The sequence below is a fragment of the Pseudoalteromonas nanhaiensis genome, from assembly GCF_051235485.1.
Taxonomy (GTDB): domain Bacteria; phylum Pseudomonadota; class Gammaproteobacteria; order Enterobacterales; family Alteromonadaceae; genus Pseudoalteromonas; species Pseudoalteromonas lipolytica_C.
Genome location: NZ_JBPNYQ010000013.1, coordinates 216 through 57,886, shown reverse-complemented (window position 1 = coordinate 57,886; position 57,671 = coordinate 216). Strand labels below are relative to the sequence as shown.

Annotated in this window: 46 protein-coding genes, 1 tRNA gene and 2 pseudogenes (1 of these 49 only partly in view); 12 read left to right on the top strand and 37 right to left on the bottom strand. The window is 40.1% G+C overall.

Features of this window, described 5'->3' with window-relative positions; genetic code table 11:
* The 3 genes from ACSFVZ_RS12505 to ACSFVZ_RS12495 form a co-directional block, all read right to left on the bottom strand.
* Positions 1 to 249, bottom strand: the 5' end (the start) of a protein-coding gene (locus ACSFVZ_RS12505) for a class II aldolase/adducin family protein (protein WP_054552449.1). 519 nt of this gene lie to the left of the window's left edge; only the first 249 of its 768 coding nucleotides appear in the window; its start codon is at positions 247 to 249; its stop codon lies off the left edge, out of view.
* Positions 250 to 377: 128 nt separating this feature from the next.
* Positions 378 to 701 (bottom strand): c-type cytochrome, encoded by a 324-nt coding sequence (locus tag ACSFVZ_RS12500; RefSeq protein WP_135923281.1) that lies wholly within the window; start codon positions 699 to 701, stop codon positions 378 to 380.
* 105 nt (positions 702 to 806) lie between these two features.
* Positions 807 to 1,346: a DUF2058 domain-containing protein gene (locus ACSFVZ_RS12495; RefSeq protein WP_135923280.1), complete on the bottom strand. Its 540-nt coding sequence runs from the start codon at positions 1,344 to 1,346 to the stop codon at positions 807 to 809.
* 232 nt (positions 1,347 to 1,578) lie between these two features.
* Between ACSFVZ_RS12495 and ACSFVZ_RS12490 the strand changes: the two genes are divergently transcribed.
* Positions 1,579 to 2,715 (top strand): MFS transporter, encoded by a 1,137-nt coding sequence (locus ACSFVZ_RS12490; RefSeq protein ID WP_435558978.1) that lies wholly within the window; start codon positions 1,579 to 1,581, stop codon positions 2,713 to 2,715.
* Here the strand turns inward: ACSFVZ_RS12490 and ACSFVZ_RS12485 are convergent.
* Positions 2,682 to 3,182, bottom strand: a complete 501-nt coding sequence (locus ACSFVZ_RS12485; protein ID WP_295509337.1) for a prolyl-tRNA synthetase associated domain-containing protein — start codon at positions 3,180 to 3,182, stop codon at positions 2,682 to 2,684. The two genes, ACSFVZ_RS12490 and ACSFVZ_RS12485, sit on opposite strands and share 34 nt — an antisense overlap.
* Positions 3,183 to 3,569 (bottom strand): hypothetical protein, encoded by a 387-nt coding sequence (locus tag ACSFVZ_RS12480; RefSeq protein WP_253038513.1) that lies wholly within the window; start codon positions 3,567 to 3,569, stop codon positions 3,183 to 3,185.
* A gap of 166 nt (positions 3,570 to 3,735) precedes the next feature.
* On the opposite strand from ACSFVZ_RS12480, the gene ACSFVZ_RS12475 reads away from it, so the two are divergent.
* Positions 3,736 to 3,811, top strand: a tRNA-Ala gene (locus ACSFVZ_RS12475).
* Between the two features lie 131 nt (positions 3,812 to 3,942).
* Here ACSFVZ_RS12475 and ACSFVZ_RS12470 read toward each other — a convergent pair.
* Positions 3,943 to 5,190, bottom strand: a complete 1,248-nt coding sequence (locus ACSFVZ_RS12470; RefSeq protein WP_135923276.1) for a glutamate-5-semialdehyde dehydrogenase — start codon at positions 5,188 to 5,190, stop codon at positions 3,943 to 3,945.
* Entirely contained in the window at positions 5,187 to 6,287 is a 1,101-nt protein-coding gene (gene proB / locus ACSFVZ_RS12465) for a glutamate 5-kinase (protein ID WP_135923275.1), read from the bottom strand. The genes ACSFVZ_RS12470 and proB overlap by 4 nt, the downstream gene beginning before the upstream one ends.
* A gap of 919 nt (positions 6,288 to 7,206) precedes the next feature.
* On the opposite strand from proB, the gene ACSFVZ_RS12460 reads away from it, so the two are divergent.
* Positions 7,207 to 9,063 (top strand): cation:proton antiporter, encoded by a 1,857-nt coding sequence (locus ACSFVZ_RS12460; RefSeq protein ID WP_135923274.1) that lies wholly within the window; start codon positions 7,207 to 7,209, stop codon positions 9,061 to 9,063.
* Positions 9,064 to 9,113: 50 nt separating this feature from the next.
* Here the strand turns inward: ACSFVZ_RS12460 and ACSFVZ_RS12455 are convergent, their stop codons facing one another.
* From ACSFVZ_RS12455 to cutA, 15 genes are all read right to left on the bottom strand, one after another.
* Positions 9,114 to 9,722 carry a tetratricopeptide repeat protein gene (locus ACSFVZ_RS12455; RefSeq protein WP_135923273.1) on the bottom strand — a complete coding sequence of 203 codons (609 nt, stop codon included), beginning with the start codon at positions 9,720 to 9,722 and terminating at the stop codon, positions 9,114 to 9,116.
* 112 nt (positions 9,723 to 9,834) lie between these two features.
* Complete coding sequence (locus ACSFVZ_RS12450) at positions 9,835 to 11,148, bottom strand: adenylosuccinate synthase (protein ID WP_135923272.1); 1,314 nt, start codon at positions 11,146 to 11,148, stop codon at positions 9,835 to 9,837.
* Positions 11,149 to 11,375: 227 nt separating this feature from the next.
* Entirely contained in the window at positions 11,376 to 12,254 is an 879-nt protein-coding gene (hflC, locus tag ACSFVZ_RS12445) for a protease modulator HflC (RefSeq protein WP_135923271.1), read from the bottom strand.
* Between the two features lie 5 nt (positions 12,255 to 12,259).
* Positions 12,260 to 13,426, bottom strand: coding sequence for an FtsH protease activity modulator HflK (gene hflK, locus ACSFVZ_RS12440; protein WP_135923270.1), 1,167 nt, complete (start codon positions 13,424 to 13,426; stop codon positions 12,260 to 12,262).
* A gap of 91 nt (positions 13,427 to 13,517) precedes the next feature.
* The gene (gene hflX, locus ACSFVZ_RS12435; protein ID WP_135923269.1) at positions 13,518 to 14,807 is read right to left on the bottom strand and encodes a ribosome rescue GTPase HflX; all 1,290 of its coding nucleotides are present in this window, start codon (positions 14,805 to 14,807) and stop codon (positions 13,518 to 13,520) included.
* Positions 14,808 to 14,824: 17 nt separating this feature from the next.
* Positions 14,825 to 15,088, bottom strand: coding sequence for an RNA chaperone Hfq (hfq, locus tag ACSFVZ_RS12430; RefSeq protein WP_130050381.1), 264 nt, complete (start codon positions 15,086 to 15,088; stop codon positions 14,825 to 14,827).
* Positions 15,089 to 15,168: 80 nt separating this feature from the next.
* Positions 15,169 to 16,086: a tRNA (adenosine(37)-N6)-dimethylallyltransferase MiaA gene (gene miaA, locus ACSFVZ_RS12425; protein WP_135923268.1), complete on the bottom strand. Its 918-nt coding sequence runs from the start codon at positions 16,084 to 16,086 to the stop codon at positions 15,169 to 15,171.
* A gap of 15 nt (positions 16,087 to 16,101) precedes the next feature.
* A complete protein-coding gene (mutL, locus tag ACSFVZ_RS12420) occupies positions 16,102 to 17,931 on the bottom strand; it encodes a DNA mismatch repair endonuclease MutL (protein ID WP_435558976.1) in 1,830 nt (609 codons plus the stop codon).
* A gap of 23 nt (positions 17,932 to 17,954) precedes the next feature.
* Positions 17,955 to 19,262 carry an N-acetylmuramoyl-L-alanine amidase gene (locus tag ACSFVZ_RS12415; RefSeq protein WP_235383991.1) on the bottom strand — a complete coding sequence of 436 codons (1,308 nt, stop codon included), beginning with the start codon at positions 19,260 to 19,262 and terminating at the stop codon, positions 17,955 to 17,957.
* 72 nt (positions 19,263 to 19,334) lie between these two features.
* Complete coding sequence (tsaE, locus tag ACSFVZ_RS12410) at positions 19,335 to 19,802, bottom strand: tRNA (adenosine(37)-N6)-threonylcarbamoyltransferase complex ATPase subunit type 1 TsaE (protein WP_135923265.1); 468 nt, start codon at positions 19,800 to 19,802, stop codon at positions 19,335 to 19,337.
* Positions 19,803 to 19,943: 141 nt separating this feature from the next.
* Positions 19,944 to 21,284, bottom strand: coding sequence for an acetyl-CoA carboxylase biotin carboxylase subunit (gene accC / locus ACSFVZ_RS12405; RefSeq protein WP_062568261.1), 1,341 nt, complete (start codon positions 21,282 to 21,284; stop codon positions 19,944 to 19,946).
* Positions 21,285 to 21,307: 23 nt separating this feature from the next.
* The gene (accB, locus tag ACSFVZ_RS12400; protein ID WP_135923263.1) at positions 21,308 to 21,772 is read right to left on the bottom strand and encodes an acetyl-CoA carboxylase biotin carboxyl carrier protein; all 465 of its coding nucleotides are present in this window, start codon (positions 21,770 to 21,772) and stop codon (positions 21,308 to 21,310) included.
* Between the two features lie 30 nt (positions 21,773 to 21,802).
* Entirely contained in the window at positions 21,803 to 22,255 is a 453-nt protein-coding gene (aroQ, locus tag ACSFVZ_RS12395) for a type II 3-dehydroquinate dehydratase (RefSeq protein ID WP_135923262.1), read from the bottom strand.
* Positions 22,256 to 22,603: 348 nt separating this feature from the next.
* Positions 22,604 to 24,433 carry a protein-disulfide reductase DsbD gene (locus tag ACSFVZ_RS12390; protein WP_435558975.1) on the bottom strand — a complete coding sequence of 610 codons (1,830 nt, stop codon included), beginning with the start codon at positions 24,431 to 24,433 and terminating at the stop codon, positions 22,604 to 22,606.
* Positions 24,433 to 24,753 carry a divalent-cation tolerance protein CutA gene (gene cutA, locus ACSFVZ_RS12385; protein ID WP_135923260.1) on the bottom strand — a complete coding sequence of 107 codons (321 nt, stop codon included), beginning with the start codon at positions 24,751 to 24,753 and terminating at the stop codon, positions 24,433 to 24,435. Before cutA ends, ACSFVZ_RS12390 begins: the two co-directional genes overlap by 1 nt.
* A 161-nt stretch (positions 24,754 to 24,914) precedes the next feature.
* Here cutA and ACSFVZ_RS12380 point away from each other — a divergent pair, with 161 nt between their 5' ends.
* From ACSFVZ_RS12380 to ACSFVZ_RS12355, 6 genes are all read left to right on the top strand, one after another.
* Complete coding sequence (locus tag ACSFVZ_RS12380) at positions 24,915 to 25,391, top strand: FxsA family protein (protein WP_135923259.1); 477 nt, start codon at positions 24,915 to 24,917, stop codon at positions 25,389 to 25,391.
* A 143-nt stretch (positions 25,392 to 25,534) separates the two neighbouring features.
* Positions 25,535 to 25,822, top strand: coding sequence for a co-chaperone GroES (locus ACSFVZ_RS12375; protein ID WP_036973362.1), 288 nt, complete (start codon positions 25,535 to 25,537; stop codon positions 25,820 to 25,822).
* 51 nt (positions 25,823 to 25,873) lie between these two features.
* The gene (gene groL / locus ACSFVZ_RS12370) at positions 25,874 to 27,520 is read left to right on the top strand and encodes a chaperonin GroEL (RefSeq protein ID WP_135923258.1); all 1,647 of its coding nucleotides are present in this window, start codon (positions 25,874 to 25,876) and stop codon (positions 27,518 to 27,520) included.
* 1,077 nt (positions 27,521 to 28,597) lie between these two features.
* Positions 28,598 to 30,259, top strand: a complete 1,662-nt coding sequence (gene ltrA / locus ACSFVZ_RS12365; RefSeq protein WP_435558973.1) for a group II intron reverse transcriptase/maturase — start codon at positions 28,598 to 28,600, stop codon at positions 30,257 to 30,259.
* 159 nt (positions 30,260 to 30,418) lie between these two features.
* Complete coding sequence (locus ACSFVZ_RS12360) at positions 30,419 to 30,640, top strand: hypothetical protein (RefSeq protein WP_253038529.1); 222 nt, start codon at positions 30,419 to 30,421, stop codon at positions 30,638 to 30,640.
* A gap of 699 nt (positions 30,641 to 31,339) precedes the next feature.
* The gene (locus ACSFVZ_RS12355) at positions 31,340 to 32,557 is read left to right on the top strand and encodes a tyrosine-type recombinase/integrase (RefSeq protein WP_435558972.1); all 1,218 of its coding nucleotides are present in this window, start codon (positions 31,340 to 31,342) and stop codon (positions 32,555 to 32,557) included.
* 370 nt (positions 32,558 to 32,927) lie between these two features.
* Here the strand turns inward: ACSFVZ_RS12355 and dpdD are convergent, their stop codons facing one another.
* The 8 genes from dpdD to dpdE are packed head-to-tail and all read right to left on the bottom strand — an operon-like array spanning position 32,928 to position 50,415.
* Positions 32,928 to 35,081, bottom strand: a complete 2,154-nt coding sequence (dpdD, locus tag ACSFVZ_RS12350; protein WP_435558971.1) for a protein DpdD — start codon at positions 35,079 to 35,081, stop codon at positions 32,928 to 32,930.
* A complete protein-coding gene (gene dpdK, locus ACSFVZ_RS12345) occupies positions 35,074 to 35,610 on the bottom strand; it encodes a phospholipase D-like domain-containing protein DpdK (RefSeq protein WP_297331622.1) in 537 nt (178 codons plus the stop codon). Before dpdK ends, dpdD begins: the two co-directional genes overlap by 8 nt.
* The gene (gene dpdJ / locus ACSFVZ_RS12340; RefSeq protein ID WP_435558970.1) at positions 35,607 to 40,091 is read right to left on the bottom strand and encodes a protein DpdJ; all 4,485 of its coding nucleotides are present in this window, start codon (positions 40,089 to 40,091) and stop codon (positions 35,607 to 35,609) included. The genes dpdK and dpdJ overlap by 4 nt, the downstream gene beginning before the upstream one ends.
* Before the next feature lie 13 nt (positions 40,092 to 40,104).
* Positions 40,105 to 40,851 (bottom strand): hypothetical protein, encoded by a 747-nt coding sequence (locus ACSFVZ_RS12335; RefSeq protein ID WP_435558969.1) that lies wholly within the window; start codon positions 40,849 to 40,851, stop codon positions 40,105 to 40,107.
* A complete protein-coding gene (gene dpdH, locus ACSFVZ_RS12330) occupies positions 40,844 to 43,948 on the bottom strand; it encodes a protein DpdH (protein ID WP_435558968.1) in 3,105 nt (1,034 codons plus the stop codon). Before dpdH ends, ACSFVZ_RS12335 begins: the two co-directional genes overlap by 8 nt.
* Positions 43,948 to 44,856: a protein DpdG gene (gene dpdG / locus ACSFVZ_RS12325; RefSeq protein ID WP_297331626.1), complete on the bottom strand. Its 909-nt coding sequence runs from the start codon at positions 44,854 to 44,856 to the stop codon at positions 43,948 to 43,950. The genes dpdH and dpdG overlap by 1 nt, the downstream gene beginning before the upstream one ends.
* Complete coding sequence (gene dpdF / locus ACSFVZ_RS12320; protein WP_435558967.1) at positions 44,843 to 47,380, bottom strand: protein DpdF; 2,538 nt, start codon at positions 47,378 to 47,380, stop codon at positions 44,843 to 44,845. Before dpdF ends, dpdG begins: the two co-directional genes overlap by 14 nt.
* The gene (dpdE, locus tag ACSFVZ_RS12315; RefSeq protein ID WP_435558966.1) at positions 47,380 to 50,415 is read right to left on the bottom strand and encodes a protein DpdE; all 3,036 of its coding nucleotides are present in this window, start codon (positions 50,413 to 50,415) and stop codon (positions 47,380 to 47,382) included. Before dpdE ends, dpdF begins: the two co-directional genes overlap by 1 nt.
* 264 nt (positions 50,416 to 50,679) lie before the next feature.
* Here dpdE and ACSFVZ_RS12310 point away from each other — a divergent pair.
* A pseudogene (locus ACSFVZ_RS12310) lies at positions 50,680 to 50,917 on the top strand (transposase); the annotation flags it as partial.
* Between the two features lie 411 nt (positions 50,918 to 51,328).
* Here the strand turns inward: ACSFVZ_RS12310 and tnpB are convergent.
* The 7 genes and pseudogenes from tnpB to queD form a co-directional block, all read right to left on the bottom strand.
* Positions 51,329 to 51,424: pseudogene (gene tnpB, locus ACSFVZ_RS12305) on the bottom strand (IS66 family insertion sequence element accessory protein TnpB); the annotation flags it as partial.
* 36 nt (positions 51,425 to 51,460) lie between these two features.
* Complete coding sequence (locus tag ACSFVZ_RS12300) at positions 51,461 to 51,667, bottom strand: hypothetical protein (protein ID WP_297331629.1); 207 nt, start codon at positions 51,665 to 51,667, stop codon at positions 51,461 to 51,463.
* Between the two features lie 371 nt (positions 51,668 to 52,038).
* A complete protein-coding gene (queC, locus tag ACSFVZ_RS12295) occupies positions 52,039 to 52,695 on the bottom strand; it encodes a 7-cyano-7-deazaguanine synthase QueC (protein ID WP_297331630.1) in 657 nt (218 codons plus the stop codon).
* A 1-nt stretch (position 52,696) separates the two neighbouring features.
* Positions 52,697 to 53,788, bottom strand: coding sequence for a DGQHR domain-containing protein DpdB (gene dbpB / locus ACSFVZ_RS12290; protein WP_297331631.1), 1,092 nt, complete (start codon positions 53,786 to 53,788; stop codon positions 52,697 to 52,699).
* Positions 53,789 to 53,797: 9 nt separating this feature from the next.
* Complete coding sequence (dpdA, locus tag ACSFVZ_RS12285; protein ID WP_297331632.1) at positions 53,798 to 55,018, bottom strand: tRNA-guanine transglycosylase DpdA; 1,221 nt, start codon at positions 55,016 to 55,018, stop codon at positions 53,798 to 53,800.
* Between the two features lie 2 nt (positions 55,019 to 55,020).
* Entirely contained in the window at positions 55,021 to 55,956 is a 936-nt protein-coding gene (locus ACSFVZ_RS12280) for a hypothetical protein (RefSeq protein ID WP_297331633.1), read from the bottom strand.
* Entirely contained in the window at positions 55,956 to 56,318 is a 363-nt protein-coding gene (gene queD / locus ACSFVZ_RS12275; RefSeq protein WP_297331634.1) for a 6-carboxytetrahydropterin synthase QueD, read from the bottom strand. The genes ACSFVZ_RS12280 and queD overlap by 1 nt, the downstream gene beginning before the upstream one ends.
* Before the next feature lie 133 nt (positions 56,319 to 56,451).
* On the opposite strand from queD, the gene ACSFVZ_RS12270 reads away from it, so the two are divergent.
* Positions 56,452 to 56,652, top strand: a complete 201-nt coding sequence (locus ACSFVZ_RS12270) for a hypothetical protein (RefSeq protein ID WP_297331635.1) — start codon at positions 56,452 to 56,454, stop codon at positions 56,650 to 56,652.
* Between the two features lie 371 nt (positions 56,653 to 57,023).
* On the top strand, positions 57,024 to 57,206 hold the full coding sequence (locus tag ACSFVZ_RS12265) for a hypothetical protein (RefSeq protein WP_435558965.1): 183 nt from the start codon (positions 57,024 to 57,026) through the stop codon (positions 57,204 to 57,206).
* Positions 57,207 to 57,671 lie beyond the last annotated feature (465 nt).

Below are 57,671 nucleotides of genomic sequence, written 5' to 3'. Positions count from 1 at the left end.
GTCATCAAGAATATTGCCTGCTAAATCCACCTTCACAAGGTTTGATGCAGTCACTTCATCAAAACTTAAACCAAATGCATTTACCAAATAGTGATCCGTGCCTGGTAAGCGCGCCGATAGGTGGGTGTAAATTAAATCCCCCCAACGGAAATGCTCAACCAAACGGTAACATGCCGCTAAATCTACGCGTAGCTGCCATTCTTGTTCAGATACTTTATTTTTTAAATCGAGTTTTGGTAAGTCAAACATGGGAAACCTTGTATATGTGACAAGCACAAATAGATGTATAGAAGTCTAAAACACTATTAATCGATGATCAATAGCTGATACAAAAAGGCCACATCTACAGATGTGGCCTTTTCTTGCTAAAGTGGCGTTTATTTTACTTGCGATAAATAATCAGCAATTGCAGCCATTTCTTCTTCAGATACGTTTGCAACCATTGCTTTCATTGCCGCAGCCATACCGTTACTACGTGCACCTGACTTGATGTCTTTCATTTGTGCTAGTAAGTACTCTTTATTTTGGCCGTTTAATTTAGGGTACTGAGGCATGATAGGTGCTTTACCTTCTGCACCATGACATGTTTGACATAGCTTAGCTGTGTAAAGTGCTGCACCATCTGCTGCCATTGTGTTAAAAGATAGGCTTGCTGCCATTGCAATGCCAGCCCCACATAAAACTTTTGTAATCTTGCTCATATTAGTCTTCTCTTTTTTGACGGGTTATTAAACATTTTCTTTAGTGTAGACCATGATTTAACAATATTGCACCCGAAAATTGTAATGGTGGCCGGTATAAGATAACTACCAGATCAAATCATCAGGTACTTCAAAATCAGCATACGGATCATCTTCATCTTTCTGCTTATCTTCAGGCTCAACATGGAACACTATGTAGTCTTCGCTAACTTCAGCGACTTTTCGTGCTGGTTCGTCTTCCAGTACAAAAAATTGGCCTTCTAAAACACAAATTGCCAAACGGCCTCCTGCAAGGGCTTTTTGTGTTTTTTCATTTACCTCTAGCTCCTTCACTTTATTTTGATAAGTGAAGTTAAAGGTGCGATCACCACGAATTTCATCTTGATTGTGGTGCTCTAAAATCTGCTTTACGCGAGCCACTTGCTCACGCTGTTTTTGCTCTTCTAAACGTGCTTTATTAAGCTCGTCGGCTTTTTTCTGCTGCTCAAGCTTTGTTTGTTCAATATGCTTTTGTAAATCACTTGGGTTGCTCGTAGCACCTTTTTTCTTCTTCTTTTGCTGCTTACGCTTTTCAGTTTTAGCCACCTTAGCTTGATGTGACGTTGTTAACCCTGCTTTAAGTAATTGATCTTGTAATGAACCCATGACTAAATTCCATATAAAAATGCCTAATTAGGGTTATTTTAATCAGCAATACGAACAAATAACAGTGTTCAGCTTAGATGATTCACTGCAATCGAGTATATTGCTGTGAGATTAACATGCGATGAAATCATGACATATTGATTTAACGCAAGATTTATCATTTTAGTCGTCTTTGAACTTGTAAAAAAAGCTGTACCCTATAAGCTAAAGCTTTTCCTCTTGGGAGCTAAAAATGCAGCTGCGACATTTGTTACTTTGCTCTGTATTTATTTTCTTTGTTTTATACGCCCCACAACCGTTACTTGGATTATTTGCTAGTCATTTTTCTGTCTCGCCAGCCACTGCTGGTAGCTTAATGACCGCGACTATGCTGCCACTAGCCATTGCTCCTTTGGTGTATGGCTTATTTTTAGCTAAGCGAAACCCGCTAACAATTTTAAAGATTGCCATGTTTGTGTTGGCTATAAGCTGCGTTGCTTTTACTTTAGCACCAAGCTTTGAGCTGCTGTTGCTGGTACGCTTTATTCAAGGGATCACCCTGCCTGCTGCGCTCACAGCCATGACCAGTTATATTGGTGTAACTTATCAGGCTGACCAATTACAACGTAATATGACTCTTTATATTGGTAGCACCATTGTCGGTGGATACTTTGGTCGTATGCTTGCAGCCTTATTCACTGACTTTTTAAGCTGGCAAAGTTTTTATTATGTGATAGCACTAGGGTTAATACTGTTTGCTGTCGTTATCCCTAAATCAAGCAAAACTGCCACAATTCATGCAGCACAGTCACCACTGCTATATCTGAAACAATTAAAAGATCCGCTTGTGCTAAAGCTCTACGGAGCCGTTTTTTGTATGTTCTTTTGCTTTGCGGCGCTGTTAAATTATTTGCCCTTCATCTTACAAGATAGCTTTGCTATCACTAATACTCGAGATATTGGTCTGGTTTACAGTGGCTATTTATTGGGAGCACTTGCCTCTATAGCTACCCCTTGGCTGTTACGAAAGTCATCAACTCCTTGGCGCTTACTAACATGGGTATTTGTCTTTTATAGCCTGACGATGGTGCTTTTAATGAGCCAACAATTAGTACTTTTTGTCATTGCTTTTACTGGTTTTTGCGGTGCAATGTTTGTGATCCACTCTAGTGCAGCCCCACTGGTTAATAAAATCAGCAACGCTCCTGCAAGTGTAACCAATGGGGGATATGTTTCGTTTTATTACAGTGGTGGCGCACTGGGCTCATTATTGCCAGGGCTGGTGTATCAGCAACACGGCCAAATTGCTTTTATGACCGTGCTACTTTTAGTTTGCTTAGTAGGTTTAAGCTTAGTTTATTTGGCAGGGAGAAATACAATACGCGGTTGATGGCCGGTACTTTCAAAAAATAGCTCTAAGTCGTCTTTTTTCATCAGCCATGTAGCCGTATTTTCAAAAGGATGACAATGAAAAAGCTCGTTAAACCAAATTTCTTGGTCTAGCCAAAGGGTAACATTATTTTGCTTATCGTTTAAAAGTGCCAGCATAGAAACACAGCCCGGTGGCACTTTAAGATAACGCGCTAATCGCTCATCAGATGCAAATCCTAAGCGCGATAGCCCTTGCTGCTGAGCAATAGCTTTTAAGTCAAGCTGCTTATCGTGAGCGGTGATCACTAAAAAGTGGCGCTTGCCTTCGTTATCTCGTAAAAACAGGTTTTTTAATCGTGTGCCCGGTCTATCGAGCATAAATTTGTCGGCATCTAAGCTGCCGTGCAATGGTGGATGCTCAATCACCTCATAATTGATATCTAACTGAGCTAGCGTAGCTGCCAACTTGCTCTTATCTGCATACATTTACAAACAACGTCCTCGTAATTGCACACTTAAATCACGCCATAATACTTCGTCAATAATGTGTTTATCGTCGCAGTATTTTCGTGCTTTAAGTTCTTCATTTAATAATTCGACCGCTTGATCTTCGAGCATGAGTTTTAAGTTGCTCGACTCTTCAAATACTTCTTGCTCAGCAAAGTCTTTAAACTGACTACGTGTCATTGGCTTATCAAGGTTGATTGGACGTCTTCCTTGCGCCTTAACTGACACTACATAGGCAAAAATTTTATTGCCTTGGTCGTCATTTTTTTCGTAAAACTGTTTATTATTAATTTCAAAAGGCGGGGCCTCCTCTTGGCTTGCGCAACCAGCAAGTAATGCGAGTAAAAGCCATGCTATTTTTTTCATTATTGGATAAGCCTTGTACAGTGAATGGGCTCTAGTCTAGCAAAAATAAAACTTCAGAGTAAAAATTCGATCAATTTAAAAAAAATACTTGACCAAAAAGATAAAAATAATTAAAGTTCACCCCGCTTGAGACGCAAGACTTAAGCATCCTGTATTTTAGGAATGTGGGGCTATAGCTCAGCTGGGAGAGCGCCTGCCTTGCACGCAGGAGGTCAGCAGTTCGATCCTGCTTAGCTCCACCACTTTCCTACCTCTCTTTAGGCAATCTGCCAAATTTAAATATCTAAAAAACTCATCTTTATATTTCGATTCGTTTTATTTTAGACACAAAAAAACCGAGCAGAGCCCGGCTTTTTAAACAATATTTTAGTGATTACTCACGAATTTGACCTTCGCCATTCACTAAATATTTTTCAGTTGTAAGTGACTCAAGACCCATTGGACCATAAGCATGTAGCTTAGTTGTCGCAATGCCAATCTCAGCACCTAAACCTAACTGTGAACCATCAGAAAAACGCGATGACGCATTAACCATTACCACAGATGCATCTACACTACGTTGGAATAGCTCTGCAGCGGCTTTGTCTTTAGTACAAATCACTTCGGTATGGTTTGAACCAAACTTAGCAATATGATCAATAGCACCGGCAAAGTCAGGTACCACCTTGATTGCGATTTCTAGATCTAAGTACTCTTCACCAAACTCGTCGTCAGCAAGTACTGTTGCATTATCAAAGTACTCGGCAGCTTTCGCATCTGCATTTACTTTAACGCCTTCTTGACGAAGAACAACAGCACACAGATTTAAAAACTCATCGGCGATATCTTGGTGTACCACTAAGCCTTCTAGAGCATTACACACACCAGTACGCTGAGTTTTACCATTCAATAGTAAATTGATTGCTACATTCAGGTCAGCATCTTTATCTACATAAAGGTGGCATACACCTTTAAAGTGCTGAATTACTGGAATGGTGCTGTTTTCCGTTACAAAATTAATTAAACCTTCACCACCACGCGGAATGATTAAGTCAATAGTGTCGCGCTGTTGCATCAGTTCCATCAATAAGCCACGGTCTGGATCTGGGATCACCGAAATTAACGCTGCTGGTAAACCATGCTTTTCAAGTACTTTGTGCATCACACTTGCAATAGCTTGCGAGCTACGAAGTGCTTCTTTACCACCACGTAAAATAACACCATTACCTGATTTAAAGCATAATGCACCCGCATCAGCCGTCACATTTGGGCGTGCTTCATAGATCATACACACAACACCAAGTGGTACACGCATCTTACTGATCTTAATACCATTAGGACGCTCTGAAATTTCACGCAACTGACCAACTGGATCATCAAGGCTTACAATTACTTCAATACCTTCAGCCATTGCCTCAATGCGCTCATCATTAAGCGTTAAACGGTCAATCATAGCTGCAGCAAGGTTATTATCACGCGCTGCCGCTAAATCACTTTCGTTTTCTTTGATGATAAAGGCTTTGCTTTCACGTAGCGCCTCTGCCATCTCAGTTAAAACTTGATTCTTAGTAGCAGTATCAAGCAGGGCTAACTGCGTAGCCGCTTTAGCTGCTTGACTCGAAATATCCGTAATTAAACTCATGACTTCTCCAATAATGCGATATCTTTTTCTGAAACAACTGGGCCGATTGAATCTTGCATCTTTTCGCTAAATTCACTTTGCTCGTTGTCAGCAATAAAATTCAATAAACAGCTACTGTAATTCGCTGTCGCTTTTGCTAGACGCGTACCATCATCACTGCGGACTAAAATAGTATCGCCTACGCCAAATTCTCCATGTACTGCAACGATCTCATCGCTGCGAATACAACCATCTTCGGTTGACTCGTCAATTGAGCCTTCAACAACAACCTCACCCTGCTCATTTGCAGTGTGTGTCATCCAGTGCACAGCTTCTTGCATTGGCTTTTCATAAGGTGTGAAGATTGTACCTGGGTTGTCACCCTCTAATAATCGATTAAATGTTTCTTCTTTGAAACCATTCAAGATAAAGGTAGTAATACCGTGTGAAGTCGCTTTTTCTGCCGCTTCAATTTTCGTTTTCATACCACCTGTACCTACTGCGCTTGTAGCACAGCCTGCCATTGCATAAATCGATTCATCAATGCTTTCGATTTCCGGAAGTAGTACCGCATCTTCATGTAAATTAGGATTTTTATTATAAAGACCGTCTACATCTGAAAAAATCATTAACGCATCAGCATCTGCCGCAGCAGCAACCATGGCTGATAAGTTGTCGTTATCACCCACTTTAAGATCATCGGTTGTTACCGTGTCATTTTCATTGATAATAGGTAATACACCGTGCTCCAGTAAAGTAAATACTGTTTCACGTATACTGGTATAACGCTCACGGTCACGTAAGTCACCGTGTGTTAATAAAATTTGCGCAGATGGGAAATCAAAGAAGCGATCCCACATTGCCATCATTTCGGTTTGACCGGCTGCTGCCATCGCTTTTTTCATTGTCACTGAGCGCTTTTCTTGCTTTGGAAACAAGTGTGAACCTGCAGCAACCGAACCCGATGACACTAAAATTACTTCGATACCTTGCGCACGACAGCGAACGATGAACTGTGCAATGGTTAGTAAGTAGCGAGAACGACACCCGTCCTGCTCCGGTGCGATCAATGCGCTACCAACTTTTAATACTATACGTCGCCATTTAAACTTTTGCATAACTGTTCAACTTTCCATTTTACTATCTGTTCAGTGCCACTATGCCACTGATAAAAAGACTCGCGATTAGTATCACTAAACGCACTGACTATTATCACTTTGTCAAACCACTTATCTATACACACGACTATGCCACGCAACGACTGCGATTAGATATAGCACAACTTTTATTCAGTCAGTAGACCAAACGGTTATAAACCATAAGTTGATAAAAAAGATAAGTGTTGTTTATGTATCGCTGTAAAAAGCTGTGTGCGGCTTTTATTAATAACAACATACATAGAGCCTATACAATCTGGTACACCAGCAGATAGGGTGTAGATTGTATGACCGAGATTCAGCTGCCACGATGGGAGCTAAACATTGACCAGATAATGAACCATAATTATATTCAACACGTAATAAATGTACGCTGAATCTACACAAGTTCATTTCTATTTAATTTGAAAACAAAGTGTATAAAACACTAAAAATGTCGCAAACAACTGATTTTTTGAAATCAAAGCTAAAAACAATGTGCTTATCGCTAATAACTATTTAGATATCAAATTGTTTGAACACGAACTATAATACGGGAAATTAGGGGCAGAGATCAAGTGCGAAAAGTAGTCATAAGCCTTATACTTACCATAACCACAGAAAATACACATTTAATAACAGTATGTTAGAGGTCTTTTGTTGATATGTAATAATTTTTAATGAGCCAAACTAAGTTTTATTTTCAAAACACCCCCAAAAAGTAGTAATAACGACTAAAATCGTATTTGAAGCAACAAGATTGCTTGTATCCATGACGGTGAGTAGGCTTTAATAAGCAAGCATTATATTTGGAAAGTCAGCGACTAATTATCGTCTTGAAACGCGATTATCTAAGGTGTTGGTATTTTTAAGTTGTAGTAACTAAAGGATAATTCATTCTATGTCAGCAATTTTTATAGCAGGGATCGCCTTGTGTTCAGTATTGGCACAATGGGTAGCGTGGGCGTTTCGTGTACCGGCTATTTTGTTTTTACTACTAACAGGTTTATTACTCGGACCCTTTAGTGGTGTGCTAGAGCCTGATGCACTTCTTGGCGACTTGTTATTTCCTGTCGTCTCTTTAAGTGTGGCGGTGATCCTGTTTGAAGGATCATTAACATTGCACTTTCGAGAACTTAAAGGCATTGGTAAAGTGGTTCGAAACCTCTGTTCAATCGGGATGATCACGACCTGCCTGGTCATAAGTCTCAGTGCCTACTGGATTTTAGAGCTTAATTGGCGTGTTGCTGCTGTTTTAGGAGCAGTGTTAGTTGTTACAGGCCCTACTGTCATAGCGCCACTTTTAAACTCTATGAGGCCCACCCAAGATATCGACCGTATCCTCCGCTGGGAAGGCATCGTGATTGACCCAATTGGGGCTTTATTTGCGGTATTGGTGTTTGAAGCCGTTATGTTGGTTGGTCAGGGTGAAGTATTTAGCCATACCATTATCGCGCTATTTAAAACCTTAGGCGTTGGTTTGACAATTGGTGTAGTTGCCGGATGGCTTACTACGCTTCTTATTCGCCGTGAGTGGCTGCCATTTGAATTACACAAGTTTGGTATTCTAGCCTTAGTACTTATTAGCTTTACCGTCTCTAATCACTTAAGCCATGAATCGGGCTTACTAGCAGTAACAGTATTTGGTATTTGGCTTGCCAACCAAGATGAACTCGAAATTGATTCAGTGCTTGAGTTTAAAGAAGATTTATCGATGATTTTAATTTCATCGCTATTCATTTTACTTGCAGCCCGCCTTCAATTATCTGATTTGATGATGTTACACAGCGATGTGTTTATTTTCTTAGCTATTGTGCTATTTGTGGCTCGCCCAGCGTGTATCGCGATATCTACGTTTAGAACGGACTTACCTATTAAGTCTCGTTTAGTGCTGTCATGGATTGCACCGCGCGGTATCGTAGCCGCAGCGGTAGGTTCTGTCTTCGCATTAAGTATGGTTGAAGCCGGTATTGCTGATGCAGAAAAAATGGTACCACTCATATTCACAGTGATTATCGTAACAGTAGTACTACAAAGCCTAACAGCAACGCCACTGGCAAAGCTGTTAAAAGTGCGCCAACCTGCGCCAAATACCATTTTGATTATTGGTGCAAACCATGTCGCTCGTGCCATTGCCTGTGGCTTAAAAGATCAAAATATTCCGGTGCACTTGTCTGACCCTGCATGGGAGAACTGTAAAATGGCACGTATGGATGGTTTGCCTTGCTACTATGGTAATCCACAATCTGAGCATGCTGAGCGTTATTTACCGTTAACGACGATTCGCAGCGTATTAGCGCTTTCGCCTAACCGCCATCACAACGCATTAGGCGTGCAATACTTCTCGCACCTGCTCGACGAAAAGGATGTGTTTTCATTACGTTCTTCAACTAACCACGCCAAAGCAAACAAAGACAGTGCAACCTTTTTGTCTCGACAAATTTTGTTTGGCGATAATGGTGCGTATGCTCGCTTGAGTAGCCTAATTGCAAAAGGTGGCAAAGTCAGTGCCACACGGATTTCAGAAGAATTTAGTTGGGAACAATACAAAGAAGTAAACAGCGAAGCAATTCCACTGTTTATTTTGCATGGTGAAAAATCAGATGACGATGACTCTCCTGTGAAAATTCGCCCGTTCACAACCAACATGGAAAAAGCTCCTCAAGTAGGTGAACGTATTGTTGCGCTTCAGCCTCCAAAGATGTCGGTTTTAAAAGACCCTAATAACGGCAAAAATAAAGAGATAAAAGAAGATTAATAACAAAAGGCCAGTTTAAAACTGGCCTTTTTTACACACAATTATACCGACTACATCGGCAAGCGAGCACGGGCGACGACGCTGTCAGGCATTTTTTCGGCAAGCTTAGCAAGTAAGCCTTCAATTTTTTTATGGGTGGCTTTATCAGCAACCATTGAATGAAACAACCAACGGTAAGCATCTTCATAATCTCGCGGACTACCATAACCTTGGTTAAACAAATTAACCAACCGCATCTGGGCTTTTAAATTCCCCTGTGCAGATGCCTCTCGCAGATAAGTTACAGCCATTGCTTTATCTTGCTGTACTAATTGACCGACATCATAGTAGCGCCCTAATTGCTCAAGTGCGGCCGCTAGACCCTGCTCAGCAGCCTTACGCATATAGTAGACACCAAGTTCTACATTTCGGTCGACACATACGGCATACGCTAGCATGTCACCATACAAGAACTGATACGATGGCAACGCCATTTTATTGGCTCGCGCTTCGATATCTTGAACTAACTGGCAATCATCTGCCTTTACACGTGCCAAATGGGTGTTTTTATTTATTAGAGCGATTAACTCGCTCTCTGTGTAAAGAGGCACAGCTGTAATGGGCTCTTCAGCCATGCTTAGGCTTGAGAAGAGTAATGTTAAAGGCAATAAAACACGCATCAAAATCACTTAAATAAAGTCGGTCTTAGCAAATAATATACAATTATCATTCCAGAGTGAATTTGGGGCACAAAAAAAGCTGCCGAAGCAGCTTTTTCAGTCACTATGACGATTATGCAAACGGGCTGCGTAATACCATAGTTTCTACACGATCTGGGCCAGTAGAGATAATATCAACTGGAACACCAGTGATTTCTTCAATACGCTTGATGTAATCAAGTGCCGCTTGCGGTAATTGATCAACTGACGTAGCACCTACTGTGTTTTCTGACCAGCCAGGCATCTCTTCGTATACTGGTGTTACTTTCTCGTAACCTTCAGCAGCTAATGGCGTAACGTTCGTTACAGTGCCATCTTCTAACTGGTAACCAGTACAGATTTTTAATGTTTCTAAACCATCTAATACGTCTAGTTTAGTTAAACAGAAACCTGAGATGCTGTTGATTTGAACTGCACGGCGCATTGCCACTGCATCTAACCAACCAGTACGGCGTAAACGACCAGTCGTTGCACCGAACTCATGACCTTTTTCACCTAAGTGCTTACCTACTGGATCTTGTTTATCAAGACCGTCGTAAAGCTCTGTAGGGAACGGACCAGAACCTACACGTGTTGTGTAAGCTTTGATAATACCTAGCACATAATCAAGGTGTAATGGACCAAAACCAGCACCTGTCGCTACACCACCCGCTGTTGTGTTTGACGATGTTACGTACGGGTAAGTACCGTGGTCGATATCAAGTAATGTACCTTGTGCACCTTCAAATAAGATGTTGTCACCCGCTAAACGCGTTTGATCAAGTAGCTCAGTAACATCAACAACCATTGCTTTTAAGATATCTGCGATAGCCATTGCATCGTCAAATGTCTTTTGGAAGTCAACTGGTTCAACTTTGTAGTAATGCTCTAACGTGAAGTTATGGTATTCCAATACTTCTTTAAGCTTGCTAGCAAACTGTTCTGGGTTGAATAAATCACCAACACGTAAACCACGACGTGCTACTTTGTCTTCATAAGCTGGACCGATACCACGACCTGTCGTACCGATTGGCTTATCGCCACGTGCTTTTTCACGGGCTAAATCTAATGCAATGTGGAAAGGTAAAATTAACGGACATGCTTCGCTAATTAATAAGCGCTCACGTACTGGTACGCCACGCTCTTCTAGCATACCGATTTCTTTCATTAATGCTTCTGGTGATAAAACAACACCATTACCAATCACACACTTAACATTGTCACGTAATACACCCGATGGAATAAGGTGTAAAACCGTCTTTTCACCGTTGATTACCAAAGTATGGCCTGCGTTATGACCACCTTGATAACGAACTACTAAAGATGCTTTGTCTGTAAGGAGGTCAACTACCTTACCCTTACCTTCGTCACCCCATTGGGTGCCTAGTACAACAACGTTTTTACCCATTGCAAATTCACTTAGAAAAAATTAGGACGAGATTTTATCAGAAAACGAGGTGAAAGATCACCCCGTTTAGCTTATTTTTTCTGCGCCTGAATTTTTATCATCTAAATAAACGCGACAAGCTGTGTCAGAACAGGGAGTTATAAACTGGCAAGAGTGAATAAATTAATAAAACACAGAAACAAAAAAGCCCTACAAACTGCAGGGCTTTTGTTCAACACAGTATTTAATTACTGTGCTTTCGATCCTTTCATATAGTTAAAGAAGTCGCTGTCTGGTGAAATCACCATTACGTCTTGTTTATCTTTGAAGGTCTTTTTATACGCTTCTAAGCTGCGCACAAAACCAAAAAACTCAGCATCTTTGCTGTAAGCATTCGCGTAAATAGCAGCAGCTTCAGCATCACCTTGACCACGAACCGTACGTGCATTACGTTCAGCATCTGCCAGCATAACTGTAACTCGACGGTCTACTTCAGCACGAATCGTTTCAGCTTTTTCTTGACCTTCAGAACGGTGCTCTTTTGCCACTGCAGTACGCTCAGCACGCATACGTTGGAAGATTGAGCTACTCACTTCTTGTGGTAAGTTAATTTGCTTAACACGCACGTCTAGCACTTCGATACCTAGCTCCTGCGCACTTTCTGAAGCTTGTACTAATGCTTCTTCCATTAGCTCACTACGTTCACCAGAAACTATCTCTCTGATTGTACGCGAACCAAAGTTAGTACGAAGACCATTGTTCACTTTTTGCTTAAGTAATGTTTCAGCGTATTGCTTATCACCACGTGCACGAAGATAAAAAGCACTAAAATCATTAATACGCCATTTCACATACGAATCAACGATTAAGTCTTTTTTCTCGCTTGTTACAAAGCGGTCAGGTGCACCATCAAGCGTTTGAATACGTGCATCTAAACGACGTACTTGGCTAAAGAATGGTACTTTTAAATGTAAACCAGGGCCATATACCACCGCGTTATCGTTGCTGTCTTTTTCAACTTTGCTGAATAACAGTACGATCGCCTTTTCGCCTTCTTGAACAACAAATACAGCAGAGAAAGACAATACAACAGCAAGGGCAAGTATTACTAAACTAAAATTTTTCATCTTGCTTATCTCCCCTCATTAAAACGGTCAGTTGCGAAACGATCATTACTCGAATTAACCGTACTGTTACGCGACGTGTTTATTTTATTGCGAAGATCTTTGATATCACTTGAGCTTGGTAATGCAACACGTGTTGCTGTACCTTGCTTTTCCATGATTTTATCAAGTGGTAAATACAACATGTTATTACCGCCTTTCACATCAACTAACACTTTAGAGCTGTTACCAAGTACTTCTTCCATCGCATCGATGTATAAGCGCTGACGTGTTACTTCTTTTGCTGCTTGATATTCAGGTAGTAGCTTTTCAAATCGTGCCACTTCACCTTGTGCTTCAAGCGTAATACGTTCACGGTATGCTTCTGCTTCTTGCGTCATACGTGTAACCTGACCACGCGCTCGCGGTTCAATTTCACGGGCATAGGCTTCAGCTTCACGAATGAAACGTTCTTCATCTTCTTGCGCTGCAATTGCATCATCAAAGGCGTCTTTTACTTCACCCGGCGGACGTGAATCTTTAAAGTTCACATCACTAACGATAATACCTAAATTATACGGCTCGATGATTTTGTTTAGCTCATCCCATGTTTGTTGACGAACAAGCTCACGGCCTGTTGTTAACACTTGGTCCATCTTCACATGACCAATTACATAACGCAGTGCGCTATCTAATGCTTGCTGTAAGCTATGATCAGCATCGGTGACGCTAAACTTGTATAAATGCGGGTCGATAACACGGTATTGTACTTCAAACTCAACATTAACCACGTTTTCGTCTTCGGTTAGCATGAAACCTTTTGCAGATAAAGAACGAACTGCTTCGATATCAACCGGGATCACGCGTTCAATGAAGGTCATTTTCCAACGTAAGCCTGGTTCTGCAATACGGTCATATTGACCAAACTGTAAAACAATACCACGTTCAGCTTCTTTTACTGTGTAAATACCACTTAATGCCCATACAATGACGGCAATAATCAGGATGAAAGAAATGCCTGCGCCACCAAGTCCGCCGTTATTTTTACCTGGCTTATTACCACCAAATAAACCGCCAAACTTGTTGCCGAACTTACGCAGTACCTCGTCTAAATCAGGTGGGCCTTGATCTTTTCCGCCTTTATTATTCCACGGATCTTTATCATTGCCATTGTTACCCGGTTCATTCCAGGCCATAGCTATACTCCATTGTTATCTAAATGAATTAGGTTAAATCTATCAAATCTACAGCATTTCTCATACTAAAAAAGACAAATGCTGGTAACTTTTAGTCAGCTGCAATAAAAGAATCGAGCTCTTGTCCCATTTCTTTTTTCAAGCGGTTCCACTCTGCCATAGGTAATCGTACTGACAACAGCCAGTTACCTTGTTCATCAAAACTCTCTTGATGAACCGCGTTTAAATTAAATAGTGCAGCTCGAATACGACCATGCTGAGGGGGTAATTTTAGCTCATCAGCAAACATCTTCTTGGCAAGTAACTCATTAATTGCCTCTGATAGTAGTTCGCAACCTACACCTGTACGCGCAGACAACCAAACTCGAATCGGCTGACCTTCGTCGTTTCTATCTATACGCGGCGCAACGTCATCTAGCGCATCTATTTTGTTATAAACTAGTAACTGCGGCACCTCATCTGCTTCAATCTCTTTTAAAACAGACTGTACTTGCTCAATATTTTCTTTACGTCGTGGGTCTGCCACGTCGATAACATGTAACTGTAAATCAGCTTCGCGGGTTTCAGTTAAGGTTGCTTTAAACGCCGCTACTAAATCATGAGGTAGATGACGAATAAAACCAACTGTATCGGCTAAAATTACGGGGCCGATATCGCCAATATCCAACTTACGTAGAGTTGGATCTAGCGTTGCAAATAACTGATCAGCTGCATACACATCAGAATCAGTAATACGGTTAAATAATGTTGATTTACCCGCATTGGTATAACCCACTAGCGATACTGTAGGGATTTCGTTACGCGTTCGCGCACGACGCCCTTGCTCACGTTGAACAGCCACTTTATCTAAACGGGCACGAATATTTTTAATTCTTGCGCGCAGTAATCGTCTATCGGTTTCAAGCTGGGTTTCACCCGGACCACGTAAACCTATCCCGCCTTTTTGTCTTTCAAGGTGGGTCCAACCTCTGATCAAGCGGGTAGAAATATGCCTTAGCTGAGCTAACTCAACTTGAAGTTTACCTTCGTGAGTACGCGCTCGCTGCGCAAAAATATCAAGGATCAAACTCGTACGATCAAGTACACGGCACTGACAAACGCGCTCTAAATTGCGTTCCTGTGACGGGCTAAGTTGATGGTTGAAAATAATGACATCTGCATTGTGGATTTTGACAGTTTCAGCGATTTCTTCTGCTTTTCCGGTACCGACGAAAAGCTTCGGATGAGGTGCTTGACGACTGCCTTGCACAATCGCCAAACTACTAACACCAGCAGAAGATACCAACAACTCTAATTCGTGAAGATCTTCACGATCTCCCTCTTTAGGTAAGTCGATATGAACTAAAACTGCCTGTTCGCCGGCTTCATAACGGTCAAACAAGCATTACGCTCCTAAGTTTAAAAATTTCCAGGTTCTTGCTCTTCTGAATCATCACTTCCTTGAACACCTTGGAAGTTAACAGAACGCGCTGGAACAACAGTTGAAATAGCGTGTTTATACACCATTTGATTTACGGTGTTTTCAAGTAAAATAACAAATTGGTCAAATGACTGGATTTTACCCTGCAACTTAATGCCATTAACCAAAAAGATTGATACTGGAATGCGCTCACGACGTAACGCATTTAAAAATGGGTCTTGTAACGACTGGCCTTTTGCCATGTTATTTTCCTTCGTTCTAGGTGTTATTATAATTAAGTAGCTGAACTAATTTAACAAAGCTAAAAAAATTCTAACTACTACTAGCTTAGCGAACTTACTACACGTTGCAAGTTTTCTTCATCACCCGTGGTTAACCAAGTTACTTCTGGCCAACCTCTTAACCAAGTTAACTGCCGCTTGGCTAACTGTCGTGTGGCTGCAATACCGCGAAAAACCATTTCATCATAGTCAATTTCGCCTGCAATGTAATCCCACATTTGTCTATAACCTACACAACGTATTGAAGGTAGATCTGGGTGTAAATCCTTACGTCTATATAGGGACGAAACTTCATTTTCAAACCCCTGTTCGAGCATTATTTTAAACCTTTTCTCAATCCGCTTATGTAATTCACTGCGATCATCAGGCGCAATGGCAAATTGATGAAAAGTATAAGGTAGCTCAGGCTGCTTTTGTTTTTGCAGCTCAGTCATTGTTTTACCTGTAATACGATACACTTCTAATGCGCGATTAATTCGTTGTGAATCATTTTCACTCATTTTATTCGCAGCATCTGGGTCGATATTCATCAGCTCTTTATGCAAATGAGGCCAACCAAATTGTTTTGCTTCTTTTTCCAGCTCACCGCGAACTTCCGGTGATGCTTCTGGTAGCGGCGATAGGCCATCAATAAGCGACTTAAAGTACATCATTGTACCGCCTACTAGGACAGGTACTTTACCTTGCTTATGAAATAGATCAATCTTTTCAATCGCATCACGGCGAAAATCCGCCACTGAATAACTTTCTGCAGGGTCAATAATATCAATCAAATGATGTGGCGCACGAGCAAGCTCTTCAGCGTTTGGTTTTGCTGTGCCTATATCCATATCTTTATAGACCAATGCTGAATCAACACTGATTATTTCAGTGTTTAAATGCTCACACAATGAAATTGCTAAATCGGTTTTCCCCGCAGCGGTTGGTCCCATTAAAAAAATGACCGGTAAGTTATTCAAGCCTAAATACCTTGCTTAATTTAAAAACTGAGATAGTTCTATTTTAACCGCTTTTTCGCGTAAACGTTGCATAGTTTGTGGATTATTTTCTAACCGCGATACTTGCTCCGCGAAGGCTTGGCTTGCGTAATAACGTGTTGGTATTTGCTGAACCAGCCAATTTAGCCATTCATCAAGTGAATTAGCTGATGCTTTACAGCCGTTGATCAGCCGTTCAATAGCATTACTCACATCGAGTAAATACAGACAGGGTGGTAATTTTTTTACCATCACAAACTGTTTTTCAAGTATTAAATCAAAGCCTAGTAAGGTAAACCACGACTGCTGAGCATTTAAAGCGTTCATATCGTCAGCACTTGCATTGACTCTTACAGGTAATAATAAGGCTTTGCCGTCAAGGCTACCCGCTTGCTCTACTTGGGCTTGCCAGTCGAGTGCTAAGGCATGTTTAAAGTGAGCAGCAAACAATTGATTATCTTCACTAAATACACACTCACCTTCACGTACGTGAATGAGTTTAGCAAGCTTTGTCTGCTCAGTAACGGGGGCAGCAATGCTTGGCTCTGGGCGTACTTGATCAAAATGCGCGGCATGTTGCTCACTGATCCCTTGATAAAAAGCATTCACATCTTGATGCGATGTTTTACTGCGTCCTTGGCTGTTGCTAAAACCTCCGCCTGAGCGCCCTGTGGCTCCTGAATAACTCGGTGAGCGTGTTGGCTGTAATTCAGATTTAGGGTAATCATATTGCTCAGTTGCCATAGCCTGATTAAAGTGTGGCTGCGAGCTTTGTGAATTAGCCTCGGCAAACGGAGTGCGGTCAAAGGTCGGCTCCTGAACAAAACCAGCCTCTTGCTGAAGCGGCACAACAACTTGTTTAATTGCCTGCAAAATAAAGTCATGCACCAAGCGGCCTTGATGAAAACGCACTTCATGCTTAGCCGGGTGCACGTTTACATCGACCTGACGAGGGTCAATATCAATATAAATTACAAAGCCTGGTAGCTCTTCTGAACCTGCGACTTCTTCAAACGCTTGGCGGATCGCATGCAAAATGAGTTTATCGCGCATCATGCGATTATTAACATAGGTATATTGCGTGCTATTCGCTGAGCCCACCGGTAATACCCAACCACGCAGCATCAAACCAGCTTCACCAGATTGAATATGCAGCCCTTGTTCACTAAAGGCTTTGCCAGCAACTTGTGCTACACGCGTTATTGCTTGCTCAGGGTTTGGTTTAGCACGGTATTGACGCACCACTTTACCGTTATGAGTAAGCGTAATAGACACATCAAAACGACTCAGCGCAATGCGCTTTATAAGTTCATCAATATGTGAAAACTCGGTTTTCTCGGTGCGAAGAAATTTACGGCGTGCTGGCGTGTTAAAGAACAAGTCTTTAACCTCGATAGTAGTACCATCAGGATGTGCGGTTGGTTTTACTTGCACAGCCATGTCACGACCTTCAGCAAAGGCTTGCCATGCGGCCTCTTGGTGTTTTGGCTTTGAACTTAATGTTAACCGTGATACAGAGCTTATAGACGCCAGTGCTTCACCACGAAAACCCAGCGAGCAAATGTTCTCAAGATCATCGAGTGATTTTAGTTTACTCGTGGCATGGCGTGAAAGCGCGAGGGTTAGTTCATCTTTATTAATACCAGAGCCATTATCGCGAATGCGAATGAGCTTATGACCACCCCGTTCAATATCTATTTGAATGCGCGTTGCGCCAGCATCTAAACTGTTTTCGACCAGCTCTTTTACAACCGATGCAGGGCGTTCAACCACTTCACCCGCAGCAATTTGGTTAGCCAATCGCGCGGGTAGTATTTCTATACTCATAGTGTTCCTAACACGAAAATTGACTAGCTTTGCGGAATATCAAGCTCTTGACCTATAAACAAGGTATTCGATTTTAAGTTATTGACCGTTTTTAGCTTACTAACAGAGGTGTTGTATCTGCTTGCCAAAATACTTAACGACTCACCCGGACGTACTCTGTGCTTTGTTGGAAATTGCGCTTTTAATTTCGCAAATAACGAGTCATCTGGGGGATTTTGCATGTAGTAATTTTTAATTGAGGTGAAAATTGCTTTCGCTAAGCGCTCCTGATGCTGCGCCGTTTTTAGCATTCGCTCTTCACGCGGATTCGAAATAAACCCTGTCTCGACCAAAATAGACGGAATATCCGGTGATTTTAATACCGCAAGGCTCGCCGCTTGTGGTTGCTTCTTATGCATTTTAGCTACTTTTCTTAATTCACTAACTACTTCTTGTGCAACACTAAAGCCTGTTTTCATCGAATGATCCATCGACATATCAAGCAGTGCTTGTGCTAAATATTTTTCGCTCGCGGTATCTTTTAATACCCCAGCGGCACCACCCAAAAGCTCGGAGTGCTTTTCTTTATCTTCAATCCACTTACCTATTTCTGAGTTAGCTCGGCGCAGTGAGAGCACCCACACAGAGGCGCCGTTTGGCTGCGGGCTAGTAAACGCATCGGCATGAATCGAGACAAAGAAATCGGCCTTTTTCTCACGGGCAATGCTGGTTCGCGTATTTAAGTTAACAAAATAATCACTACGGCGCACCATGCGCGAAATCATGCCTTTTTCGGCATCAATCATTCGCTCTAAGCGCTTGGCTATTTGTAGCGTAATATCTTTTTCATAAGTACCCGATGGACCAATTGAGCCTGGGTCTTCACCACCGTGACCTGCATCAATGGCAATAACAATATCGCGCTCTTGCTGTAGCTCACGCTTTTTAACGCTGGTATTCGTTGCAGCAATAGGCTCAGCTTTCGTTGTTTTGTCGATGAGATCAACGACTAAACGGTGCTTGTATGGTTCGGTAGGTAATAAGGCAAACACCACAGGTTTACTGGCGCGTGCTAGTTCAAAAACAAAACGCACACTTTTGCTATCTTTAGGCTTTGAGTAACGAAGTTTTGAAACTATTTGATGCTTTTGCGGAATAGCAGGCAAGTTATCGAGCTTATCAGTATCTTTTAGATCAATGACTAAACGCGCTGGGTTTTTCAGCATGAAATAGCTGTAATCAGGCTTTTCATCTAGATCAAATACCACACGGGTGCTATCTGGTGAGGGCCAAACGCGTACGCTATTAATAGTATTTTGTGCAAGCGCAACCTGGCTCACAACCAAAAACATTAAAATAGTTAATAGTTTAAACGTACAACGACCCATTTTTACTAGTACACCTTTATTTTTATATGTTTATTCTTACACGCTCTTCAATTGTTCGACAATAGATTGACCGCGCTTAGTTAAGCTATTAATAACAATAGCACGTGCCTCACCGTCATAACGCAAAGTAATATCAAGGTCGGGAGTTGGGATAAATTCACCTCCCTTCTCAGGCCATTCAACAACACAAATAGCCTGTGGCGAAAAATAATCACGAATGCCCATATATTCAAGCTCTTCAGGATCACCTAAACGATATAAATCAAAGTGATAAACATCAGCTTTAGTTAGTTGATAAGGCTCAACCAGTGTATATGTCGGACTCTTAACCTTTCCTTGATGACCAAAACCCTGCACGATACCACGGGTTAATGTGGTTTTACCGGCACCTAAATCACCGTGCAAATAAATGACAGCCCCTTGTTCCATCAACGCTGCAAGTTGATTGCCCATATTTACCGTTGCAGCTTCATCAGCCAGTGGAAAACCAACACTGTCGGTCATTGTTACCTCATGAAAAACTAAAAACACATTACTTTGTTAATCATACCAGATAATTTTTATAAGGCGAGAGCCGCTCTTATGCCTAATTTGACATAAAAAAGCCGGCAAAGTTGCCGGCTTTTTAGCTTAAACAGAATTTTTTTACAGACCGAGTTTCTTCTCAAGGTAGTGGATGTTTGTACCACCGTTTTGGAAGTTCTCATCTGCCAAGATTTTCTTGTGCAGTGGCGTATTGGTCTTGATGCCATCAATCACTAATTCGTTTAACGCATTGCGTGAACGAGCAATTGCTACATCACGGTTTTCACCGTAACAGATCAGCTTACCAATCATTGAATCGTAATGAGGTGGTACTGTGTAATCTGCATAGATGTGGCTGTCCCAACGAATACCTAAACCGCCAGCAGGGTGGAATCGCGTGATTTTACCTGGTGATGGAATAAATGTTTCTGGGTCTTCCGCATTAATACGACACTCAATTGCGTGACCACGAATAACCACATCTTCTTGAGTGAATGATAATGGTTGGCCAGCTGCAATTTTTAACTGCTCTTTGATTAAGTCAACGCCAGTGACCATTTCTGTTACTGGGTGCTCAACCTGAATACGGGTATTCATTTCGATGAAATAGAACTCGCCGTTTTCATATAAGAATTCGAACGTACCTGCACCGCGATAACCAATTTCGATACATGCACGAGTACAACGGTCACCGATGAACTTACGCATCTCAGCTGTGATACCTGGCGCTGGAGCCTCTTCAACCACTTTTTGGTGACGACGTTGCATTGAACAATCACGCTCACCTAAGTGAACTGCATTGCCTTGACCATCAGCAAGTACTTGAACTTCGATGTGACGAGGGTTTTCAAGGAATTTTTCCATGTAAACCATACCATTACCGAAGAATTGCTTTGCTTCTTGCTGAGTAAGAGCGATTGAATCGATTAGTTCTTTTTCGCTGCGAACAACACGCATACCACGACCACCGCCGCCGCCTGCTGCTTTAATGATTACAGGGTAACCAATACGCTTAGCGATTTGAATATTACGCTCGCTGTCTGCCGTTAATGGGCCATCAGAGCCTGGTACACAAGGTACACCCGCTTTACGCATTGCTTCGATTGCAGAAACTTTATCACCCATTAAACGAATGGTGTCGCCTTTAGGACCGATAAATACAAAGCCGCTTTGCTCAACTTGATCAGCAAAGTCTGCATTTTCAGAAAGGAAACCATAACCTGGGTGAATAGCAACTGCGTCTGTTACTTCTGCCGCTGCAATAATGCGCGGAATATCTAGGTAACTTTCACTTGCTGCCGGTTTACCAATACAAATTGTTTCGTCTGCCAGTAACACGTGCTTAAGATCACGGTCTGCCGTTGAATGCACAGCAACAGTTTTGATCCCAAGCTCTTTGCAGGCGCGCAGTACGCGAAGTGCAATTTCACCTCGGTTTGCAATGACTACTTTATCTAACATAGAGTTGGCCTTTTGTTGCGCTGTTATTCAATGATGAATAAAGGTTGATCGAATTCTACTGGCTCGCCATTTTCAACTAAGATAGCTTTTACTGTGCCGGCTTTATCAGATTCGATTTGGTTCATCATTTTCATTGCTTCAACGATACATAACGTGTCGCCAACATTTACTTTTGAACCTACTTCTACATAAGGTGCTGCTTCAGGAGAAGCTGCTGAGTAGAAAGAACCAACCATAGGCGATTTAACTTGATGACCTGTTGGTGCTGCTGGTGCTGCGTCTGCCGCTGGCGCTTCTGCTGCAGGAGCAGGAGCTGCTGGCGCTGGTGCAGGCGCTGCGTACTGTTGAGGAGCATACTGCATTGCAGGCGCTGCACTCATGTTGTTACGATTAATGCGTACTGATTCTTCACCTTCAGTGATTTCTAATTCAGCAATACCAGATTCTTCTACTAGTTCGATAAGTTTTTTGATCTTGCGAATATCCATGAACGACCCGCCTGTAAGTTTTATTTAAAATTAATGTGTGTTTTGCAACCGGCTAACCGCAGCTTCAAGTGCTACTTTATAACCCATTGCTCCTAATCCTACGATAATGCCTTGTGCCACATCCGAAAAATACGAATGATGACGAAATGCCTCCCGTGCGTGCACATTACTTAAATGCACCTCGTAAAAGGGAATGTTCACACTGAGTAATGCATCCCGTAAGGCAACGCTTGTATGCGTAAATGCGGCAGGGTTAATAATAATTGCATCAACCACTTGCCATGCATCGTGAATTCGCTCTATTAATGCAGCTTCACTGTTACTTTGAAAATGCGTTAAATCAACATTGTGACCCGCAGCAACCTGACTAAGTTCAGCGATAATCTCATCAAGAGATTGGGTGCCGTACTTTTCTGGTTCACGCTTGCCAAGCATGTTTAAATTTGGCCCATTAAGAACTAAAAGTTTGAATTTTGCAGCCATAATACGCGATATATCCTTTAAGTAAGCAGTTTAACCATATTCATCATAAACCCACGCTTAACCTAAGCGTATCGATGTAAAATAGCAACTATTTCTCACGTTAACCACCTATTATAGATATTTCGACGTAAATAGCAGCAAAATACTGGTCTAATCACTCATAGCACAAAGAAAGTGTAGGCATAGCAAGGCACACAACAGGGTTAATCACTGTATTCTCTTGCTATTTAATTGAACTTTTACAACAAAAATCACTCATTTACTTTTAGTTAGAGTACTTTTTCTTAGTGAGAAACAAAAACGCCACTCAGATGAGTGGCGTTTTGCTATTTTCTAGCACGTTTGCGTTTATTTAGCAGTATTTCGCACTTTTGCCAGATGTTCTGCAAAGTCTTTAGCATTTAAAAAGCCTGTTACACGTTGCTCTAAAAGCTCATTACCTTGGCTGTCAAAGAACAAAATGCTGGGTAACCCGAATACCGTGTATTCTTCCATTAGCTCAATGGTTTTTGCATCACTTTCGGTTAAATCGATTTGGATTAACTCAAAGTGCGCAAATTGTTCTTGTACCTTAGCATCAGGAAACGTGTAGTGTTCAAACTCTTTACACGCGACGCACCAGTCAGCGTATAAGTCGACCATTACTAAGCGCCCTTCGCTACTTGCCTTTGCAATCTCTTCTTTCAATTCACTTAAATTAGCAACTTGTCTAAAGCCATGTGTTTGCACTTCAGCTTGTGCAACCGCCGCTTTAGTCGGCCAAAAATAATTTTTCGTTAAACTTGCCCCAGTCACAACCAGTAAGGTTGCAGCAAACCATAATGCTGTTTTTAACTTACCTTGCGATTGACCACTTTGCCAATGATGTAAGTACAAGGCTGTAGCAAGTGCTAATAAACCAGCCATTAACCAAATGATCTCGATATCAACAATACGCTCTAGCAGAATTAGCGGCACAGCTAGCATAATGAAACCGAATAACGTTTTCACTTGTTCCATCCAACCACCGGCTTTAGGAAGTAGTTTACCACCTGATGTACCTAGCAATAATAAAGGCAGTCCCATGCCTAAGCTCAGTACATACAAAGTTAAACCTCCCACTAAATAATCACCACTTTGTGCAACATAAAGCAATGCAGCTGACAGTGGTGCAGTAGTACAAGGTGAAGCAATTAAGCCAGACAGTACACCCATCATAAATACGCCAACATAGTTGCCGCCTTTTTGCTGGTTGCTAACCTGAGTGAGTTTATTCATCATGCCGCTTGGCAGTTTAATTTCGTACCAGCCAAACATCGACATTGCTAGCAATACAAATAAGATACTAAAGCTGATTAGTACTGTAGGATGCTGCAAATACCCTTGTACTTGCCCACCTAAAGATGCAACCACTAAGCCCAGTGCTGCATAGGTAACTGCCATCCCTTGCACATAAACAAACGACAGCGAAAACGCTTTTTTAGTCGATAAATTCTGCTGACCTGCAATAAGGCTCGACAAAATCGGAAACATTGGGAATACGCATGGTGTAAAAGCCAGACCAACACCGACTAAAAAGAAGATAACTAGGTTCGTTAGTAAACCTTGTGACGCTAGTTTATCGGTATATGACTGCTCACCAACTGGTTTTGATACTTCTTGAGAAGGCGCTGATGATGCGTCATTTACCTCTTCGGCTTGTGTTAATGCAGCCAATGCATTGCCAGCATCTGCAGTTTGCGATACTTGCTCACCAGCAATCACAGATAAAGGAATGGTTCTCACTTCTGGCGGATAACATAACCCCGCTTCGGCACAGCCTTGAAAACGAACTTTAACAACTGCCCCATCTGTGATGTTGCTTACTTTTGTTATCACACTTAATGAATCAAAAAATACTTCGGTCTTACCAAAAAACTCATCTTCAATAATGACGCCTTTACCAAGCTCAGGCACCACTATATCAGCTCCCTTGGCAATAATTTCGACTTTCTTTTTATAAAGATAATAATCGGGCGCTATATCCCAACCAATGAATAAGGTTTTACCTTGCTGATCAAAATCAAAAACAAAGGCTTTATCAACAGGGAGAAAGGTGTGTTCTGCAGGTTGCTGCAGTAAATTACCAAGTAAATTGCTATTACTTGCGCTTGCAGGCAATAACCACAGTGCGCAAAGTAATAAAAGGAACGATCGCATTAATTAAGTACCTCATCCATCCAATTAAAATAGGCTAAATTGCCTGTTGCTACATCAACGACCTGAATCTCAGGGACCTCATAACTATGCAATTTCTTGATAGTTTGGATCACCTCATTCATTTTTTCTGATTTAGTTTTGATCAGTAATTTACTCTCTGTCGCTTGCGTTAACTCGCCTTCCCACATATAGATAGATTCGATAGTAGGCAGAATATTGACACAGGCAGCTAGCTTTTCTTTCACTAGGTGTTGAGCCAGCTGACGAGCCTCAGCTTCATTCGCACAAGTAGTAAAAATCAGTCGATAATGCGTATTCATAAGGAACCTTTTTTTGATCACGTGAGTCGCACCATAGTAGCTGATAGCAGCAATAATGTGTAGCGAGCTAGGTGATTCATGGCTCCAGCTTGAAAAAAGACCCGATCACCCCAACTTATATTTCATTGACTCCAAAGAGAGTGACATTTTTAGAGAGCGTTATGTTTAGATTTTTGTTTTTGTTATTTATTTTAGTGCCGATTGTGGAGATTGCCTTACTTATTCAAGTGAGTGAAGTCATTGGCGGGTTTGCCACCATAGCGCTAGTTATCGTCACGGCCATTGTTGGTGCCAAATTAGTGAAGCAGCAAGGCATGGGAGCAATCCAAAATGTGCAACTACAAATGGCGCAAGGGCAAATGCCTGCGAAAGAATTATTTACTGGCTTGTGTGTGATTATTGCCGGAGTGTTATTAATGACTCCTGGCATAATGACAGACTTTTTTGGCTTTTTATTACTTACCCCAGCAATACGTAATAAATTAGCTGCAAGCCTTGCCAGCCATGCAACTGTGCGTATGAGTTCACAAGCGAATCAAGGCTCTGCACACTTTCAATACCACAGTAAAGCACCCCAACACGAAGAGCCAACTCATCAACCGACAACTATTGATGGTGAATTTGAGCGAAAAGATTAAAATTTTTTAATTTTTGTACTTGGATTTTTTTAAGCCACCCCCATTAATGAAGGCAATGAAACGCAACGGGTGGCTTAGCACTCCCCTGCAATAACACAAGATTTTTTCTGTACTGTTCAGAAACTGTTAGGAGAACTAAATAAATGAACATTCGTCCTTTACATGATCGCGTCATCGTTAAGCGTCTAGAAGAAGAAACTAAGTCTGCTGGCGGTATTGTATTAACTGGCTCTGCAGCTGAAAAATCAACTCGCGGAGAAGTTATCGCTGTTGGTAATGGCCGTGTTTTAGACAACGGTGAAGTAAGAGCATTAGAAGTTAAAGCCGGTGACACTGTGCTGTTCGGCTCTTATGTTGAAAAAGCTGAAAAGATCGAAGGTCAAGAGTACCTGATCATGCGTGAAGATAACATTCTAGGCATTGTAGGCTAATCCTACTTTTCGTTTAGCAACCCGTTTACAGAATTTAAGAGGAATTAAATCATGGCAGCAAAAGAAGTACTTTTTGCAGGTGACGCACGTAGCAAAATGCTAACTGGCGTAAATATTTTAGCAAACGCAGTAAGAGTAACTTTAGGTCCTAAAGGCCGTAACGTTGTATTAGACAAATCTTTCGGTGCTCCTGTAATCACTAAAGATGGTGTGTCTGTAGCTAAAGAAATCGAGCTTGAAGACAAGTTCGAAAACATGGGCGCACAAATGGTTAAAGAAGTAGCGTCTAAAGCGAATGACGCTGCAGGTGACGGTACAACAACAGCAACTGTATTAGCGCAAGCTATCGTAAACGAAGGCTTAAAAGCAGTTGCAGCGGGTATGAACCCAATGGACCTTAAGCGTGGTATCGATAAAGCAGTTACTGCTGCGGTTGAAGAGCTTAAAGCGCTTTCTGTACCATGTGCAGACACTAAAGCGATTGCTCAAGTAGGTACTATTTCTGCTAACTCTGACAAAGAAATCGGTGACATCATTGCAGAAGCAATGGAAAAAGTTGGCCGTGATTCAGGCGTTATCACTGTTGAAGAAGGTCAGTCGTTAGAAAACGAACTAGACGTAGTTGAAGGTATGCAGTTTGACCGCGGTTACCTGTCTCCTTACTTCATCAACAACGCTGAAAAAGGCGCTGTAGAGCTAGACAACCCTTACATTCTACTTGTAGACAAAAAAGTATCTAACATTCGTGAGCTACTACCTACATTAGAAGCAGTTGCTAAAGCTAGCAAGCCACTACTAATTATTGCTGAAGATCTTGAAGGTGAAGCGCTTGCAACACTTGTTGTAAATAACATGCGCGGCATCGTAAAAGTTTCTGCAGTTAAAGCGCCAGGTTTTGGCGACCGTCGTAAAGCAATGCTACAAGACATCGCAGTATTAACTGGTGGTACAGTAATTTCTGAAGAAATCGGTTTAGAGCTAGAAAAAGCAACAATCGAAGACCTAGGTACAGCGAAACGCGTTGTGATCACTAAAGATGATACAACAATCATCGATGGTGCAGGTGAAGAAGACGGTATCAACGGCCGTGTTGCACAAATCAAAGCACAAATCGAAGAAGCAACGTCTGACTACGATAAAGAGAAACTACAAGAGCGCATGGCTAAACTAGCTGGCGGTGTTGCAGTAATCAAAGTTGGCGCAGCAACTGAAATCGAAATGAAAGAGAAGAAAGACCGCGTAGAAGATGCTCTACACGCAACTCGCGCAGCGGTTGAAGAAGGTGTTGTACCGGGTGGTGGTGTTGCACTAGTTCGCGTAGCAAGCAAACTTGCTGAGCTAGTTGGCGACAACGAAGACCAAAGCCACGGTATTAAAGTTGCACTACGTGCGATGGAAGCACCACTTCGTCAAATCGTAACGAACGCAGGTGACGAAGCATCTGTTGTTGTTAACTCTGTAAAAGGTGGTGAAGGTAACTACGGTTACAACGCAGCATCTGGCGAGTACAACGACATGATCGAAATGGGTATCTTAGACCCAACTAAAGTAACGCGTTCTGCACTACAGTACGCAGCTTCAATCGCGGGTCTTATGATCACAACTGAAGCAATGGTTGCTGAAATCCCTAAAGATGACGCTGGTGCTCCTGATATGGGCGGCATGGGCGGCATGGGTGGTATGGGCGGCATGATGTAGTGCGACGAGAGTCGCGTAGGTCACTAGCCTAGCAGGACTAGCTCAGAGTGAGTGCTAACTATAGCACTCACTTTCCCAACCTGCAAAACTAGTAGTCGACTCCGGTATTCGGGGGTAAAACCGAATGCCGGACTTATCTGAGTGATAAGGTCGCGCAATCGTGTCTTTACGATTGGAAAACAAGTCACCGAGACATCAGTCATCGGCATTACGGAAACAAACAATTTCAGAGTTTTAGGTTTACCCCTGAAGAGTAGCGAGAAGGTAATTCATCGCATGCCTGTTGGGCGCTCTGTTGTTAAGTAGTTTCGCTTCAAAAGCTGAGGATGCAACCTTTATAAGGTTACTTCTGAACGCGTTTTCTAAATCTCGACGAGTTTACGACCTACGGGCGTAAGCTGTTGTAGTTATTGTCTCACCGCTTTGCTTCGGCACTTCGGTAGCGAGACCTGTTATACGGCTAACAGTAGCCTAGGGATAGTGCGATGCTGGTAACGGCATGGTGCAAAGCTTCCTGACAATGTACCCCTGTGTAAACGGTGTCTTAACTCGTGAGAGAGGGCATAGTTGGCTAACAATAAGCTAGCTGGGGGCTAGGCTGGGCAATATGGTTAACGTAAGTGAACTGTTGATAAATACCGTCAACCGCAAAGAGCGAAATATTGTTGATGCGCTCTGACCAAAAGGTACGTGGTCGGTTAATCCTTTTACATCTGGGATTACGCCGTCTTATGACCACCGGTAGATAGACAGAACCTACGTTGCTCGTGTAACTGCAATGGAACTCGGTAAGCCCGATTATTCGCCTGATTGCTGGTAACAGTAATACAGGCAGGCAATCCGTAAGGAGCGCTGTTGGATAAGCGGGTAAAGGATGTCTGACCAAGCGAAGGCTGAACTGTAATGGTTCGGATAGGGGTTCTAACTTTGCCCTAACTCGAAAGAGTGCCAAATTCAGACTGGTCTTTAATCGTGTGAAGGCGTGTAAAGCCATCTAACAAATTAACCCAAGCGGGGATTAGCTATCCCCGTAAGGGTTTGGCTTTTCTCCGTTTTGTGGTTATGGAGGAAAGCAAGATGAGTACGGAATGTATGTTCCATGTACCTGCGTTCTCCCACCAAGCAAACAGCTGGCATACCATTGATTGGTATTCGGTTGAGCACAAGGTGAGAGGGTTACAAGTACGGATCGCGAAGGCGACGAAGCAACAACAGTGGCGCAAGGTGAAAGCCCTGCAACGCATGTTGGTGCGCTCGTTTGCTGCCAAGGCATTGGCGGTTAAACGGGTGACTGAAAATCGAGGCAAAAGGACTGCCGGTGTCGATGGGGAGTTATGGAGTACACCTGACAGTAAATGGCTTGCGCTGTTTCGGTTAACGCGTAAGGGCTATAAGCCCAAACCGTTAAGGCGAGTGTATATTCCTAAAGCGAATGGCAAACACCGACCGCTCGGAATACCGACCATGCTCGATAGAGCCATGCAGGCGTTATACCTGCTGGCGCTAGAGCCTGTGTCGGAAACAATCGCCGATAGAAACAGCTATGGCTTTCGCCCGATGCGCTCAACGGCAGATGCGATTGAACAATGCTTTGTGAATCTCAGTCGCAAGCATTCTGCCAAATGGGTGTTAGAAGGTGATATCAAAGGGTGCTTTGATAACATCAGTCATGACTGGTTACTCGCCAATATTCCATTGGATAAACGAGTACTCGGAAAATGGCTGAAAGCCGGTTATATGGAATCAGGTAAATTGAATCCGACTGAAGCAGGGACACCGCAAGGGGGAATTATTTCTCCTGTGTTGGCCAATATGGCGCTTGATGGTTTGGAAGCGGTACTCGAATCCCATTTTGGGAAGAAGAACACTAAAGCCAGCTACAAGACCAAGGTCAACTATGTGCGATATGCAGATGACTTCATTATTACCGGTATCTCACAAGAGTTGCTGGAAGATGAAGTAAAACCTCTCGTGGAAGCCTTTATGGCGGAACGAGGGCTGACGCTATCGCCGGAAAAAACGGTGATAACTCATATTGACGAAGGGTTTGACTTTTTGGGGCAAAACTTACGTAAGTACAAAGGCAAGCTTTTAATTAAGCCTAGCCGGAAGAACCTGCGGAAGTTCCTCCATAAAGTTAGAGACTTAATTAACGGAAACAAAACGGTGACGGCCGGTTTATTGATATACATGCTCAATCCTGTACTTCGGGGCTGGGCTAACTATCACAGGCACATTGTCGCCAAAGAAACCTTTAATTATGTCGATTATCGGGTTTGGAAAATGCTTTGGAAGTGGTGCCGACGGCGGCATAAAAACCGCCGTTTTCGCTGGGTTAAAGCGAAATACTTTAAAACAGTGGGTAAACGCAACTGGGTGTTTTCCGGTGAATGGGAGGAGTCGAAAATACTTCGCCTGTTCTCATGTAACGATGTGGTGATAAAGCGACATACCAAGATAAAGGCAGAGGCCAACCCTTATGACTTGGCATTTGAGGAATACTTCGAGCAGCGCCTAGAGCGAGCTTGGCGTGAATCAATGCAGGGCAAAAGGAAAGTGCTGATGCTCTGGCTCAGGCAGCAGCAATGCTGCACTATGTGCCGCCATAAAATTACCAAAGAAACAGGATGGAATATCCATCATATCGTGGAAAGGGTAAAAGGCGGTTCGGACGAGTTGGATAACTTGGTGTTGTTGCACCCTAATTGTCATAGGCAAATTCACAACTTAAGCATTTAAAATTTGACATTATATCATCATGATATAAGCTTATATTAGTTGGTTATATGAAGGCCAGCTGCAAAAGTAAATTTGTCATTTAAGGATAAAAAAGCAAGCGTGGAGCGGGATGCTAGGATGCCATGCTTTTTGATAATTAATTATATACGAGGAGTCTACATGACAACTTATGAAATACTTAAATTTATAAAGCAAAATACAATGGTAAGCTTGGTAAACAGCGAATCGCCACTAGATTTTCAATTGTTCCAACATCTATACAATCAAGGTTTGATACAAGCAGTGATTAGTAAACCATTAGGAAAGAGTACATATGATTATCTTAACGCTAGACTTTCTCCGGAAGGGGAAATAAAGCTTAGAGAATCACAAAGTGCATAACTAATGAATAATTAGGTGTTGTTGCGCCCCCTCAATTGCCAGTAACAAATGCACTTGAGAGTAAAGGTAAACTTGACTGATTTAGTTTAGGTAAATATGATTTTAGTTACCAGAAATAAAGTAAGGAGATTTTCTTGCAAACATTTTTGGATAACCCCGAATCATATGGCTGCTGGAACAGTTAGTCTTAACCAAAAGGGGCAAAGGGTAACAGGAGTGAGCGAGATGAGGGTTCCTCGCTTTGTTGAGTGTCACTTGACAAAGCTAGCTCAGACCAGCAGTTCCAGCTGCAGGTTTTGACTGTGATGGTTTTGAGGTTGGTTAAGTGAAAATTGAATCCTCAAAGCTCCCAACTTAAATCGCTGGTCTGTACTTAGGTACTGACTTATAAAGGCTTGAGCCGTATGCGGGGAAACTTGCTCGTACGGTTCTTAGGGGAGGGGTAGCCAGTAATAGCTGCTCCTTACCCGACATCATCCCCACCATGAACTCATAAGTGTTCATAAAGCTTTATAAGGCCCGCAAAGCATTGCTTTGCGGGTTTTTTTATAGTTTGAATGTATTCATTAAGCATTATGAGCACTCATAAAATTTCAAAGGTTTTGAGTGATAATGTGGGGTAACTCACATACATCACGCTCTGGAAAGATCTGATTTTTAAATAAAATACCCCAACTTAAATTAATTTGGGTATTAGAAATGAATCTAACAAACGAAAGAATTAAAGCACTGAAATGTCCTGAAGGGCAAAAACAAACAAAAAAATATGACGGTAACAACTTGTATTTACTTGTAAAAAGTACTGGCTCAAAGCTCTGGAGATACAAATACAAGTATGCAAATAAACATAAAGAAATTTCATTAGGAAGATACCCCAAGATCTCCCTCAAAATGGCCAGATCCAAAGCTGATGAAATGAGGCTTCATCTTATCGAAGGCATTGATCCCTCACTCGAAAGAAAACTCAAAAAGTATGAAAGCTCAGATGAAAACTTAAATTTTGGGAAAATCGCACAAGATTGGTTAAATATAAATAAAGCGGAATGGAGCGAAAGCAATTATAAAAAGTTGAAAAGGTGGCTAGAAAATGACTTGAAAGATCTCTGTAAGCTACAAATACATCAAATAAAAAAGCAGCATTTGATTAAAGTTATTAAGCAATTAGTTGATGCTGACACAAAGAGAAAAGTCTCACCGATGCTATCTATGCTTAATCGAATATTTCGTTATGCTATTACAAAAGAAATTACAGAAAATAACCCACTGATTAATTTAGACTATATTCAGTTAACAGGTAAAATGCCTAAAGTGAAACACCATGCAGGAATTACAGATCCTCAAAAGCTTGGGCAGTTAATTTTAAGAATCGAAAATAACACTTTAGGAACATTTTGTCCCCAAGAAGCGCTAAAATTATTGCCTCACTTATTCTTACGCCCTTCAGAACTACGTTGCTTACAATGGAAACACGTAATTTTTGAAGAACAGTACATTCTAATACCAGCTGAAGATATGAAAACTAAAAAAGACCATATTGTTCCGCTTTCAACACAAACATTCTCAAAATTTAAAACGCTCTATAAATACACGAGCTATTCTAAATACGTTTTTCCTTCGGAAATGAATCGCTCTCAACCTTTTAGTAAAAATGTAATTAATAATAGGTTGCAAGCATTAGGATATTCATCAGAAGACATTGTGGCTCATGGGTTCCGAGGGGTCGCTTCAACTTTACTTAATGAGCAAGAAGAAGACTTTAATCACATTGAAGTGCAATTAGCTCATAATATCGGAAATCAAACATCTCGTTCATATAATCATGCACAGTATTTAAGCGCTCGACGAGCTATGATGCAGCGTTGGTCTGATTTTTTAGATGAGTTACGCGATAAAGCTGAAGTTGAAGTTGAAAGGTAATTTACTATAGGAGGCCATTCAGATCGAAGTACGTTTTATCATAATGGCTTTCTGTAGTGGTCATCTGGTAGCATACAGTGGTTGATGCTTTATCCCATTTAGAACTGTTCACACCGTACCCATAATTTCGGTGCATTGAAATGAAGGGACGCTCAACAAAACTTATTCATGGAAGGCTTGTTACGGCCCCACACTTCAATAACCATAATATCTCTAATAGCCTTTTTAATTCAGAGAAAACCTTTGTGTTTCATTCTGGTAGAGAGTCTCACCATACGAGTCTGTGATACCATAACATGATGGAGTTGTTTGGTATGTGAGTTGTAAAACATTACTGACCATACTTATTTATCTGTATAGGTTTTTAAAACTAAACTAATATCGTATTTTCAAAAGCCCTTACCATACTGCTAGAACCCTTTCCTTCTGGATAAATAATGTCTTTTCTAGCACTTGTTAAAGGGTAAAATGCCTGATGAGCGGCACTTCTTGCTGCAAAGATAAAGTAATCAGATGATTTGATCAGTGAAGTTAAGGCTTCTGTTGCCGATTTGTCACTGTTAGTTTTGACTTCTAAGCCCGGATACATAGTTTGAAGAATTGTTGAAGCTCTTCGAGCAGCACTTTCCGTTAAAGAATATATAGCAAGCTTTTTACCTAATAGATCAGGTTTATCTTTAGTAACTTCTTCAGGGTTATTTTCTCTAGAAGCAGGAAAAAGGTCTAAACTCCCCTGTAAGACCAGAGCAACCTCTTGGCATAGCAATCTATTTACCTGATTCAATCGTTGCCAATGCTTTATGGCAAAACTCTGAACTTGGATCCAGAAGCTTAAACGTATATTCTCATCAGGGCACGGACTATCAATTAAGTTTTCAAAAACCTCTAAACAACTCTCTATTCCATTAACACTTTCCACATTTAACCAGCATTGAGAAACTGTATCAACAATAGACAGATACTGTGCCTTTGAATGAGGTTGAGCAAATATTAATTCCATTAAGTCATTACAGAGTAAAAGGTCTTCGATTGCGCTCTTTTCATCCATCACCAAAATGAGCATTAGGTGTTCAATTGATGTGACAGAGAGCTTCAACTTGTGTCTTTCAATCCAGCTCACAAAAAGAGGTAATAGGTCCCTTAAAATTTTTGCAGCAGCACCTTCCGAAAGCTTTTGAATGGCAGTATCTAATTTTTGGTAATCTTCTTCTTTTTCCCAAAATTCACTTTCTTCATCAACAACTCTTAGTAGGTTACTTAAGCTTGATTCGTCATACTCTTTGGTTAAGTGTTCAAATAAACTTAGCCAGCTGCTGATTGCAGTTTGTTCTCTATACTCAGATTCTAAGCTCTGCCACATGCCAGCTATCGGAGCGCTAGACATTAGTTTCTCGAATATGTTTTCAGGATACGCAGATATCTTAATATAGATTTTTTTGACTATTTCTGGAGAAGAAAAAATCAACTCCTTTAATAGTAAAGAGCCTGTTTCGATGCTAGGTTCTTTACTTAGTAATGAAGAAACGTCATCATATTCTGGAACTTTATTTTTTTGTACTTCACCTTGTGGCAATCCAGCCCAGTCATATAACCTCTTCAGCCATTCGAGTCCTAGCAAATCAGGACTAATAGAATTAACCTTTACATACCCAAATGCACTGGCACCAGTAACCCAAGCTTTCCATTCAAGAACGTAATCTTCTGATTGAGGTATGTCTGGGGCAGAAAAAAACAACGACTGATATGGCAGTAGATGTTGCCTAACAATTTCAACATCTAGCTCGTCAAAGTCAAAGTCTTTGATAAACTTTGCATTTACTGCAAATAGCAACTGCGCCTGCAATTTTCTCGGTATTTTACTTGACAGTAAATCTGGCAGCCGTGGATGGTGTAAGATATCATTCCACTTAGAAGCAGCAAAAAGCGCTTGCAACTCAAGAGACAATAAATTTCTATTGCTGATTGACTGGTGAGCCTTCACCTCGAGAAAATACTCGTATGCACTACCTCCTCTTTGATGTTTGCACGCAATAAAAAAACTTCTGAGAATAGTTCCAATAGGGCGCTTTATTGTGCTCAATAAGGGTGGTCGTTCATGGTATTGCTGAATTAATTTATTAAATGAATCCATTACCCAGTAGACTTTGAGTTTATTTGGATTTAACGCTAGTGGTATTGCAAATCGGCAAAAGCCGTGGGGAGAAATCTCAAGAATTTCTTGCTCCAACGGATCACTCGTGCTTTTGTACTCTATTGGGTCCGTATAAATGTAACTCGAACCTAAATAGGCCTTGACCATGCTCAATAATTCATTTAATTGAAGTAAGTTTTCACTGACAATGTAAAACCACAACTGTTGATTCGAATCTAACCTTGGCAAAATAAAAGGGTATTTATCTTTGGTAGCGAAAGAAAGCATATCGCTAAGATAGTTTTGTAAAGGCTTAGGATAATTCCCTTCTATGATTTTGGTTAAGTCCCAATTATTGCCGACACCAAAAAAAGAGCTAACATGATTATCCATTTTGGCTTACCCCATATAAATCTTCGAACTCTAACTTGGCTTCAAGGATGGTATCTTTATCAATATTCAAGACTACCTGCTCTTCATTTTTATGAGTACCACTATAAGTAAAATTCATACTGCCAGCTAGAAAATACTCTGGAGTTAGTAAGCCTTTTGTATGCAGTTTTGGTGATTTAACAACTCTCAGTAACTCATTGTCATCTACATATTGGTTTAGCCTTTCTTCAAATGCTTTATTGATGTGGTCATTGTTAGTCACCAAATTCAACCGGCAACCTGACTCAATGGCAAATATCAATAGTTCACTAAATCTAACGCCTCTTGCGCCCCAAGATGGGTTTAGTCCATCCCAATCTCCAGAGCGGTTATCCAATAATTCAAAATCACTCAACCATGGAGAAACCAGCCATATTTCTGATGGAGAAATAGAAGTGGCTATTAACAAGTTACTAAGAGTTTCTTTAAGTTGCCTGATACCAAACTGATTATTGATAAATATGGTTCGAGAGGATTTTACATAAGTCATACTATGGCCTCCGCTAGTTCCCATGTTAAAACAACATTTCCATTCAAAAAATTAAACGCTTTTAATCTTGGGTAAAAAAGTAAACCATTTGTATCTAGCGGTGTGACATGAACACTCGACACAACTCTAGATATTTCATGTTTTTGGTCACGTTTTACAATTAGGTCACATCGACCTTTCTGACTTAATATACCGTGCAAGCTTTGTAGCCAACCAATTTCACTGTATTCAATGCAGTCAATGTGTTGGCTACACATTTTGGCAGCAAGCATACGCTCAGTTCGAAAGCCTCCCATTTTAAATGGGTTATAGTAAGAGAGCATTGCTTCACGAACAGCGTTTCCTCTTGGCCAAAGAACTGATTGAACCTTGCATGCAAACTCGAACAGTTGTTGATTCGATAAGCAAGGTTTCATTTTTATTGCTAGCATCAGGCCTGCTATAGACATCGGCAACTCAATCCCTAAATCAGCTTGTAAATCTCTCCAATCACTAAGATAGCTCAGAAGAACCTTATCAGATTTTTTGCTGCTGCCTGATTTCAAAATCCGACTATGTAAAACGGCACTAAAACTATGTGAAAATTGAAAACCTTTTCTGGTAATCGATGTTTTCAAGAACTTGTTAGCATCAACTCTTTCTTGATGGGAAGTACTATTGCGCAAATTTTCAAAGGCCATAGAAATATCATTATCTTCAACACAGAAAGTTAATAAAGCCGTTAGTTCTGTATCTAACCTTTCATAATCACCGGGTTCGAAAGTTCGTGCTAAGACACCTAAGAGGTGGTGAGGATCCTCTGAATATAAATCTTGCAACTGTGTTATCACGCCAGAACCACCACTATCTTGCTCTGACAACCAAATAGTTAACGAACTAGCATTCGATTCAAAAACAGGATCTGCAACTAAACTTCTCTCATCGATCTGTGGCATTGCCACGCAAGCCATTTGATGCACCCCCGCAGCCAAACTATTGGCAAGCACGCCTTTAGCCCATTCAACAAACTCTTTATCGTCAAATAAATCTGTATAAAGTACTCTTCCTAGACTAATTAATCCGTTGATCAAGGTCGGATCATTTAATTTATTGATCAACTCTTCCTGTAACTTCTGGTCCTTTAATTCTAGGTCGTCCTCAGCCTCTTCACTGACGACCGATTTTTGTTGAAATAGAAGAACTGGCATATCTGTCAATTTAAACTTAGAGCGCTGAGTAACAACAGACTCTATTGCTGTTTTAATTCGGCTGTTTCTTTGAGAAGCTTCAATAGTTACAGCTGATAAAAAGCATTCAAAAACCCAATCAGACATAAACGGGTTACCATCACATAGGTTGCTATTACGAATGAGATCTTGGAGATAGCTAGCCCTAAGCGCAGAAATTAGTTTTTCGTCTTTTAGCCATGTATGTAGGTCTTCATTAGTTACACTAAAGGAAAACTTCATCGCATCTACTGTTAACCTTGTACCAATTCCTACTTGTTCTTCATTATTAGACCATTCGAAATTTATTCTCGCTTTCTTACCACTTCGTTTAAACTTTAATTCACAGTTTGAGCCGGTATTAAATCTAACAACCTCAACTGGAGTCGTTGTTCTGTGGGTATAGAACTTAATATGCTTTAAATAGCGGCTCCAAATACTTGCCGTTGGTAAGATGTGCTCTTCAGCGTGCTGAGGGGCAATAAACTTTGAGTGCCAATTTAAAAGTGCATTACTTGTTTCAGCTATTTCTCTCGAGTTAAAAAGTGATTGAGGGTAAATTTTATAAGGTCTAAAAACCCGAATTCGTTTAGAGTCCTCATTTAATTCAAACTCACCAAGTTCGTTTAAACCAGATCCAAATGCCTGTTCTACCTCAAACCTTTGGGAAGTGTTATGCAACTCTAAACTTGGTAAAAAATTCAATGGTACCAACCAGTCGGACGACTGACCTGAATAAGTTGAGAATCGTTTTGAAATTCTTCCCGGTGCAAATTCTTTGATTGCTTGAAAAAATCGCATCCCTTCCCAAAATAATTCTTCACCGCCTCTAAATAGGCCTATATCGATTGATGGGAGGTTTAAATCACTAAACAACTGATCAGGAATAAATTCAACCACTGGTGCTCCCCAGCGTGTGTTAGTTTCTTTCCATGAAACTAAGGTGTTCTGTCTATAATCCCAACTGCCCCAACATGTTGATATTTGCCTTCTAATAGTTGGTAAAAACTCTAAAAGAATTGGACGAGGTGCTTGCCATAATGCTGAATTAACTTGTGCCTCACTTAACATCAAGGCATCTTGCAAATATTCGGATAGCTCAGTTTGAAGTCTTCCATTTGGCTCAAGAGTTTCTTCAATTAACAATAGTAATTCACTTAGCTTTGTTTTTAGCCCGCCCGTTTTATTGTCTTTTGGTTGATTTAGTAGCAACCATAAATTGGCTTTTAATTTCATTCCAAGCCAATCAAGAGTTGCCATAGCAGCTTGCATACGATGAATATGGGTATTTTCAATAGGTAATCCTAATACCTTTATTTCGGGATCAAGCAATCGTTCATAATGTTGGAAAGTCTCTCTATCTTTACCAAATTCAGACAACACAACAATCGTCCAAGGACGCATCGTTCTCGAACGTCCTGCACGGCCTTTTCTCTGTAAGTACGAAGCTACATTTCTCGGAGCTTTGTGTTGAATAACAGCCCCGACTTCCGGGTCATTAAACCCAACCTCCAACGAAGCAGTTGCAACAACCAAGTCAGCTTCCTTGTCAACTCCTGCATCTTGACTAGAGGTTCTAGATACGTTTGCTCTATCTGAATCATCCAAAGAAAATCCATGATATTTTAATGCCGACCAGTCCTGCCCCAAAGAAACCATATCTATACGTTCAGAGCCGCTATTAGGATTCCGCAGTTTAGCTAGAGGCCCTTTGTTATTATCCACTAGTTGCCCTTTTCTTTGCCAAAATCCTTCCGCATCTGCCAGTTGAGAAAAAAGACGATTATTAACGTCCAGATCATCTGTAAATATAAAAGTCTTGTTTCCCCAAGTACCTTCTGATGGTTTTTCGGAACGGTGATCTAGGACTCTTCGAGTAAGCATGGCAGACTGAATTGTTGTAGAAAGCAGTGCAGTTTGAGAAACAGGGTCTCCCCTTAATGCTAATAGGTATTCGGCTCCCTCTTGCTCCATTTCTTTAGGGAGTGCCTCCACAAGCCTGACACGCGAAGGATTAGTCCCAGTTAAATTCGCAAAGAAACTTTCGGCATCTGAAAGTGTTGCCGATAAACCGACAAAATGTGGTGCGCTATTTGATAACTTCATCCAACGGCGAAGTAAGTATGCTGTTTGCGCTCCTTGGTTGCCTCCATAAGTGTGAACTTCATCGAGCAACACTAGCGGAATTGTCTTATTAGTGTTGATACCAAAAAGCTTCTGGCGAAGTGGATTACCCATTTGTTGGTTCAACATTTCTGTTGTTGTGAACAAAATATCAGGAGGGCAATTTTCCATACTTCTGCGCGTTAATGAGACTTCGTCATCTAAAATCTCATTTCCACATTTATGGCATAACAGGCGCTCTTTATTCTGAAGAATATCAGCCTTGTTCCAGCGCATTTGACCATCACAGCCTTCAGTTGGGCATTGAAGTAGTCCCGAGTAAAAGAATTGTTGTTGGCCCTTTAATATATATCGCGAATCCTGAGGTGTATTCCCAAAAAGTGCACCGACTTTAATTTTTCTTCCTGATTGGCCAAGGGTCAGCCCGTCTAGTTTACGACATGCATTCCAAGTTTCGTTGAACTGATCTTTAAGTAATTCCTGACGAGGATAGATCGCCAGAACTCTTACCCTTCTAGAATTGTCGTCAATAATATCTTTAGCTAGTGACGAAAGGGCTGGCAGGAAAAAGGCCATTGTTTTACCACTACCAGTACCTGCACAAGTAATTGTCGCAGAGGGATATTTAACTCTTCTTTTATGCTTTTCCCAAGCATTCAAGGTTCTAATTGTAGAACGTAACTGAAAACCCGATAGACTGTAGTCACCAATTTGCCTTTTGACCGCATCCAGTATGTTGCGGTCCATGATCCCATCACCTTTACATGTTGCGATGACTTCATCGACGCTAATATCACGGATCGGATATGCCCTTGGCCGTCTTAAGAACCTAAAATCTGAAACTAGAGATTTAGAAGCGTCTAGGTTTTGGCCATGCATCCATTGCCTTAAACTACGAAAAAGGTGCAGAGAGTGCCCCATTCGACTTCGGTAATTTACGCTACTCCCAACCGTATTAGATATCCGGGTTAAAAATGCCTTTTCTATTAGCTCATCTAAAACATCATCAGGGTCTTCTTCAGGTATCGTACGTTCAATTATTTCAATAATTTCATCTTCAGAAAATGAACCGCCGGTATCCCCCCAGACTAATAACTTAAATTCTTGTTCTTCAACTTTATCTAAGACCTTGTGGAGTATTGACAATTTCATTCAACAAAACTCCTTATCTTCTTCGGCTAACTACAAAGTTATTAATTTCTCCGGTTTCTACCAGCCAATTCATAACCTCTTGATTTATCATGTTTAACGGCGCAAAAGATTTGCCATACCCTTGGTTCAAGCAACTAAATAATTTCTTAACACTATCAGGTACATTAAAGTCCATTTGCTCTAAAAATCCTCTTAACATTTCTGCATGCTCGATCAAGGAATGTATTGAAGTGTTATTGTCAGGAATACTTCTGGCAATTAAATCAAACTTAAGTAGATAACGGTTATAATCAGTATAAATACCGCTCAAGCCGGGGATATCTTTCTGTGTTTCAAGCAACTCAGGAGAAACAGAAAAAGTGCTAGTTAACTCGTTAATCCATGCATTCCAATTAGCTTTAATTTTGATCTCAATTAATTGATTAATTGAACTCGTAATATCTACAGTATTAGCAAAGGATTCCTCCTGACGAACCGAATAGTCCATTGATTGCCAGTCACTATACATTTGCTCTACGTTCTTTTTGCCAGAAGTAAGCTTCTCTCTCTCGAAGTCCTCATAGAGAATTTCATTAAAATTTTCTGGCAATGAATCAACCACATTAAGTTTTATTATTAATGATGCTAACTCTTGTGTTAACGGAGTTAATTTACTTGAAATAACCTCATATTCTTCAATTGCTTGTTTATGTTCGCTGCAATTGATCACTTGTTGAAGTTCAATGTCTAACTCTTCTATTTGACCTAACAACTCAGACATTTTCAGTCTCCTCTACTGCTAGTTCATTCAATGACTCTTTCAACTGTTGTAATTTAGTGTCAATCTGCTGTTTGTACTCTGCACGTGCTTCACCACCATTTACTTTGTTTTCGATTTTCATTCGCTGTAAATTAGCTTTGTATGCTAGTTTCCAAGTTTCCAGTACCTCTGCAACTTCATCCGCTAACGAAAGGGTAAAGTTGTTGAGAGCCATAATCGCTTTATTTACTTCAAATAACTCGAACATCACTAAAGCAGATTTTACAGCGTTCCAATGTTCACCATTAATTATTTTAGTTATTCTGTTAGTCAACTGTTTCGCTGTTAAATTGCCTACCATTCCCTGATACTGGCTATTTGAGGACATCTTATTAATTAAATCTAATAACCTAGTCATAATCTCAACGAAGTCCTCTTTATTGGTTACGCCTTGGAGCAATTGAAAGCTTGGGTAGCGAGCTTTGATATCTCTATGGATGACTTGAACTTCTCGGGCATATGGTATCGTCTCAACAGATTGCCCATGCAAAGCTCTTAGTACTGTGTCTCCTTCAAGCGCATGATTATTAATAGAAACTAAATCCAGCCATTGTTTTTGCTTTTCAGGCCAATCACTAATTAGCTTATCTCTAAGGTTATCCCACTGCTCAATACCTGTTTTCTGAAGATTTGCAATAAACTCTTCTTTCGATCTGCATAGGTATGCCAATTTATCGGTGTTTGTTTTGTTTGCCACGGTCGGCTCTATGGCAACAGCAAGAGAAAGATGTTCCCTGATTTTGTCTTTCAATCCTTCCCGAGCTTTTTCTACAATTTGGTTTATAGCTTCTGGAACCCACTTGCTTGCAAAGTTTTGGTATTCACAATAATCAGAATAACCTTCTTCGTAATTCCAGTTCCCGTAACGCTCAAACCTTAAAATCGCTATTAAAAATGATTTGTAGGGTAACGAGTTATTCTTAAACTCTTTTTCTGAACCAAAACTAGCCCATGTCCTCTCAGGGTTATTAGCATTATATGGTATATGAATCAGAACTCTGTCACCCGAAGTTAACTTAGGAAAAGACTGTTTATTAAAGCAATTCCATTTTAACAAATCACTAGCACTTACATTTTGCGTAATTAGGGCAAGTAACGATTTTCTAAGTTCTTTTGCTGCGCTCTGATCAATAGACTTTCTATCAAAGTACCTCTCCACATTATCTGCTATCACTGCTGATACATCAGGTTCGGTCTCAGCATCACTTCCAGTATTTTTGCTAGTCCCTTGCGTTGCGCTTTTTGCTCCACCTTGTAGGGCTGTTTTCGTACCTGACCCCGAGCCTGCCGGCTTTCGAATAGGAGTGGCGGCAATAGCATCCAAGCAGGTTGCAAATTCATCTAAACCAAACTCTCTCGCCACATTTGATGACAATACACTAGAAAGCTCTCCCAATTTGGTGGCACCAAACCCCCAGATCGAAGCTAATGTCATGCTGCGTTCAATATCTTTATGAACATTTCTCTTAATCTCCCCCGCAAGACTGCTGGCACAATTAAAGCCGCCAAATCCTGCAGGAGGAAATTGCTGCTCCACATAAATATGGCGGTAAGTGCTCAGGTTCTCAATCAAGAAGTGTTTTAATACCATTCTCGGATTAAAAACTATTTCATTCGAAGAAACATCTCGACAATATTTTTGTATATATGCATCTATTGAGACTTTATTGAAAGGAAATAGAGGAAAACCAGATGGTGAATTCCCAAAAGCCTGTGCTCGATCTAAAACATCCTGTTCTTGAGACTGCCACACAGGATAGCTATTCCCATTGTTCACAAAATTTTTGAAATATTCTTTTAACTTGTCATTGCCGTGGCGAGACGCATTCAAATAACGACCACAAAAGTCTTGAACTCTTCCCGATAAGGTTTCGGAATTATCAACTACCTTAATAATGTTCCATTCGAAACCTGCATTACGTCCAACAATCGAGTTTCGGTGTCGTGCATAGCCCTCATATCCTGTTGTTACTGCAATTGCAGATCTAACAACACACATTTCTTCATTGCCATCACGAACTCCCTCTCTCGTTAAACTAGTAATGAGATCACTTTCTATCGCCGTAATCAATGACATATCTTCAACGAGTATTACAAGAGTTCTGCCTTTGAGATAACGTCGAATCTCCGCAAATAAATCTAGAAAATTACCGCCATGAAGTTGGAATAAGTGCTGAAAAACTTTATTACAAGCTTCACTTATTACTTCATTCAGCAAGTTGACGGCTTCTTTTCGCCTTTCGGTCATCGTATTGAGGCTTTTATCATTTACATAATTGCGTGCTGCAAGTGATAAATCGCCGAGATTGAGGTTAAAGTCCAGATCATCTGGTGTAAGCTGATAATTATTTTCTATTAACTCCGCTTCCGAACTACCACTCGTAAGCCGTTTAGCTATTTGATATATGCATCCGCCTTCTTTGATTAGTGTCTCTTTGTAATTGGAGTCGCCTAGCAGAGATGGGAGTGAATTGAGATTAGCATGCCGCTTAATTGCCTCAATTTGAGCACGCTTTTCGTCACTCGGTTTTATGCCAGATTGCTTTATTTGGGCTATTTCTTCTTGTAATCCATCATATCGTTCTTTCAGTCGGTGTCCCATGAATACAATCAAGTGCTCGGCAACTTCTCTTGTTTTTAGTTGCTGACCGACATCTTTAATGCGTTTACGGGCCGACTCAAATAAATCACCTTCAAGACCATCAAGTAAAATCGTTAGGACTTCCCTCAAGCTAGCGCTTTTTGGAATACGCCTAATTATCCAATCTTGTGTGGATGGATCATTCCTTAATGTGATATCGACTAGCCGGATAAGGTGGGATTTACCTGTCCCAGAATCGCCTAATATAGGCACAGGGCGCTCTGAAGATTTTATATTTTCTATTAAGGCTTGTTCTGCATTTTCGTAAAATAAGTGAGACTCACCTATTTGAACAAGCTTCTTTTCAAGTATCATGGGTTCATGAACTGCCATCAACACATGCTCAGAGAGCTCTTCAGCTTCAGCGCGTATACACTTTGATACTTGATCTTCTGTTGGCCAATAGGCTTGTAACATCAGTAAGCCTCCCGATTAAATTGAACTACACTAATTGGACCCGATTCTATTGGAAGGGTAAGCGACATAGCATTTCTATCATCAGATAACACCTCAAACTTTATGATTCCCATATGATAGATTCTTTGAAGTGCGTGGCTCAACGCGGCCGAGATCTGATTGCTGTTAAATGTCATCGAATTCTTGCTTTCTAAATAATTTTCCACGTTACTTTTGTAATATCCACCATCGAGAACTGGTAATAGTCCAGACAAAACTCTAATAAAGTCCCGTATTGCCATATGAGCCCTGTCTACAAAAATTTTTTCGAGAACGCTTTTAACAGCTTCGGTAGGGTCAACAACATACTGTGTTTCCTGATGAGTAGCTGATTTAATCTCCAAGAAGCCTAGAAAGTGACAATATTCCAAAAAATAGGCTTTTTCAGAATCATTCAACTGATAGTCAATAAAAAGATCTTGCAGCTTAGCATCTAGTTTCTTGACAGTAAGAGATTCACCGCCGAATGGGGCAAACAAGTGTAATGACAATATAAAGGCGAGGCTTCTGTATAATTGTGCGACCTCCTTATTTTCAGGTTCTAAAAAGTTTTCATCAATCTCTTCAAAAAATTTATCTCTAACTAGATTAGCAACGTCACGAGTGCTCGCGCTCCCTCCATTCTGCTCAGTTAGGTAAAGTTTTTGATTTTCATCTTCAGCCCAAAGCCGCCAACTTTCTTTTTTCCAAAAGTTGAAATTTTCTCTAAATCGCTTTTTGTGATCATTTTTCCAAAGCAATTCTTCTGGTCTACAAGTGTTATACAACTCTTCCAAATTATATTTATTAGGGGAACGATGTAAGACTCTGTAAATTAAACAAAGCAAGTTTATTTGGCTTCCCGGATGTGCGTTATTAATGATGGCCATGGCTTATACTCAATAAAAAATGATCTAGTGGTATGGCGTGGTGGTCGTCTAACCACCATAGACGATTAGGATTACAAGGGCTTTTCAAGTTCTTGGGAGCGAGTAAAAGCGCTGGAGACTCTTCGAAGCCTAAATTAGGAATATCTTGATTTTTTGCAGGGACTATTATTAATTCAGGCCAGATACTTGACTGCTCTATTTCATTGGTTAAAGATTCAAATATCCAAAATAGATTTAGCCCCTTTGGTAAACTTTTCTGAAACGCTGCTAAGTGCTCTTCATCTGTTCGAAGAGCCAAAACGGTTTTATTCTCGAGTAGCGAAGTTATCCAAGGTTCCCACCCTCGCATTAAAGAGCGAGGTCTCTTGTTTAATTCCGGATCGTAATATATTCCTTGATGGAGCTTCATGGAACTTAAGTTTGCATTCCATGCGTCATAACTAGGTAAGTTCTTTACAAAAACTAACTCGCCCAATGTAGGTGAGTGATTATTATAATTTTGCTTTTTTTGGCAATAAGGGCATCCAGCGCAAACCTGTTCGGGTTCTCTTTTGTTTATCGTGTAGTAGGCTGTCAACTTACTAGCAAAGCACTTGGTATCATTGTTTAATATCCAATTTTTTAAAGTATCAAAGCCTTTATATCGGTCTAGCTTTTCTTTTTTCCTTTGGGCGCTTACTTTTGCTTCCCAACATGATAAATCTAAATGGTCGTCAACCAAAGGCATGACTCTTATTTGTCGATAGTATTCGTCGTAATAATCTGACCTGACAACATGAAACTCCTCTTGAGACATTGAAGCGTCCCACTCTGGTGGTTCAGGCTTGCTAAATTCAATATCTATCAAACCTGCCCGTCGCATGAGTAATAATGTGCGCCAATTCCACTCTTCATTGCTGTCGCTACTTCGGTGTAAGTGACGGTGAAACTGCCTTACATCTATCAACTTATCGCCGTTGTCCAGCACTTCCCCGCTGTTCCATAGCGTTTTCCAACGCTCTATACCTAATTCGACACTGATTATGCGAGCATTATTAAGATTTCGGGCTGTATTGAAACTTTTATCTTGATAAATTAGCAATGATTGGCTTGCTAATCCATCTCTTCCAGAGCGCCCAACCTCTTGATAAAATCGGTCGAGGTTTTCCGGCACTGCTGTATGAAGGATACTTCTCACGTTTCCTTTATCCATACCTACACCAAAGGCAGAAGTAGCGACAACTATATCTAATTCATTGTCATTCCATTGTTTCAGAATTTTCTCCCTTGTATTCGAGCCTGTCTTTCCGGTAAATAATGAAAGCCTAGAAATACCCAATTCCTTTAAACTATGGGCGATCTCATTGGCTTCAATCACTTCAACGGCATATATTATTAAGGGCTTCGGTAGCTCAATAACTGCCTGCAATACATCTTCTATGTGCGCCGAACTATCTTTCGACCTTTTCAATTTATATTGAATTTCAGGCCTTAAAAAACTTCCATGAACTTCAATTGGTTTACAGTCTTTCTCTGAGAATAAACCTCGAAGTACCTCTATGGAGTGGTCAGTAAAGGTAGCTGACATTAATACACTTTTAATTCCCGAAGGGGATATAGCTCTTAATGCATGAACTATAGCAGAAAGTACCTGAAAATCAGGTCTAAAGGTTACCCCCCACTGCTCTACCAAATGAGCTTCGTCGATAATAATATTAGCAATTCGGCCGTTTTCAGCCGCATCAAATAGAGTTGGTAATAGCGAGCGACATACAGATTCAGGAGAGGAAAATAAAACCTTCTGTTTTCCCTCTCGAATGCGTTGCTTTATATCATTATGGATTTGATGATCTTGCTCACCATGCCAAAAATAGTGGCTAGCTTGATCCATTCCCATATCTTTAAAAATTTTATTTGCCCTATTACCTTGTTCAATTGCCAGTCCGGTGGTCGGAACAACAACTAAAGTTAGTTCCTTTTCTTTTGAAAAAGCAGCTAAGGCATGAGCAACTAAGGTTTTGCCAACCCCAGTAGGCAAGTTAATGATAAGGGTATCGTTCACTTGGCTCATCAAAGCTACTCTTACAGCCATTTTTTGAGCTGCGCCTTGGTAATGGGTGTACGCATCATTGTTGAGTTTTGCAAAAAGAGATGGATCAATTTTCATAGGCTTAACATGCCTCCGCTTTTCCATTCGGTGGATCGGAGACAGTTCTTCCATCGAGATAACGTTATTATCTAATGGCATCAAAGATATATATTTACCTAGTGAATCTGTTTGTAACCCGAATGCCTCGTAAAGCGCAGCACTGAGCTTAATAGTAAGCGGTAACTTAGCTAAATCATCAATTCTAAAAGCTTTATATGAACATAAAGCATCACGATATGCTAAAAGCTTATCAACAGGTGTTGATTGCTTGTCCTTCAGGACAGTCAATAGTCGAACAAAGTATTGATTAGACAAGTGACACGAATCGTAGTTTTCACTCAAAATAGTTTCAGTCAACTCATGCCACTGAATCGTTTGAGATATTTTTCTACCCATTATGTTAACCCTGATTCATCTGATAGAATCACCACACTCATTGATAGACAATCAAAAGCTAAGTCTGCATTTTCCCCTGCAATAGTATCCTTTGATAATTCAGAAAGTGACTTTTGGTATACAGTATCTACTAATTCTGACCAATGCTCTGCCGGAAAATAATGTTCTATTGCAGCCCATCTTTCTGCTCGAAGATTAATGTCTTTATACAATTCACAAGTTGACTTGTCATAAGGCTCATAATCCCTCTCAAGTAGATTAATGATGTTCTGATCTTCAATTTTTTTACCACTTGAAAAATACCAAGCCTTTTTTATTGTCGGAGGAAAAATTTCATCGTAGATTTTTTGTTGTGTCGCTGAATCTTTAGATTTTTTATGGCTAACTAACCACTCTATTTTAAATCCAGCAATAGGTTGCTGTAATTTGACATTATTTAACAGTCTGACTTTCGCACTAGATATGCCCCTAGTATCAGTTGCCATCGCTTTATAAATTGACTCTATGAAAGGTTGACCATATCTGAATGGGTACACCCTGTGTCCTTTTGAGCAATAAACTCTATCAAAACTCATTAAGCTAGTTACTGGACTTTTATAGCTACTCTTTTCAAAATCTAGTCCTATGATACAGTTCGAAATAAACCGATCGATATCCATCAAGGTGCCAGCATGATACTGATACCTAAAAGTCGACGGTAACTCACCATCTAATCGATTAAATTGTAATCCCCTAGTGATCCATTCACTCATTTTTAATGCAACTTGCTCAGCTTTGCCATCTGAATCAATTAAAGCCTCGGTAAAGCTAGATACGGCCTCAATATCAGCCTCCATATTATTCAGCTGTTCTTGGGTTCTAACTCTTTGTTTTTCAATCTGTAATAAACCTAGTTCACCACCAAGTTTGGCTGTAACCTCTTTTATCGCATCAGGCCCCTCAAAAGCAATATGACTCCATGCATCCTCGATTAACTCCTCCAAAACATATTGCAAACTTGCTACTGATTCATTAAATATACCAACACCTTCATTCAATAAATTGAACCACATTTGAGCAAAGGAGTTACTTTTAGGATGTAATACGATATTTTGAATTGGGAATGCTCTTATGTCAGCACTATAGCGATTAACGCGACCAATACGCTGCTCAATTCTAGAAATAGAGCGCGGTAAACTGTAATGAATAATTAACTTCCTTCCTCCGTGCAGGTTTAATCCATCTTCTCCATCTTTGTCGCATATTAATATTTTAACTTTCGCTGATGTTAAATATTTTGATGTTACACCATTTGTATGTAATTCAAGGTGTTCACCAAATACCTCTGCAAGTATTGATGAAACATGTCTAGCTACAAATTTTTCCCCACAGAAGATTACCAACTTGCCATCATCATACTTTTTAAACCATGATTTAATGCATTGAATCAAAAGGCTATCTTTTTGAACTTGTTCGAATTCTGCAAATTCAAAAAGAGATTGCAAGGTTTCAACCTCTATATGTGTTAACTCATTTTTGGTATTGTCTAATAGGCTTGAGACTTTATTTTTGATAAGTAAAGGAGAAGTAAAATAAGCATCTAACCAATCATTAAAGTTTGATGGGTTAATTGCCATGCTTGAACAATTACTGTCAAAATATTCACTTCTATAAGCATCTAGATATTGATCTATAGCAATGGATTCTTCATTAATACTCCACTTTTCAGCAACTGCGCCATTAAGGCCGGGAAACAATGCTCCTACAACAGGATCTTCTCGACGATTTCTAAGCAATCGCTGGTGCAAGCGGTAATTTTCGCCCAAATATTCTCTTATTCCTTTGATAGCATTCGACCTATCTTCACCTTTTTCTTCGCTCATCCAATCAATTAGAGGTAAAATATCCCCAACCATCCTATGAAGGTTAGAGTCGTGCGGGAATAGGTTAGCAAGTAATTCAACATTATCTGTTAGGGTTGAATTATCATTCGTATCTTTTAACGCCTGATAAATCCCCCCCAAACGCTCCCTTTCTTTGATTTTTGTTTTAAATTCTATTACCCCTTCTTCAGTCAACGGGTATGACTCAGGTGAAATTAAGTGCAGCATCGCTAGAAAATTTACTTCATTGCCGCTCAAAGGAGTTCCTGACAATAATAAACAACTTTCACTGGCCTGAGCGGCTTCAGCTAGTTGTTGAAATATGAGGCTTTCAGCCAATTTACCTGACCAAGCAAAAGGTGCCATAAGATGTGCTTCATCTAGAATTAGAATGCTAGGTTTATGTTCTACAAGTACTTTAGATAATGAATTATGGCTACATATAATTAAACTACTATCAAATAGTTCTCCGAGAAAAAAGCGTTCGTCCAGTTCGCTTCGCCATTGCTGAACTAGCGTTTCAGGTACTGCAACTACTGCAGTAGCATTTAAATCCTGAAGTAATAGCTCTCGCAATATCATGCCTGCTTCAATAGTTTTCCCTAGCCCAACTTCATCAGCCAATAAGTATTTTTTGTGTTCGTCTTGAAGAACCCTTCTTACAACCGCCAGTTGATGAGGTTCTAACTCGACGCTGGAGCTTAAAAAAGAAGATAGTGACCTACATGCACTTCTTTGCTCAATGTATGCAAAGACAAACTGTGAGCGCCAATCCGCATAATATGGCGCATCGTTAGAGCGGGATAAAAGAAATTCCTTAGGGTTGGGAAACACCCCTTTAGGTAAATTTAGTACATAAACATCTGAAATATCGACAATATCACTTTCACCGCGCCTATAAATAATCAAGTGTTTATTATTTGGGCGTGAGCCACCGTACCTCACTCTACACCATTTACCATGGGTCGGATGAATGCAATAAACTACTGCTTCTTCATTGAGATTAGCAATTTGAGCTTTCTGCAATTCTAATGTTTGAATACGAGAGTTATGGTTTATAGGGGATTCAAAAAATGAAACCTTAATCTCACCTAAGATTTCGTCTACAGAAACTACTTTTCCAATCCCTTCGAAAGTTTGAGACCTAATCAAGTCACCAATTTTCACTGACATTACTACACCCTGTAACAACAACAAACAATGCAAAACCAATAAAAGTTTACACTATTCCCTTTTGAGAAAATGACCAACTAGATAATATAAACATAGATACCTAGAAAGTACAAAAGTTAAAATAAGAACGATAAAGTATCAATCATTTTAGTATTTATTACGTATAAATGATTTCATCTGCGTTAATACCATTCCGCATAAGGGTAAATCTTTTAGTCGTGATTTAGGTTTGTAGCGAGGATATTCCTGATACATCTGCGATGCCTAAGGGCGGAGTTTGCCGAGCAAAGGATTGACTTCATAGTAGGCCAACGAAGGTAATATGAAACGTCAGTCAATATCTTCTTAGAATAGGGCTATGTTTCGAAACACTTCATCATTGATGACTGTATCCGACCAACTAAAAAATATGGCTCAAATAGTCCACATAAAGTACCGAAGTTGCATCTCATTTTTGATTAATTTAATGGCCACATATAGTTGGTTTTCTTATCTACTTTAATAACGTTGAGTAGACTTTCATAGCCGTGGATAACCGGTTCAGATAGCAACACTTCTTTTAAGAACTGATTCGGCCTGCGCATCTAAATATGGTTATCTGTTCAACTCATTACCAAAATTGACTAACCTTGCTTCTTGGCGGTAAAATGGTGATCCTAAACTGGTATTTATACATGATTTTTTGGCTCAGCAGGCTGGGCGATATAATGCTTTTTAGGGGGGAGTTACAATAAGCTTGCAGTAATTCGTGAATTTTCACCTCTTTTTTAGCAGCGATTATTTACTGCCAAAATTATCGATTAGAGCACAAATTGATACTGTAATTTTTCTGACTAAGCACATCATATCCTGACAAAAACCAATCCTTTTGCTTTGTACTGAGCTCAAATTTTTGCAGACTGGCATTGTTTGGTCATTTGAACTTTTGCTTTTCTACCCGCTTGTAACACAAAACAAAGCCCGTTTTTTCCCAGTAAATCAGTTTTAGTTTATCCTTCGCTTTGTAGCAAAATAAAAGAAAGTGCTAGTAGGCATCACGTTCAAGCTAACCACCAACGAGGGCGATCAGATCATCAATGGATTTTCGAAAATCCACAGCGTCCAAGTGTAAGTTAATACACTTTGGTTCAACACACATTTTATCAGGCAAACTGGCATTTAGTTTACCTACTTCGAGAATAATTGACAGTTGCAGTTCGGTGACGTCAATGTGTTTAGCTACTAGGTCGGACAAACCTGCATATTTTCTCATGACTATCACCTCATTGAAATACGGAAATAGCTTAATCACTTTAGTGAGTTGTTGCAGATGAATTTTGCTAGACAGTTACAATCCTTATGCAGATCTGGGGTTAGCTAATTTCTTTATCAGCTTCAACTAACTCAGCAATCTCTTCCGCTTCATTGAATAACTTTCCTTCCTCATAAAGCCTTCAGCACTTTTTCTGAGGCAAACGGAATTTCTCTAGGATGTACTGTTCTCGCTCATTCGCTTGAAATAACAGCTTTTCAAGTCACTTGTACCACAATGTAAATCCCGTTTTATCCCAGAATAAAAACTTGAGCATATATCGTTTTTATTACAAAAGAGAAAAAGCCTCCCAGATAATACCATTACTTGAGTTACCTATATTCAATAGGGTCAATACAATTATTATGTCTAAAAGCTTCTAAACGCTCAACGCATGAACCGCAAGTACCACAAGCTTTCTCTTGTCCTTTGTAGCAAGTCCACGTTTTTGAATAATCTAGCCCCATCTTTAAACCGGCTTCAAGAATAGCTATTTTATCTACATCTAAATAAGGAGCATGAACAGTTATTGGTTCGAAATTTGCCACCCGAGATGCTTGATCCATCACTTTTACAAACTCAGGACGGCAATCAGGATAAATTGTATGATCGCCCGAATGAGCACCGTACCAAACAGACTCTGCGTTAATATCCACAGCGTAACCAATTGCTAAGGAAATAAGGATCATGTTCCTATTTGGGACAATTGTAGATTTCATGTTTTCTTCTTCATAATGCCCATCAGGAACATCAAGCTCAGTTGAAACAAGTGAAGATGAAGTAAATAAACTAGATATTGAGCTAATATCCAACACTTTATGAGGGATATTTAGTTCTGCACAAGTATCCCTTGCACATACTAATTCCTTACTATGTTTTTGTCCGTAGTTAAATGACAATGCAAAAACATCATGGTTATCTTTTAATGCTTTATTTAAAACTGTAAATGAGTCCATTCCACCCGAAAATATTACAACAATTCTTGCCATGTTATTTCCAAACCTCCATGCGGTATTTTCGAAGGAGATGGTTTGTCAATTTTTGAATATCTTTAGTGATATTCTGAAGATCATTCCATTTAACTTTGTCATCTTCACCAAAGTTCCATGTACCATTAGTCCAGTGACAAAATGGCTTCATCTGTGTAAGATCTTGTTTAAATTGTTCTAATGACACGACTTCATTTTGCTCATCAATATGATATCGGGCAAAAATTTCATCCATTAATTGCCCTAAAGCCGTCATACCTGCGCCATGCATCAAACGAGATTCTTTTGGTTTCTTTGCCCATGCTTCAGGAAATACATGACTAACCGCTCCCCAGAAGTTGCACAATACATTAATCATAGCTTCTATATCACCAGTGCCACTTTCAGCATCACGATAATTGTATAATGCACCTTCACTAAGGCTCGCTTCGATCAACTTTAGAATAGAGTTATCTTTTACGACCCCACTCGGATTAGTAGCAGTTTGAATCAATTGATAAAAAGGAGAATCATTTCTGTGGTTTAATTCATCTAAGATTCTAGCTGGAAATCTTTTCTTTTGAAGTGATGAAGCTAATTTAGTTTCTGTGTAAGGTAGAAGCTCATAAATTAGGCCTTTCGGTAGTGGCTTAGTTGAGTTGACCAGAATAAACTGCTCTCTTTGCTCTTGAGAATCATCAGTGATAAATGCACTCACAGGCATTTGAAAAGTATCTATATCAGCTTCACGCATTGCAGCCGCTCTTTGCTGGCCATCGACTATCAAACCGGGCTTATCATCACCTTCAAGTACAGGAATAATCAACTCACCGAAAGTTTTATTATGCTCCGAAGGCACAAACTTAACTGAGCTATTAAAAGCAATAACCAATGCATTAGGTATCATAGGGTTTTCTGATTCCAAATACCTCTTTATTTCATTGATGTGGTTTGATACTTCAGGTCTTTGATAACCAACTAATTCATCTTCACGTCTTTTTACTCGAGAAATAGAAGCTATTGATTTAATATCTTTACCTTTAATAGCAAAGCTAAAAAGAGCCCGCCCCGGACCTTGTTCAATCTTCAAGGCTGGTAATATAATAGTATTCATTTAATTAACCTAACTAATTTTTTTTAATTCTGACTGTAGTTTTTGATAAGCAACGTAAAGATTATGGAAACCTCTCCGTCTATTTCTAGCCGCTGCTCTTTTGAGTACTACGTGTATACCTATATCAGAACAGATATCACAAGGACATTTCTTCCATGGCTTATCTGTAAGCACTTTGTCCATCAATTCCAATCTAGAAGACTTCGGGTTGTAAAGCTTTTCGTAATCAGTCAGAACTAATAATAAATCTTCTTTAACCATCAAGCCTTTATCAAATGCGTTCAGACTTTCTAAACACTTTTTTTCTAACTTAAATGCTTCATTTTGATCAATTGCACCGGATGCAACTAGTCTCCTCATGTTGTGATTAGCATCAACTTGAGGAACCCCTATGGCCGTATAATCTTCAGTTTCAGTATGATAGTTTTTCTTGTCATCCTTGAGTCCCTTCATCAGCGGAGAAGTACTGTCAAACGACGTGACGCCATAATTTGCAAAATCTGCAATATGCTCCAACCTATTGATACCTAATAAGTGAAATTGAGTATCAAAGTTTCTTATATTATTTATATATCTTAGAACATTTAGTATTTCAGGGCTTTTAAGAGGGATCATTCCTCCAATAGCGATGCGTTTATAACCCATTTTTTGTAACTTGATGACGGAATCAGCATAAGACTCAGGGTTCCATCCATGGGCAACTCCGTAGGCACCAAAATTAAAATTCTTGTTTTTAATTAAAAACTCTTCAGCTTTTTCAAGAGTAATAGCTTGACGACGCAAACATTCTTCTAATTGTGAACCCTCAACTTTCTTTTTTGGAGTCTCGAAATCAAAAATAATGTGGTCAAGTGATATCCCAAAGGTAAATCCAGAATTAGAATAAAATTCATTTACTTCATCAACCGTGTAAATTGGTTCATGCTCTTTCGCATAACTAAATGCACCACAATCTCCCATGGTTAAATAGCTCTTAGGTAACCTAAAAAAACGATAAATTCCCTCACGAAAAAATCGCTGGCGCTGAGCTACAGAGTATCGTCCTTTTACACCATTCACACCATCAACAATAGCTTTGGATACAAGGATTCCATCATATACAGGGGTTGAAAAAAGCTCATGAGCATATTTATCATCTCGTTGAATCACCCTATGTTCATTATTTTTTTCAGTTTCAAAGTCAAATGTTGGATCAACATAATCGTGACTATCTGGGAAAAAGAATTTCATGCTTACAATGTTTCCACTACGCCTTTACAAAGAACGCTTCTATAAATTGAGCCAAATCTTTTTTGCTCACACGCCAACCCCTTATTTCTAAGAGAACGAAGAAAACCAGAAGCAGAAGGGGTTAAGCCTTTGCTATCTTTAAGCTCTCTTTGAATAAACTCGATAATCTCATCATCTGAAAGCTTTTTCCTTTTATATTTCTTAGCTGGCTTAGCTTCAAGAAGTAGCTTTTCATATCGCTTAGAAATATGTTCCACAACATCAGTTGATTTATCAGCTTGATCCAAAAGGTACCTTGCTAATCTAATGTTCAATGAAACCCTATTGCCCCCTAATGCATCGCAAAAATCTTCAGAGTTTCTGTAAAACATTTCCTTCAGTGAATCGTGTATTTTTGCTTCTCTACTTATAATAATAGTATTTTGCCGATTGACTTTATTAGAGGCGATAAGCTCTATTAATTCTGGTTCAATAACTTTTAAATAGTCAGGTGCAAGGGCAATTATAAAGAATGCAGTGCTATTTTCATTAATTAGGGATCTTAATGGGGGGAGACCTAAAAGACTCTTATTGATACTTTCCCACCATTTTATATTTCTTTCAGCTAAATAATTTGATTCAAAAATTTGTCCCACTGAGTTTTCACTTCTTGGAGAGAATGTTGCATCATATGAATGTATTAAACGTTCAGAAGATAGCAATCCATAACCCGCAGAGACTATGGAAACAGGGATCCCTAAGTCATAAATCTTACGCACATTAGCCCAATGATCTCCAACATACATATCAATAGCTTTTATTCCTGCTTTTCCATTATTAAGAGCATTCAACCAACTAGATACAACGTTTTTATTATTTTTAAAATCAGAGAAGTAGAACTTATTTGATGCCTTTGAATTTTTGCTATTGGTACAGTTTGTAATAAGGTGGAATCTCATTATTTTCCCTTATAAACAACACCACAAGTACATGTTTCTTTAAGCTCAACGGCAGATAGTGATTTTAAGACTGGCTTAACTTTATCCCATATCCATTTAGAAATGTTTTCTGCCGTCGGGTTTTCCAAACCCTCAATGTCGTTTAGGTAATAATGATCAAGTTGATCATATATAGGTTTAAACGCTTTCTTGACGTCAGCAAAGTCTATAAACCAACCATAAGAGCTATTAACATCTCCTGACAAGTGAAGTCTTACGTTATAAGAATGACCATGTAACCTACCACATTTATGACCATCAGGAACATTTGGCAGCCTATGAGCAGCCTCAAATGTGAAGTCTTTATATATTTCTGCTTGCATTTTCAACGAACTAAACTGTAAATATATGCAGTAGTTTACATTAAATTTTGCGAGACAGCTACAGGAGAATTTATTGTTAATACAGTAGAGAATGGTATATTTACCTCAAGTACAATAAGGTGGTGTATCTACGATGGAATTAGCACAGAAAAGAACCTTGGCAAAAATAATTTTGCTCCTTCAAACAAATCATCATGGTTGTAAACAAGAGGCCGTAAACATAGCTAAAGAAGGCCTTGGAATTGAAATTGAACATAACTCTATGCGTGAAATGATTAATGAAATCTCAGAAACAGAAATAGATAACTTTCTAGAGACCTTAGACACGCCTTAAATAAATCAAAAGGTTTGCATAGCTAACTTTTCGACGACAAGTCGCTTTCATTGCTCTGAATATGAACATTGAATAATTCGTTCATATTCGCAATAAACAGCGCTTACTTACAACTAAATTCAGAATCCAATGATTTTTCATCAATTAATCTTTTTCGCTCCGATTAGTTTTATATTTTTTGCATAAGTTTTAACTCTTACCAATTACTACTAAAACTTCATCAACTCATACTTTAACTACTCAGTACTTTATAGATAGCAAGTATAATACTGTTTCATATTATGTTATAAATATATATAACAATTATAAATAATTATAAAGTTATAAATAAAAATAATGTTTAGCAAAACGCTCTTTGACTTTTTATAGAAATGTACGGAATTTACAAAACAGTCAGTGCCTTATGTGGCACCGTCAGTGCCTTATGTGGCACCGTCAGTGCCTTATGTGGCACCGTCAGTGCCTTATGTGGCATCGTCAGTGCCTTATGTGGCACCGTCAGTGCCTTATGTGGCACCGTCAGTGCCTTATGTGGCATCGTCAGCGCCACATAAGGCGCAATCAGTCAATTCTTAGGCGAAGTCATAAATATTTTTTGGTAAGAGTTTTAAACTACATAGAAACATCAAGTTAGCCAGATATTCAGAATAAACCGATCTCAGGTAGTGCTGAACCACTTTATCACTGATGACCGGAGCAATGTGCTCCGATACTTTTGATGGATTTACTGAAACATCAAGTAAGCCAGATACTCAGATTAAACAGATCTCAGATAGTGCTGAACCACATTATCACTGACCGACCGGAGCAATGTGCTCTGATACTTTTGATGGATTTACTGAAACATCAAGCAAATCAGATATTCAGATTAAACAGGCTCAGATAATGCAGAACCACATTCTCACTGATGACCGGAGCAATGTGCTCCGATACTTTTAATAGATTTACTGAAACATCAAGCAAATCAGATATTCAGATTAAACAGGCTCAGATAATGCAGAACCACATTCTCACTGATG

Coding starts and splice junctions, on each gene's coding strand:
- ACSFVZ_RS12500 (WP_135923281.1), bottom strand. CDS start 701: ATGAGCAAGATTACAAAAGTTTTATGTGGGGCTGGCATTGCAATGGCA.
- ACSFVZ_RS12380 (WP_135923259.1), top strand. CDS start 24,915: ATGTTTAGATTTTTGTTTTTGTTATTTATTTTAGTGCCGATTGTGGAG.
- ACSFVZ_RS12335 (WP_435558969.1), bottom strand. CDS start 40,851: ATGTCTGAGTTGTTAGGTCAAATAGAAGAGTTAGACATTGAACTTCAA.
- cutA (WP_135923260.1), bottom strand. CDS start 24,753: ATGAATACGCATTATCGACTGATTTTTACTACTTGTGCGAATGAAGCT.
- ltrA (WP_435558973.1), top strand. CDS start 28,598: ATGAGTACGGAATGTATGTTCCATGTACCTGCGTTCTCCCACCAAGCA.
- ACSFVZ_RS12355 (WP_435558972.1), top strand. CDS start 31,340: ATGAATCTAACAAACGAAAGAATTAAAGCACTGAAATGTCCTGAAGGG.
- ACSFVZ_RS12495 (WP_135923280.1), bottom strand. CDS start 1,346: ATGGGTTCATTACAAGATCAATTACTTAAAGCAGGGTTAACAACGTCA.
- ACSFVZ_RS12450 (WP_135923272.1), bottom strand. CDS start 11,148: ATGGGTAAAAACGTTGTTGTACTAGGCACCCAATGGGGTGACGAAGGT.
- ACSFVZ_RS12265 (WP_435558965.1), top strand. CDS start 57,024: ATGTACGGAATTTACAAAACAGTCAGTGCCTTATGTGGCACCGTCAGT.
- accB (WP_135923263.1), bottom strand. CDS start 21,772: ATGGATATTCGCAAGATCAAAAAACTTATCGAACTAGTAGAAGAATCT.
- queD (WP_297331634.1), bottom strand. CDS start 56,318: ATGCAAGCAGAAATATATAAAGACTTCACATTTGAGGCTGCTCATAGG.
- queC (WP_297331630.1), bottom strand. CDS start 52,695: ATGGCAAGAATTGTTGTAATATTTTCGGGTGGAATGGACTCATTTACA.
- mutL (WP_435558976.1), bottom strand. CDS start 17,931: ATGAGTATAGAAATACTACCCGCGCGATTGGCTAACCAAATTGCTGCG.
- hflC (WP_135923271.1), bottom strand. CDS start 12,254: ATGAAAAATTTTAGTTTAGTAATACTTGCCCTTGCTGTTGTATTGTCT.
- hflK (WP_135923270.1), bottom strand. CDS start 13,426: ATGGCCTGGAATGAACCGGGTAACAATGGCAATGATAAAGATCCGTGG.
- tsaE (WP_135923265.1), bottom strand. CDS start 19,802: ATGACCGACAGTGTTGGTTTTCCACTGGCTGATGAAGCTGCAACGGTA.
- ACSFVZ_RS12270 (WP_297331635.1), top strand. CDS start 56,452: ATGGAATTAGCACAGAAAAGAACCTTGGCAAAAATAATTTTGCTCCTT.
- ACSFVZ_RS12300 (WP_297331629.1), bottom strand. CDS start 51,667: ATGAGAAAATATGCAGGTTTGTCCGACCTAGTAGCTAAACACATTGAC.
- ACSFVZ_RS12375 (WP_036973362.1), top strand. CDS start 25,535: ATGAACATTCGTCCTTTACATGATCGCGTCATCGTTAAGCGTCTAGAA.
- dbpB (WP_297331631.1), bottom strand. CDS start 53,788: ATGAATACTATTATATTACCAGCCTTGAAGATTGAACAAGGTCCGGGG.
- hfq (WP_130050381.1), bottom strand. CDS start 15,088: ATGGCAAAAGGCCAGTCGTTACAAGACCCATTTTTAAATGCGTTACGT.
- dpdF (WP_435558967.1), bottom strand. CDS start 47,380: ATGGGTAGAAAAATATCTCAAACGATTCAGTGGCATGAGTTGACTGAA.
- ACSFVZ_RS12460 (WP_135923274.1), top strand. CDS start 7,207: ATGTCAGCAATTTTTATAGCAGGGATCGCCTTGTGTTCAGTATTGGCA.
- ACSFVZ_RS12455 (WP_135923273.1), bottom strand. CDS start 9,722: ATGCGTGTTTTATTGCCTTTAACATTACTCTTCTCAAGCCTAAGCATG.
- dpdG (WP_297331626.1), bottom strand. CDS start 44,856: ATGGCCATCATTAATAACGCACATCCGGGAAGCCAAATAAACTTGCTT.
- ACSFVZ_RS12415 (WP_235383991.1), bottom strand. CDS start 19,262: ATGTTTTTGGTTGTGAGCCAGGTTGCGCTTGCACAAAATACTATTAAT.
- aroQ (WP_135923262.1), bottom strand. CDS start 22,255: ATGGCTGCAAAATTCAAACTTTTAGTTCTTAATGGGCCAAATTTAAAC.
- dpdJ (WP_435558970.1), bottom strand. CDS start 40,091: ATGAAATTGTCAATACTCCACAAGGTCTTAGATAAAGTTGAAGAACAA.
- ACSFVZ_RS12490 (WP_435558978.1), top strand. CDS start 1,579: ATGCAGCTGCGACATTTGTTACTTTGCTCTGTATTTATTTTCTTTGTT.
- dpdE (WP_435558966.1), bottom strand. CDS start 50,415: ATGTCAGTGAAAATTGGTGACTTGATTAGGTCTCAAACTTTCGAAGGG.
- groL (WP_135923258.1), top strand. CDS start 25,874: ATGGCAGCAAAAGAAGTACTTTTTGCAGGTGACGCACGTAGCAAAATG.
- ACSFVZ_RS12280 (WP_297331633.1), bottom strand. CDS start 55,956: ATGAGATTCCACCTTATTACAAACTGTACCAATAGCAAAAATTCAAAG.
- ACSFVZ_RS12485 (WP_295509337.1), bottom strand. CDS start 3,182: ATGTATGCAGATAAGAGCAAGTTGGCAGCTACGCTAGCTCAGTTAGAT.
- dpdA (WP_297331632.1), bottom strand. CDS start 55,018: ATGAAATTCTTTTTCCCAGATAGTCACGATTATGTTGATCCAACATTT.
- dpdK (WP_297331622.1), bottom strand. CDS start 35,610: ATGACTTATGTAAAATCCTCTCGAACCATATTTATCAATAATCAGTTT.
- proB (WP_135923275.1), bottom strand. CDS start 6,287: ATGCAAAAGTTTAAATGGCGACGTATAGTATTAAAAGTTGGTAGCGCA.
- ACSFVZ_RS12360 (WP_253038529.1), top strand. CDS start 30,419: ATGACAACTTATGAAATACTTAAATTTATAAAGCAAAATACAATGGTA.
- ACSFVZ_RS12390 (WP_435558975.1), bottom strand. CDS start 24,433: ATGCGATCGTTCCTTTTATTACTTTGCGCACTGTGGTTATTGCCTGCA.
- dpdH (WP_435558968.1), bottom strand. CDS start 43,948: ATGTTACAAGCCTATTGGCCAACAGAAGATCAAGTATCAAAGTGTATA.
- ACSFVZ_RS12480 (WP_253038513.1), bottom strand. CDS start 3,569: ATGAAAAAAATAGCATGGCTTTTACTCGCATTACTTGCTGGTTGCGCA.
- accC (WP_062568261.1), bottom strand. CDS start 21,284: ATGTTAGATAAAGTAGTCATTGCAAACCGAGGTGAAATTGCACTTCGC.
- ACSFVZ_RS12470 (WP_135923276.1), bottom strand. CDS start 5,190: ATGAGTTTAATTACGGATATTTCGAGTCAAGCAGCTAAAGCGGCTACG.
- dpdD (WP_435558971.1), bottom strand. CDS start 35,081: ATGGATAATCATGTTAGCTCTTTTTTTGGTGTCGGCAATAATTGGGAC.